51 protein-coding genes, 1 other RNA gene and 1 pseudogene (1 of these 53 running past the window's edge) are annotated in these 57671 nt (G+C 44.1%); 34 read left to right on the forward strand and 19 right to left on the reverse strand.

Features of this window, described 5'->3' with window-relative positions; all coding sequences use genetic code 11:
* From VTH8203_RS20355 to VTH8203_RS20400, 9 genes and pseudogenes are all read left to right on the forward strand, one after another.
* Positions 1–181 (forward strand): annotated as a pseudogene (locus VTH8203_RS20355) (ISAs1 family transposase); the annotation flags it as partial.
* A gap of 281 nt (positions 182–462) precedes the next feature.
* On the forward strand, positions 463–1827 hold the full coding sequence (locus VTH8203_RS20365) for a protein adenylyltransferase SelO family protein (protein WP_096995295.1): 1365 nt from the start codon (positions 463–465) through the stop codon (positions 1825–1827).
* A 187-nt stretch (positions 1828–2014) separates the two neighbouring features.
* Positions 2015–3013, forward strand: a complete 999-nt coding sequence (locus VTH8203_RS20370; protein WP_244181273.1) for a glycosyltransferase family 2 protein — start codon at positions 2015–2017, stop codon at positions 3011–3013.
* Between the two features lie 53 nt (positions 3014–3066).
* Positions 3067–3321 (forward strand): hypothetical protein, encoded by a 255-nt coding sequence (locus tag VTH8203_RS20375; RefSeq protein ID WP_096995296.1) that lies wholly within the window; start codon positions 3067–3069, stop codon positions 3319–3321.
* Positions 3322–3543: 222 nt separating this feature from the next.
* Entirely contained in the window at positions 3544–4533 is a 990-nt protein-coding gene (locus tag VTH8203_RS20380) for a radical SAM protein (protein ID WP_244181274.1), read from the forward strand.
* Positions 4534–4560: 27 nt separating this feature from the next.
* Positions 4561–5847: an HlyD family secretion protein gene (locus VTH8203_RS20385; protein ID WP_096995297.1), complete on the forward strand. Its 1287-nt coding sequence runs from the start codon at positions 4561–4563 to the stop codon at positions 5845–5847.
* 2 nt (positions 5848–5849) lie between these two features.
* Positions 5850–7994, forward strand: coding sequence for a peptidase domain-containing ABC transporter (locus tag VTH8203_RS20390; protein ID WP_096995298.1), 2145 nt, complete (start codon positions 5850–5852; stop codon positions 7992–7994).
* Positions 7987–8625, forward strand: coding sequence for an acyltransferase (locus VTH8203_RS20395; protein ID WP_096995299.1), 639 nt, complete (start codon positions 7987–7989; stop codon positions 8623–8625). The genes VTH8203_RS20390 and VTH8203_RS20395 overlap by 8 nt, the downstream gene beginning before the upstream one ends.
* A 20-nt stretch (positions 8626–8645) precedes the next feature.
* Positions 8646–9344: a hypothetical protein gene (locus VTH8203_RS20400; RefSeq protein WP_096995300.1), complete on the forward strand. Its 699-nt coding sequence runs from the start codon at positions 8646–8648 to the stop codon at positions 9342–9344.
* A gap of 967 nt (positions 9345–10311) precedes the next feature.
* Here the strand turns inward: VTH8203_RS20400 and VTH8203_RS20405 are convergent.
* The 4 genes from VTH8203_RS20405 to smpB all read right to left on the reverse strand — a co-directional run bounded on the left by VTH8203_RS20405 (position 10312) and on the right by smpB (position 14051).
* Positions 10312–11442 (reverse strand): site-specific integrase, encoded by a 1131-nt coding sequence (locus VTH8203_RS20405; protein ID WP_096995301.1) that lies wholly within the window; start codon positions 11440–11442, stop codon positions 10312–10314.
* Between the two features lie 312 nt (positions 11443–11754).
* Positions 11755–13035 (reverse strand): site-specific integrase, encoded by a 1281-nt coding sequence (locus VTH8203_RS20410; protein WP_096995561.1) that lies wholly within the window; start codon positions 13033–13035, stop codon positions 11755–11757.
* A gap of 96 nt (positions 13036–13131) precedes the next feature.
* Positions 13132–13498: a transfer-messenger RNA gene (gene ssrA, locus VTH8203_RS20415) on the reverse strand.
* A gap of 67 nt (positions 13499–13565) precedes the next feature.
* Positions 13566–14051 carry an SsrA-binding protein SmpB gene (smpB, locus tag VTH8203_RS20420; protein ID WP_006072527.1) on the reverse strand — a complete coding sequence of 162 codons (486 nt, stop codon included), beginning with the start codon at positions 14049–14051 and terminating at the stop codon, positions 13566–13568.
* Between the two features lie 174 nt (positions 14052–14225).
* On the opposite strand from smpB, the gene VTH8203_RS20425 reads away from it, so the two are divergent.
* On the forward strand, positions 14226–14666 hold the full coding sequence (locus tag VTH8203_RS20425) for an SRPBCC family protein (protein ID WP_096995302.1): 441 nt from the start codon (positions 14226–14228) through the stop codon (positions 14664–14666).
* Positions 14656–15021, forward strand: coding sequence for an RnfH family protein (locus VTH8203_RS20430; protein ID WP_096995303.1), 366 nt, complete (start codon positions 14656–14658; stop codon positions 15019–15021). Before VTH8203_RS20425 ends, VTH8203_RS20430 begins: the two co-directional genes overlap by 11 nt.
* A gap of 57 nt (positions 15022–15078) precedes the next feature.
* Here VTH8203_RS20430 and bamE read toward each other — a convergent pair whose 3' ends face one another.
* From bamE to nadK, 3 genes are all read right to left on the reverse strand, one after another.
* Positions 15079–15438, reverse strand: coding sequence for an outer membrane protein assembly factor BamE (bamE, locus tag VTH8203_RS20435; RefSeq protein WP_096995304.1), 360 nt, complete (start codon positions 15436–15438; stop codon positions 15079–15081).
* 170 nt (positions 15439–15608) lie between these two features.
* Positions 15609–17273 (reverse strand): DNA repair protein RecN, encoded by a 1665-nt coding sequence (gene recN / locus VTH8203_RS20440; protein ID WP_096995305.1) that lies wholly within the window; start codon positions 17271–17273, stop codon positions 15609–15611.
* Positions 17274–17457: 184 nt separating this feature from the next.
* Positions 17458–18342 (reverse strand): NAD(+) kinase, encoded by an 885-nt coding sequence (gene nadK / locus VTH8203_RS20445; RefSeq protein WP_096995306.1) that lies wholly within the window; start codon positions 18340–18342, stop codon positions 17458–17460.
* A gap of 153 nt (positions 18343–18495) precedes the next feature.
* Between nadK and grpE the strand changes: the two genes are divergently transcribed.
* The 4 genes from grpE to dnaJ all read left to right on the forward strand — a co-directional run bounded on the left by grpE (position 18496) and on the right by dnaJ (position 24272).
* Positions 18496–19104: a nucleotide exchange factor GrpE gene (grpE, locus tag VTH8203_RS20450; protein ID WP_096995307.1), complete on the forward strand. Its 609-nt coding sequence runs from the start codon at positions 18496–18498 to the stop codon at positions 19102–19104.
* Positions 19105–19379: 275 nt separating this feature from the next.
* A complete protein-coding gene (locus tag VTH8203_RS20455) occupies positions 19380–20654 on the forward strand; it encodes a dicarboxylate/amino acid:cation symporter (RefSeq protein WP_096995308.1) in 1275 nt (424 codons plus the stop codon).
* Between the two features lie 278 nt (positions 20655–20932).
* Positions 20933–22846 (forward strand): molecular chaperone DnaK, encoded by a 1914-nt coding sequence (gene dnaK / locus VTH8203_RS20460; protein ID WP_096995309.1) that lies wholly within the window; start codon positions 20933–20935, stop codon positions 22844–22846.
* Positions 22847–23132: 286 nt separating this feature from the next.
* The gene (gene dnaJ / locus VTH8203_RS20465) at positions 23133–24272 is read left to right on the forward strand and encodes a molecular chaperone DnaJ (protein WP_096995310.1); all 1140 of its coding nucleotides are present in this window, start codon (positions 23133–23135) and stop codon (positions 24270–24272) included.
* Between the two features lie 45 nt (positions 24273–24317).
* Here dnaJ and VTH8203_RS25205 read toward each other — a convergent pair whose 3' ends face one another.
* Together VTH8203_RS25205 and VTH8203_RS25210 are read right to left on the reverse strand one after the other, a co-directional pair.
* Positions 24318–24506 (reverse strand): hypothetical protein, encoded by a 189-nt coding sequence (locus VTH8203_RS25205; RefSeq protein WP_244181276.1) that lies wholly within the window; start codon positions 24504–24506, stop codon positions 24318–24320.
* Complete coding sequence (locus tag VTH8203_RS25210) at positions 24503–24739, reverse strand: type IV pilin protein (RefSeq protein ID WP_244181278.1); 237 nt, start codon at positions 24737–24739, stop codon at positions 24503–24505. Before VTH8203_RS25210 ends, VTH8203_RS25205 begins: the two co-directional genes overlap by 4 nt.
* A gap of 201 nt (positions 24740–24940) precedes the next feature.
* Between VTH8203_RS25210 and VTH8203_RS20475 the strand changes: the two genes are divergently transcribed.
* The 5 genes from VTH8203_RS20475 (at position 24941) to VTH8203_RS20495 (ending at position 29570) form a co-directional block, all read left to right on the forward strand.
* On the forward strand, positions 24941–25375 hold the full coding sequence (locus VTH8203_RS20475) for a GspH/FimT family protein (RefSeq protein ID WP_158296209.1): 435 nt from the start codon (positions 24941–24943) through the stop codon (positions 25373–25375).
* Positions 25372–26001 carry a PilW family protein gene (locus tag VTH8203_RS20480; protein WP_096995312.1) on the forward strand — a complete coding sequence of 210 codons (630 nt, stop codon included), beginning with the start codon at positions 25372–25374 and terminating at the stop codon, positions 25999–26001. Before VTH8203_RS20475 ends, VTH8203_RS20480 begins: the two co-directional genes overlap by 4 nt.
* Complete coding sequence (locus tag VTH8203_RS20485) at positions 25998–27251, forward strand: hypothetical protein (RefSeq protein ID WP_096995313.1); 1254 nt, start codon at positions 25998–26000, stop codon at positions 27249–27251. The genes VTH8203_RS20480 and VTH8203_RS20485 overlap by 4 nt, the downstream gene beginning before the upstream one ends.
* Positions 27241–27654, forward strand: coding sequence for a type IV pilus modification PilV family protein (locus VTH8203_RS20490; RefSeq protein ID WP_096995314.1), 414 nt, complete (start codon positions 27241–27243; stop codon positions 27652–27654). The genes VTH8203_RS20485 and VTH8203_RS20490 overlap by 11 nt, the downstream gene beginning before the upstream one ends.
* Before the next feature lie 356 nt (positions 27655–28010).
* Complete coding sequence (locus tag VTH8203_RS20495; protein WP_096995315.1) at positions 28011–29570, forward strand: AbgT family transporter; 1560 nt, start codon at positions 28011–28013, stop codon at positions 29568–29570.
* Positions 29571–29641: 71 nt separating this feature from the next.
* Here the strand turns inward: VTH8203_RS20495 and fghA are convergent, their stop codons facing one another.
* A complete protein-coding gene (fghA, locus tag VTH8203_RS20500) occupies positions 29642–30487 on the reverse strand; it encodes an S-formylglutathione hydrolase (protein WP_096995316.1) in 846 nt (281 codons plus the stop codon).
* 53 nt (positions 30488–30540) lie between these two features.
* Positions 30541–31665 carry an S-(hydroxymethyl)glutathione dehydrogenase/class III alcohol dehydrogenase gene (locus tag VTH8203_RS20505; RefSeq protein WP_096995317.1) on the reverse strand — a complete coding sequence of 375 codons (1125 nt, stop codon included), beginning with the start codon at positions 31663–31665 and terminating at the stop codon, positions 30541–30543.
* Positions 31666–31837: 172 nt separating this feature from the next.
* Here VTH8203_RS20505 and VTH8203_RS20510 point away from each other — a divergent pair, with 172 nt between their 5' ends.
* Positions 31838–32725, forward strand: a complete 888-nt coding sequence (locus VTH8203_RS20510; RefSeq protein WP_096995318.1) for a LysR family transcriptional regulator — start codon at positions 31838–31840, stop codon at positions 32723–32725.
* A complete protein-coding gene (gene tadA, locus VTH8203_RS20515) occupies positions 32715–33251 on the forward strand; it encodes a tRNA adenosine(34) deaminase TadA (RefSeq protein ID WP_096995319.1) in 537 nt (178 codons plus the stop codon). Before VTH8203_RS20510 ends, tadA begins: the two co-directional genes overlap by 11 nt.
* A 43-nt stretch (positions 33252–33294) precedes the next feature.
* On the opposite strand, the gene VTH8203_RS24805 is transcribed toward tadA, so the two are convergent.
* Together VTH8203_RS24805 and mltF are read right to left on the reverse strand one after the other, a co-directional pair.
* Positions 33295–33432, reverse strand: coding sequence for a hypothetical protein (locus VTH8203_RS24805; RefSeq protein WP_167385852.1), 138 nt, complete (start codon positions 33430–33432; stop codon positions 33295–33297).
* A 329-nt stretch (positions 33433–33761) separates the two neighbouring features.
* Positions 33762–35240, reverse strand: coding sequence for a membrane-bound lytic murein transglycosylase MltF (gene mltF / locus VTH8203_RS20520; protein ID WP_244181284.1), 1479 nt, complete (start codon positions 35238–35240; stop codon positions 33762–33764).
* Positions 35241–35614: 374 nt separating this feature from the next.
* Between mltF and purL the strand changes: the two genes are divergently transcribed.
* Positions 35615–39529, forward strand: a complete 3915-nt coding sequence (gene purL, locus VTH8203_RS20530) for a phosphoribosylformylglycinamidine synthase (RefSeq protein ID WP_096995322.1) — start codon at positions 35615–35617, stop codon at positions 39527–39529.
* Between the two features lie 194 nt (positions 39530–39723).
* On the forward strand, positions 39724–39978 hold the full coding sequence (locus VTH8203_RS20535) for a DUF3622 domain-containing protein (protein ID WP_096995323.1): 255 nt from the start codon (positions 39724–39726) through the stop codon (positions 39976–39978).
* 49 nt (positions 39979–40027) lie between these two features.
* On the opposite strand, the gene VTH8203_RS20540 is transcribed toward VTH8203_RS20535, so the two are convergent.
* From VTH8203_RS20540 to tsaA, 3 genes are all read right to left on the reverse strand, one after another.
* The gene (locus tag VTH8203_RS20540) at positions 40028–40708 is read right to left on the reverse strand and encodes a tellurite resistance TerB family protein (protein ID WP_096995324.1); all 681 of its coding nucleotides are present in this window, start codon (positions 40706–40708) and stop codon (positions 40028–40030) included.
* Positions 40709–40886: 178 nt separating this feature from the next.
* Positions 40887–42602, reverse strand: coding sequence for a proline--tRNA ligase (locus VTH8203_RS20545; protein WP_096995325.1), 1716 nt, complete (start codon positions 42600–42602; stop codon positions 40887–40889).
* 90 nt (positions 42603–42692) lie between these two features.
* On the reverse strand, positions 42693–43391 hold the full coding sequence (gene tsaA, locus VTH8203_RS20550; protein WP_096995326.1) for a tRNA (N6-threonylcarbamoyladenosine(37)-N6)-methyltransferase TrmO: 699 nt from the start codon (positions 43389–43391) through the stop codon (positions 42693–42695).
* Positions 43392–43739: 348 nt separating this feature from the next.
* Here tsaA and VTH8203_RS20555 point away from each other — a divergent pair, with 348 nt between their 5' ends.
* Positions 43740–45326, forward strand: a complete 1587-nt coding sequence (locus VTH8203_RS20555) for an AbgT family transporter (protein ID WP_096995327.1) — start codon at positions 43740–43742, stop codon at positions 45324–45326.
* Positions 45327–45373: 47 nt separating this feature from the next.
* On the opposite strand, the gene VTH8203_RS20560 is transcribed toward VTH8203_RS20555, so the two are convergent.
* The 3 genes from VTH8203_RS20560 to map form a co-directional block, all read right to left on the reverse strand.
* On the reverse strand, positions 45374–45757 hold the full coding sequence (locus tag VTH8203_RS20560) for a DUF3461 family protein (protein ID WP_006072480.1): 384 nt from the start codon (positions 45755–45757) through the stop codon (positions 45374–45376).
* 182 nt (positions 45758–45939) lie between these two features.
* Positions 45940–48564, reverse strand: a complete 2625-nt coding sequence (glnD, locus tag VTH8203_RS20565; RefSeq protein WP_096995328.1) for a bifunctional uridylyltransferase/uridylyl-removing protein GlnD — start codon at positions 48562–48564, stop codon at positions 45940–45942.
* A 112-nt stretch (positions 48565–48676) separates the two neighbouring features.
* The gene (gene map, locus VTH8203_RS20570) at positions 48677–49555 is read right to left on the reverse strand and encodes a type I methionyl aminopeptidase (protein WP_096995329.1); all 879 of its coding nucleotides are present in this window, start codon (positions 49553–49555) and stop codon (positions 48677–48679) included.
* A 370-nt stretch (positions 49556–49925) separates the two neighbouring features.
* On the opposite strand from map, the gene rpsB reads away from it, so the two are divergent.
* The 9 genes from rpsB to bamA all read left to right on the forward strand — a co-directional run.
* Positions 49926–50657, forward strand: a complete 732-nt coding sequence (rpsB, locus tag VTH8203_RS20575; protein ID WP_096995330.1) for a 30S ribosomal protein S2 — start codon at positions 49926–49928, stop codon at positions 50655–50657.
* A 131-nt stretch (positions 50658–50788) separates the two neighbouring features.
* Complete coding sequence (tsf, locus tag VTH8203_RS20580) at positions 50789–51631, forward strand: translation elongation factor Ts (protein WP_096995331.1); 843 nt, start codon at positions 50789–50791, stop codon at positions 51629–51631.
* Positions 51632–51783: 152 nt separating this feature from the next.
* A complete protein-coding gene (gene pyrH / locus VTH8203_RS20585; protein WP_096995332.1) occupies positions 51784–52515 on the forward strand; it encodes a UMP kinase in 732 nt (243 codons plus the stop codon).
* Positions 52516–52598: 83 nt separating this feature from the next.
* Positions 52599–53156, forward strand: coding sequence for a ribosome recycling factor (gene frr, locus VTH8203_RS20590; RefSeq protein WP_096995333.1), 558 nt, complete (start codon positions 52599–52601; stop codon positions 53154–53156).
* A gap of 96 nt (positions 53157–53252) precedes the next feature.
* Positions 53253–54008, forward strand: a complete 756-nt coding sequence (gene uppS, locus VTH8203_RS20595) for an undecaprenyl pyrophosphate synthase (protein WP_096995334.1) — start codon at positions 53253–53255, stop codon at positions 54006–54008.
* A 12-nt stretch (positions 54009–54020) separates the two neighbouring features.
* The gene (locus tag VTH8203_RS20600; protein ID WP_096995335.1) at positions 54021–54863 is read left to right on the forward strand and encodes a phosphatidate cytidylyltransferase; all 843 of its coding nucleotides are present in this window, start codon (positions 54021–54023) and stop codon (positions 54861–54863) included.
* A 60-nt stretch (positions 54864–54923) separates the two neighbouring features.
* Entirely contained in the window at positions 54924–56123 is a 1200-nt protein-coding gene (gene ispC, locus VTH8203_RS20605) for a 1-deoxy-D-xylulose-5-phosphate reductoisomerase (protein WP_096995336.1), read from the forward strand.
* Between the two features lie 16 nt (positions 56124–56139).
* A complete protein-coding gene (rseP, locus tag VTH8203_RS20610; RefSeq protein WP_096995337.1) occupies positions 56140–57498 on the forward strand; it encodes a sigma E protease regulator RseP in 1359 nt (452 codons plus the stop codon).
* Between the two features lie 47 nt (positions 57499–57545).
* Positions 57546–57671 carry the 5' end (the start) of an outer membrane protein assembly factor BamA gene (gene bamA, locus VTH8203_RS20615; protein ID WP_096995338.1) on the forward strand. 2313 nt of this gene lie beyond the right edge of the window, so the window shows 126 of its 2439 coding nt (coding positions 1–126); its start codon is at positions 57546–57548; the stop codon falls past the right edge of the window.

Raw genomic sequence — 57671 nt, forward strand, 5'->3', positions numbered from 1 at the left:
CGTATTCAGAGAAGATGAACTAAAAGTAAAAGACCCAGATGGAGCTGCTCACTTAGCGGCATTTAATCGTGCTGCGTTGAACACGATAAAGCAGGATGAGAGTGACAAAGATAGCTTGGCTGCCAAACGTAGAAAGTCAGGTTGGTCTGGTGAATATCGCTCAAAAATAATATTTGGCTAATATTTATTCAAAGTGGAATCCCGCCCTGATATGGGCTTGGGTTGATGATTTAACGCTATCTCATTATATGACTCAGCCTAGATTCTCGCTTAAACCAATGAATTGGAATGAGGGAAGAAATCTAATTGTTGTTGATTGGTTTGTTGAAAAAAATAGGGCAAGTCAGTTGAAGGAGCTATATAAGTATGTAATGACGTCTGCGAACATAAGTAGACGTGAGATCAATATTTGTATTCGAGACGACCAAGGAAATATCATCAAAACGAATAAACGGACTGTTTATGGCTACTGAACTTCTCAAAACACATAAGTGTGTAGGGAAAAATAATACACCTTATATTGATAAATATCTCCCTCAAGAATCCTTTGTTCTGTTTGATACCTATAAACTAAAAGATAGTGAAGTCGTTTGGATCAATAAAGAGCTTATACAGGAGTATGAAATCGACCTTGATGAAAACGCCATTAAAAGTGAGTTGATCGAGAACTTTAGCTACGTATCAAAAGGCTATGCCAAGAAAACTAGAATTGTAACTAGTGACAAGAAATCATTTATGGCTGACCAGTATGGTTCACGTCATGAAATATGCAATGGTGGGAGCGCCCGGTGTGGCTTAAATGGGTACTTTCAGATTAAAGGAATTGGTCGTAATCCGTTAGTCGCTGCAAATATGTCTGAAAGCCATTCACACGGCAAGTTGTTTATTGATGAAGCGATCAGTGAAGCCATTTGGGGCGAAATTTGCCACAAGCACTTGCCCTACGGAGCGATACGTACATTAGCTATTATTAAAACGAATATAAAGCATAAGTTTGGATACTTAGATGATGCACCAGATAAACACTGTGCTTTAGCAATCAGGGAAGTATCGGTACGCCCTGCCCACTTTGAGCGTTGCACTTTTTTTTGGCCAGAGGAAAGTTATAGTTTTCTTCGTGATAATGACGCAAACCGCGTAAGAAAGGCCGTTCCTTATCTCCCAAGTTTGTTGTTAGGCGATAAGAAAAACGCCTCCATAGGCGATGCCCTCAATATAATGGTCGACCGACTCGCGTGTCAGATTGCAGCGTCAAGAGTAAAAGGCATCCCACACGGTTCTCTAACCAGCTCAAATATTTCGGTTGATGGTCGATTCTTAGACTTTGGCACAATAACAGCAGTGCCCGATTTCGGAAATTATGTTCTGGCAAATGGTGTTGGGGCCGTATGGGATGACCACGAACTTATCGAATCCTGGCTCATTAACTTCATTGACACGCTCAATCACTACTCAAGAGGTGGATTGACATTAAGTCAAATAAGAGATTACTCATCGGAGTTTTCGAGATTACTTGACGAATATGAGAATAAGTTTCTGCTATTTGAGTTAGGCATTGAAGAGCATTCAAAATCCAATATCGATAAAGCGATTCTTTTAAAAGAGCATCTTAAAAGCGAAGAGCGCAGGTTTATTACTCGCTTTAATGATCAAGAATTTCGTCAGAATATCCTCTTTGAAGCAGAGGCCCTCGGTTTGGAAGTTAAGTCTGTAGGGTTCCCTTTGCGAAAGGCCAAATATTCATCCTTTACCATGCTTCAAGGATACTTGAATACAAAGTACGACTATCAATCTGTTAGTCAACTTATTAATAGTTATTTATCATAAGTGAGATGACTATGATTGATATTATAGAAATAATCCTAATTACAACGTCTTTATTGTCATTTATTACAACTCTTGTTTTGTTTGGGTGTTATAAACTTAGAAAGTCGAACTGTAAAAATGACGACGACCCAAAAGTTTCTGTATTTTTGCCTTTTATAATGAAAATGAAGAGCATTTAGTCTGTGCATTGAACAAGTCAAATGAACAAGTCTATTCAAGTCGGATTCAAGTTATTGTTATTGATGATGGCTCAACGAATAATGCAATCACTAAAGTTAAAGAGTGGATTTCTAACATTGAAGTTAATCACGACTTCCAGATTGTTGAAAGAGCGGTCAACGGTGGAAGGAAAGGCTTCGCTTTAGACCATGTCTTAGAACTGGGAGTCGCTACTGGGGATGTGTATGTCGTTGTAGATAGCGATACTTATATTGAACCTAACGGTATCTATGAACTGGTTACTAAACTTTGGTCTGATGATAAATATGCTGCCGTTTGTGGCTATATTACACCGGAAAATCATAAAGACAGTTTCATTGGAAAACTGCAACACTACGAACATATTAGCTTTTATGGTGCAATCAGAGCCGCACAAGACAAACTTGGTTGTGTTCCCGTATTAGCCGGCGCATTTGTTGCTCACCGCGCTTCAGCAGTGGAAAAGTTAGGTGGGTGGAGTGAGTGGTTAGTCGAAGACATTGCCTGGTGCTGGAAGGCAATATCAAATGGCTATCGAACAGGTTATGCACCAAAAGCCAAGGCAACTACGCAGTGTCCCACTGATGCTAAGGGATTATTTAATCAACGTCGGCGTTGGGCTCGTGGACGAGTTGAAGCTTATGCCGAAGCATGGAAAACACATTGGATAGCTGGATTGTGTGCATCTCCTTGGTTTCTATTGACTGCGGCACAATACTTATTTCCGTCGAGCATTATTTTATTAGGATTTATGGTGGCAATGGGCATTTGGGTACCAATAGTAATCGGTGCAGCCAATATAATGATCTATTTTTTGTTGGTGCAGTCCTATATAAGAGACTTTAACTTATCTGGTGATTTATCAAATCGTCAGGTTTTAAAAGCACCAATGTATTCTGCTTTGTTAGAAGCAATTACATGGCTACCAAACTTACTTGGCTATTCTGATGAAATTCTTGGAAAGAAAAAAGGCTGGTTAACAAGATAGTTTTTATGAGCGCAGTACTCTTTTACTGTAATTCAAATATAAGGAAATAACTTATGTATAACTTAAGTGCTGATGAAATATCAATGGTTGATGGTGGTGGTGATGGTAACTCTAGTGGTTATCCTGCTTCGCCAAGTGCTGTTGCGCAACAAGCTAACTCTCCGAGTCGTGCTTGTGGACAAGCTATTGCAACAGGAGCGGTTGTTAACGGGATGGCTGGCGGATACATGGGAGGCCTCAAAGGAGCTGTAGCTGGAGCTGTTGCAGGTGGTTTCTCTGCAGCTATGAGCGGAACATGTAACATATAATTAATATTAAGGTCAGTCGATTTAGTCATGATTGGCCTTAATTTAAAGGAGCTGAAATGATAACAGTTTTAATATCTATAGTAGTGGGTAGTATTTTGTTTTTTTGTTCATTGGATAATGGGCTTCCTACAGGTTATAAAGCGATTTTATCATGTGTTATTTTATTTTTTACTAATGTTGGAATATTTAATTTTCTAATAAAAATAAGGCATAGGAATTGACGTGAACATATCAGATATATCTAGTTACAATGATTTGTTTTTTGTTAACTGGGCAATAACAAATAAGTGTAACTACCAATGTGACTATTGCCACAGTGATCTACGAAATGGAAATATTAATTCGCCAACTTTAGAAGTGTCAAAGAAATTTATTGACCTTATAATATCTCAGAAGAAATCTTTAGGGGGTGGCTTGTCTTTCGAGTTTGGTGGTGGGGAAGTAACTCTTTTACGCTACTTTGGAGAATTAATTCAGTACATCAAAGAAAATGAGGGGTTAGTTACAATAGTTTCTAATGGTTCTAAGAAATTATCTTGGTGGCAAGACAATGCTGAATATTTATCTGGTGTTAGCCTCAGTTATCATATTAATGACATCAAAAATGAGTCTCACTTTATTGAAGTTTCTAAAGTTCTTGAAGGGTCTGCTACAACCCGCTTTCACGTTAACATCATGATGGTTCCCGAGCGGTTTGATGATTGTCTAGCGTTTGCAAACAAGTTAAAACAGAAAGTTCGTTGCTCCATTGCTTTACAACCACTTTTTGAAGGCTTCGGCCATGGTGGAATTACTAAGAAGTATCCGTACACCCCTCAACAAGAGCAGATAATGAAAGGCTTTCGCGGTCGTCCGGAATTAAAAACGCTTCCGCCGTCCATGGCTGAGTTAGAAGTCAATTATGCAGATGGTACAACTAAAAATCTGTCGACTTTTGATCTGATCGCCAATGATCAAACAAATTTTGTTGGCTGGGACTGTTACGCTGGTATTGATAGTTTAGTTGTTACATTTAGCGGTGACATCTACCGTTCTTGGTGTATGCAGGATGGCCCGATTGGCTCCATTTACGACGAGAACATTGAACTTCCTACTAAACCCACTAAATGCAGGACTAAAATTTGCCAATGCGGTGTTGATTTGTCGGCGAAAAAAGTGAATACAAAGTTAATTACAAATAAGCGACAAGAAATCGCAGTGACCCAGCTCTAGTCCGTTTGTTTAGGGAAAGGATTACCCGTGGTAGCAAGAGCCAAACATTTATATCGGCCAGAGTATTTTGAGGCGCAGAAATCAGACCATCAAGGATCTATTTTGATTGATGCGTCATTGAATCAGCACCTATTCGTAGGTGCATCTGTGTTCGTTTTGATGACTATTATTTTTTTCGTTGTTTTTGCTGAGTATACGCGCAGAGACACACTTAATGGAGTTGTCAGTCCGACAGGTGGTATTGTCAAAGTGCAGGCGAATGATGAAGGCTATGCCGAAAATGTATTCGTTACGGAAGGCCAAATAGTGCGCTCTGGTGAGCCGCTATATGAGATAAAAACTGAGCGATATGATGAGTTTGGTCAAGGCGTTAAACAGCGAATTGTTTCCACTATTGAAAATCAAATTACATTGTTAAATGAACGCCGAAACAAAGAAGTAGAGAAATATCAACATCAGCTAGAGGTTATTGATGATGACCTGATACGTTTATCAGAAGAGGCTGGCATACTAAATGCTGTTGTTGACTTATCTGAACAGGAGTTAAGTCTTGCTCAAAGTTTGGTTGATAAACAGCAAGTGTTGGTTAACAAGCAGTTTTTCTCCGCTATTGAACTTCAAAGGCAAAAACTTGAGCTAATAACATTAGAAGCTAAGGGACAAACCCAGCGTCTAAGTTTACAGCGGTTGGTAAGAGAAAAAGCCAAGCTAGAAGAAACGAAAGGCACTCTCCAGTTAGAGCTCGACATTGCCCTACAAGAGATAGATCGCCAGATACAACAAATTGCTCAAAACAAAATAGAGTACTTTTACCAAACGGATACGCAGGTAGTATCACCGATTAACGGTGTGGTTGCGTCAATTTTCGTTAAAGAAGGTCACTCAGTGAACAAAGGGCAACCTCTTCTTGTTGTTATCCCTGAGGGGGAAGAGCCAGTCGTTGTTGAGTTATATGCGCCGAGTCGCAGTATAGGTTTCATTCAAGAAGGTCAAGATGTCCGCCTACGGTTTGATGCGTTTCCCTATGAAAAGTTTGGCATCCAGCTAGGTGTTATTGCATCCGTATCAAAATCTGCAGTCTCTGCCGAGATGTTGCCAAATAGCCCTTTAATACAAAGCCAGCTTTCGCGTACTCATGGTGGCGTTGGTTTGTACCAAGTGAGAGTAAAACTCGATAAACCGACTATTACGGTTTATGGGGAGGAGCAAATGTTTGTGCCAGGAATGACATTGACCGCAGATATTGAACTGGACACACGTAAGGTTTACGAGTGGCTGTTAGAGCCTTTGTATACCATCAAAGGGCGTATGTAATCATGCATGTAGAAGGGTTGATAGACTGGGGGTGGGGAAAGAAGCTCCCTTTAATTCGACAAACGGAAAAGGCGGAATGTGGTATTGCATGCCTCGCGATGATTGCTGATTGGCATGGTTACAAAACCGACCTGCGTTCGCTGAGAGCAAAGTGCGGCATAACCCAGCATGGGATGTCATTTGCACGGCTCATTGAGTGCGGTGCACTCCTCAAGCTCTCTGGCCGTGCGGTACGCTTAGATCTTAATGAACTTGACCAACTAGCCACACCTTGCATTTTGCATTGGAACTTAAACCATTTCGTTGTACTAAAAAAAGTGAGTGGTAAGAAAGTTGAAATTCACGATCCTGCCAACGGAGCATTGACACTGAGTCATGATGAAGTCAATAAGCATTTCACAGGCATCGCGCTCGAGCTAACACCCACCCACGACTTTGAGGAAAAAGTTGAAAGCAAAGCAGTTCGGCTATCAACTTTAATTGGTAAAACCGTTGGTCTTAAAGGGGCACTGGGTCGAATCTTTGTGTTCGCATTGGTACTAGAGGTATTAGCGCTTACTTTGCCGATCTTTAACCAGATTGTGATTGATGAAGTCTTGGTGGGGTATGACAAAAACCTCCTCGTACTTGTCACTGGAGCCATACTCATGGTAACAGCGACACAAACTCTAATCGGCCTTGCTCAGCAATGGGCGACAATCAAGCTATCCGTGAATTTCAATATGCAGTGGGCGGCAAATGTTTTTCATCATTTGTTTCGATTACCTATAGATTGGTTTGAAAAAAGGGATATCGGAAGCATTAGTGCTAAATTCTCTGCTGTGGATGTCATTCAACAAACGTTAACGACTAGCGCTATACAGGCCTTACTCGACTTAGTGTTAGTGGTTGGCACACTGTCGGTTATGTTGGTTTACAGTCCTCAGCTCTCTTTCATAGCGATTGCGGCGGCGGTAGGCTACATCGCTCTCAGATTCGCGTGGTTTGGGGCTTTTAAACGCGCCGAAGAAAATACTTGGGAAGCCAGTACTCAAGAAGAAAGCTACTTCATAGAGACAGTTCGTGGTGTATTGAGCTTAAGAGTTAACGGGACGCTACCATGGCGTGAGTCTTCTTGGAGGAATCTTAATATAAATCGCAGAAATGCCCAGCTAAACGAGCAAAAGCTTGGGATGATCTACAATACATTGAATGTAACGATTGTCAGTCTTGTTTCCGCTACGGTTCTCTGGTTTGGTGCAAACTTAGTGTTGAATGGACTATTTACAATCGGCATGCTCATGGCTTTTCTTTCATATCAAAGTCGATTCTCAGCCAGTATTAGTTCCTTAATTGATAAGTACTTCGAGTTTAAGATGTTATCTGTGTACAACGAGCGTTTGGCGGATATTGTCTTAACTGAAAAAGAATCGGACAGTGCTCCTGAAAACTTGGGGTTACCCGTTGTAACCAATAATCCAAGCGATACGGTTATCGAGTTTGATAATGTTTACTTCTCCTACGGAAAAGATCAGCCTCCTATTCTTAACGGTGCTAGTTTCAGTGTAAAAAGTAGTGAGATTGTTGCGTTAGTTGGGCCGTCTGGTTGTGGTAAGTCAACAATTTCTAAACTCTTGTTGGGTATTTATTCCGTTACGTCGGGTAGCATCAATTATTTTGGCAATAAGTCGACAGCCTCCAAATCTTTAAGAAACCAAGTTGGTGCGGTACTGCAAGAAGACCAATTGTTTAGTGGTTCAATTATCGAAAACATCACTTTTTTCGCTGGCGATTTAGATGAAGAGTGGCTAGTCGAGTGTGCCCGCAGGGCTGGTGTTCATGATGACATAGAACGTCTCAACATGGGCTACCACACTCTGGTTGGCGAGATGGGGTCTAGCCTTTCTGGAGGCCAAAAACAAAGAATTCTCATTGCAAGGGCGCTGTATAAAAAGCCTAAGTTTCTGGTGTTGGACGAAGCAACAAGTAGCTTAGACATCTATACGGAGTCGTTTGTTTGTCAGATGTTTAAAGAAATCAATACGCCTATTTTGATGATTGCTCATCGTCCAGAGACGATAGCATCAGCTGATCGAGTGCTACTCATGGAAGGTGGTCTCGTTCAGGAAATCCCAAATAATTTCAAGCAGGAAGCTCAAGATGTATAACCATGAAAGAATACTCTGTCCAGATAATCATTCGGCATTATCTGAAGTTGAATTGATGGAACAATATGGCAAGTACTTTGGTTCGGATAATTGGGTGACATTTTCTGGGTGCCCTTCGATAACTTTGACCAAAGTCGGGGCAAATGGGTTTGAGCATTTTGAGAATGGAAGAGAAGCTATTTCAATTGATTCGGGATGTTACATAGAGTCGTCTCATGTCCCAGCCTTCCCTTCTGGTGTTACTAAACTGACCAGTGTCTCTGTTAACGACAGGCCGTTTGGAAAAATAATCATTGGCAAAGGATGTGTGCTCCAAGGTACTTCCATCTGTGCCTACGGCAAAGTCTCAATAGGAAACAATGTGATTTTTGGTCCTAATACAGTGATTATGGATTGTAGCGGCCATGCGCTTACACGGCGTGGCCATTCGGATGAACTTGATATGCTTGAAGCTGAGCCTGTCACCATTGGAAACGACGTTTGGATCGGTTACGGGTGTATTGTTCTCCCTGGTGTGAAAATTGGCGACGGTGCAGTTATTGGGGCTGGTAGTGTAGTGACGAAAGACATTCCCGCCAACTGCATGGCTGCTGGCAACCCATGCACTGTTAAAAAAATAGAATTAAACTAATAGAAAATGGAGCTCAGAAAATGAGGTTAGTTTCCCTCTCGATATTATCACTAGCATTGTTGTCGGGTTGTAGCAGTACCCCAATTATTTTCATGCCCGAGCACAATGTGACGGTTTCTGGAACGACGCTTGTTTTTGACGGTCCCATATCTGGCGATAGCGTTTTGGAAGCATTAAGAGTTGTTCGAAACTCTGGTGTAGAGATTGAAAAGCTTAGAATAACTAGCCCTGGCGGTGATGTGCCTTCGGGTATCGAACTTGGGTATTTCATCAAAGAAAATAATTTGAACGTTGAAGTTGATAAACTTTGTTTTTCTGCATGTGCAAATTATGTCATTCCAGCTGCAAAAACTGTCATAATTAAAGAAGGCTCTCTTATTGGTTGGCACGGAGGGCCAAGACAGTCAGATGAGCTTTGGTATGCTTCGTCACCCTCGAGTAATAAAGAAGAGTTAATAAAGTTTATATCTCGGCTACGCGAAAAAGAAGATGCATTTTTCGAGTACATTAATGTTGACCCAGACATTACAGTCTATGGTCAAACTAGTTCAGAAAAATGTCAACTAACAAAGGAAACGCACGGGTGGTACTACTCAATAAGAGATTTGGCTAAAATGGGTGTTCCTAACGTAGTTATAAATGGTGAGCTAGCCTCTTCGATTGAATATCAAGGCGATACAATTAATGTTTGTTTGATGCCAGAACTCAAAGGCATATGAAATGTAAAAAACTCTGTGATTAATCATTGTTAGCGCTTGTTTAAAATGGTCCTGTCTATCAGCGTGATCTTTATTACCAATTCGGGACGCCGAGTTAAGTGAGTACAATCACTACCGGGATAACCCCGGCGACCTAACTTGATGCTATGGCCTACGGTTGGTGTAAAGCTGGTCTGCGACATTCGTGTTGGACACCAATTTAGGATTCTCCATACTTGTGTTTATTCACAGATTTCTAATACTCGATTTTGAGTAACTCGTTTTTGTCCGTGCAACCTGAAGTCGTATGAAGCGTTGTTCACCACGATAAGAGTGAACCATCTGTATCACCAGATGACCCTAGGTTCCTGAATAAAGCAGCGGAACCGACAATGTAACGAAACTCAGGCGTTAGCTGAGTGGGAACGGAATCGTGAGAAGATGTTCCTCCTGAGAACCACAGCTCGGGTGAGTGCTGGGGAGTCAATATGATGAATGTAATGTGAATCCATTTAAGGCGCGTTATATGATGAAGCAGCGGAAGTGGTTAATACGCTGTAGCCAAAAGGCAACGAGAGTCGGAAAGAGATTGGACATTACTCTTTCGTGGTCATTGCACTCTCCGCACCATTGTGGGCATCTAAGTTGACATTTTACGCGACATACGGAACAGGGTAAGCCTGTATATCTCCCTATGGGAAAGCAGCCTGTGAAGGTCGCCGATAGGTATGCAGGTAAAGGAGGTTAGAGAAAGCGAATGCCCTTTTGTAATGAAGGGGATACAGGTTTATATCTGGCGCGAAAGCGAGCTGACTTCTAACTGGTCTCCCGTTGCGAGATAGCTTGAAGAACTTTATTAAAGGAGAAAAGCAAATGATGATTTCGAATGAAATTAGTGCGTCTTCTGACAACGAACCGTGGTTTCTTATTCATTAAGTGGCCATTGGGACAGTTTTAAAGCTTTGTGTGTGTATCGCAAAGGTAATTGTTACTGGGTGCTTAACGGTGCCTTTGTGGAGGCTTGAGCCGTATGCAGTTGGGTCACTGATGGATGAAGTGAATGCGAGTAAGCTTGATGAGTCGGAGATTTGTACCAATCTCCTAATCGTTTTTCCTCTGTACTCGTAACATGCCCAGCGATGCTCATAATGGTTGGAAATGACGTATCATTTTCACGCAGCTCCGTGATGAATCTGTGGCGGAATGAGTAGCAGTCTAGGCCTTTACCTAAACCTAATTGCGATCGTCGTCGCGCAAACCATTTTGACGCGTTGTGCGAGTAGTAACCATTAACTAGTGGTAATTCAGGGAACAAACGACCTCCGCAGCGAGACTCAACAAAGTCCATGAAACCTAGTCGAATTAACTCAGAGTGTATAGGAATTAGACGCACGGAGTTATTGTTCTTGATTCGTTGTCCCTCCATTCCTTCGTTGATCACAATGCAAGGGATGCTATCTATGTGGACAATATCTGTCGCGAATAGACCGCATACTTCGTTTAGGCGAGTACCAGTGAACCTTAGCATTAGAGGAACCCAGTAGTAATAAGGGTGCAGATACCTATGCTCTAGATATTCATCCATGTTGTAGATTAGGTTTAGGTGATCATCATCAAAGGAGTGACGCCTGTTGCTCACTACTTCACGTTTTGTCATTAGCTTGCTAAAAACGTTTTGGTTTACCTGAGACATCTTGACCCCAAACTCCATGAAGCTTGAGTTACCTTGTATTATTTTCAAACACCTTGCTGTTGAAAGTGTTTCCTTTCCAAGCTCAAAACCCAAATATATAGCCTCAAAACCTTCGGTGTTAGCAAGCTCTGGAATACGTTTTCTGTTTTTGGGATAGACACTAAGAGCCCTTTTAAAATTTAAGGCACACTCGTAATCGATCTCATCGAGATATGTGGCTCCAGTCACCTCTTGAAGTAAGGCGACACAGAATCGGGTTTCTCTCGCAGCTTTTTCGCTCTTACCACTCTCTAGTTGGATGCGCTCATACTGTTCATAAAGCTTCGCAATAGGGATCCTCTCAAATGGCCTTTCGTGTGAGAGTGCTGTTGGTTGATGCTTCGATTTAAACATCGCAAGCGCCAACGGAGACTTTTTCTTGTTCATCGCTTTTCCTTTTCTTTTCGAACTAAACGCTCGTAATAATGAGTTCGTGGTTAATATTTTAATCACAGAAATCAAACTTAAGGAATAGCCTCAAGCTATTGACTTTGTTGGTTTTTTTGTTGCAGTTAAAAGTGCCAGTTGCATTAGTTTACGTTTTTTCAACACTATACCAAATGTCAAGTTTTCAGTTTTTTGTGAAAAAAAAACAAAAAAAATCCATTTCGAACTAGTCAGCGATAAGTTTTGTCTCTCAGAACGCAAAAATTAGGTCGTCTTCGTCTAAAAATGAAGATATTTGTGAACTGGCAGTTTTTAGAACCGAAGTTTAGGAACTAAAACAGGCAGCTCTGGAATCTTATTGATTGCATCGTATAACAGCTCAATTTCGTGATTTTTACCGTAACGATCGTACGTTATTGATTTAGTCGAGTGCCCAAGTAGAGATGCCGCCACATCAACGTTTACCTGTTTATTTTTAAGATTTGTGGCAGTGGTATGGCGAAACGAGTGAAAATCAAACCCGTTACCGAATCCTAGTCGTTTTTTCAATCGCCCAAACCATTTACTGGCAAGAGTTCCATACCCATCGCGCTGGAGTGATAACTCGTTGAAGATTCGCCCGCTTTGTTTTTGAAGCACGAACTCAATAAAACCAAGGTTGAGTAGTTGTTGATGGATTGGAACGGTTCTTTCACTGTTAAGATTTTTAAGTCGTTGGTCTTCGCGGACAGCCCTGATTTGAATACACCATACTTCATCTACTTCGACTATATCGTCCGTATAGAGTTGGCATAGCTCGTTTAGCCGAGCTCCTGTGTAGTAAGCGAGAATAGGGAGCCAATACTGATATGTATGCTTGAATGGCTTTTTGTTGAAGCCTTCATTGCTAAAAATAGTGTATAGGTGCTCCATTGAGTAATGATTTTTGCTATCACGATCTCGTGCGGATTTTCTAAATTTTAATGATTTAAATGGGTTAACATCAGTGTATTCATTTTGCATACACCATTCGAAGAATGAAGAGACCTTTTGCATATAATCTTTAACGCTTCCCTCCGATAGGCTCGTCCGTCTAAGTTGTTTGTTCAGAGACAATATCTCGGCGTTACTAAGTGATTTGAAATCCTCATTCTTTTTTGCGTTTGAAGGGAAGTGATACAGTTGTTGCTGGACTAACTCCGCATCTCGGCGTCGGATCCTTCTAATCGATTTATGACCAAGTAAATCTAGAACAATTCGACATTTTGCTCTTTGTCCTTCTAGCGTTTTTTCTGAGACAAAGTTAGCTTTGTATTCGCAATACATATCAAGGAGTTTTGCCGTGTCAGGGGCAGAGGCTGGCTTTGATGATGCCGTTATAGTTGGTTGAGTACGACCGAGAGCAAAACTGCTATTTTCAGTTTTGCTGTTGCCGTTGATTTGCTTAAGTATCGATAGCTCTATCTCAAGTGCTAACATTCGTGCATGAGAAATATCAGTTGTACGTAAAGACCGTTTGAGTTCTCGACGCCCTTCAAACAGTTCTCTTTTGGTTTCTGGTATTTGATAACGAAATTGCCAAATTCCAGTTTTTGATAGGGATAGATAGCGCATGTTTAGTACCATTTTTTAGTACCAACAGCCAAGTTTTTGAGAGATAAAATACAAAAAGGGCGATAACTCAGAGAGTTACCGCCCTTTCCAAACGTTTGGTGGAGCTGGCGGGAGTCGAACCCGCGTCCAGAAACCATTCATCATTGGTACTACATGCTTAGTCGATCTTTAATTTCACCACCAACCTGCGAACCGACACGCTAGTTAATGGCTAACCTGAATTATAATTCGCCGTTCATCTCTCAGGTGGGAAAATCCGGGCTAGCGCGTTTGGGTTTGATCCCTCGTTGGTCCCCGTCTTACGTGCGGAAGCTAGGGCGAGAGAGCTCTGAGCAGGTTATTAAGCTGCTAGTGCGTAGTTTTCGTCGTTTGCGACTATTTTTTTGCGGCTTTTTACGTGGCCAACCGCCCCACGGCATGCACCTCAGACTGCAAAATTCCTGTCGAATCCTAAATCAGCCCCAAAGTGTTCCTTGCATAGTACCAGAAAAGCTTACGCTGTCTAGCTCTGCAAGTTTAAGTGGTCACTATTAACGCAAATTACTCTTCATAATTCGTGCTTTATCGCGAGCCCAATCTTTTTCTTTTAAATCAGCGCGTTTATCGTGAAGCTTTTTACCTTTGGCGACGCCAACTTTTAGCTTCGCCCAAGAGCGAGACCAGTAAAGGGCAGTAGCGACCAAAGTCATACCGTCACGGTTAACCAGACCAATCAGTTTGTCCAGTTCACGACGGTGCATCAGCAACTTACGAACGCGAGTCGGTTCAGCCACAATATGCGTAGAGGCTTGATTAAGTGGGATGATAGACATACCGCTGATGTACGCCTGACCATCACGGATATAGACGTAACTTTCTGCGATATTAGCTTTGCCTTGGCGAAGTGATTTTACTTCCCATCCTTGCAGCTCAATTCCAGATTCAATTTCGTCTTCGATGTGATATTCGTGGCGAACTTTTTTGTTCTGAGCGATGGTATTACTACCCGCTTTTTTCTTTGAATTCTTCTTTACCATAATGGAGTCATTATAAGGTCTGTTTTTGGATTAAGGAAAGGCTTTTATGTGCTTGATCGATAAATTCACGACGTTAACACTGCTTGATTATGACGAAACGTAAGGTCGACTAACTTGAGCTAACTCAAGGTAAACAGTAGAATCGAAGACAGCCTTTTAAGTTGAGGAATTTTTATGCAACAAGTGACGCGTTCAGCATTAGTGATGTTCAGTGCTGATCAAATGTTTAACTTGGTCAATGATGTTGACAGTTACCATGAGTTTTTACCAGGTTGCTCGGGCTCGAGAGTCATTGAGCTGTCGAGTTCAGGAATGGTAGCGTCAGTCGACGTTTCAAAAGCAGGGATCAGTAAAACATTTACTACAGCGAATACCTTGGTGCAAGGAAGCCAAATTCTTATGGAGCTTGTAGACGGTCCTTTTAAAGCGTTGAAAGGCGTCTGGTCTTTTATTCCACTTGATGACCAAGCGTGTAAAGTAGAGTTGCAGCTCGAATTTGAGTTTTCTAGCAAAATGATTGAATTAGCATTTGGTAAGATTTTCCACGATGTGACTAGCAATATGGTGAGTGCGTTTACTAAGCGTGCTAAAGAGGTGTACACCTATGAGTGTTGATAACCAATTAATCCATGTTGAAGTGGTGTACGCATTACCTCATGAGCAACGTATTTTCCAATTGGTGGTGAAGCACGAAACGACGGTTGAAGAGATCATTAAAAAATCAGGTGTTCTTACGGTTTATCCTGAAATTGATCTTAATAACAACAAAGTGGGTGTTTTTAGTCGTAATGTAAAATTAGACGCGACGGTTCGTGACAAAGACCGTATTGAGATCTATCGAGCCTTATTAGCAGATCCCAAAGAAATCCGTCGTAAACGTGCAGAGCAGGCTAAAATGGCCGGAACTGCCGATCCTGTGACAGGTGGTAAGCCTGCGGTACAGAGAAAAACAGAGTCGTCATCAAACTAATCACGATCTCATCCCGCCTAAATAAAAAAAGCTCGCAAATTGCGAGCTTTTTTTGTGTTAGTTCAAGCTTTCGTAGAACTGGTCGCTGGCTTCATAATCGCCAGAGATACTGGTAAGAGTGCCTGTTGAATCAAAATTGGCAACCAGATTACGTTGTACGGGAGCATCGTGGCCTTTCGTCGCGTGATAGATGTAGTACCACGTGTTTGGGTAGCCATTTTCAATCAGCATCGGTGAACCAAGTACAAAACGAACTTGTTCTTTTGTCATGCCAAAGCGTAGCTGTTCTACAGCTGATTGCTCAACAAAGTTACCTTGGTTGATATCGATACGATAAACGATTTTTTCGATCACTGAACATCCTGTCAGCATCGTGAACGCGAGTGGTAATGCGATCAACCACTTTTTTAATTGCATAGCTTTAATTTACGACTTTGATTTTTGAGACTGCAAAGATAATAAACAAGGATGAAGCAGAAGTAAAAACTTGTCTGTCTTAGTTTGTAACTAGAGACGCTATTTTATGAGTTAGCTTACAATCCTTGCTTAAAACAACAATCTGATGGAACTATCAGGAAGTCTCGTAATCACGCAGCAATTAACAGCTCTTTTGCATTGGCTAACGTACTGTCGGTAATTTGGCTGCCGCCAAGAAGCCTTGCTAGTTCGGTGATACGTTCTTGCTCGTTAAGCGTCAACATGCTGGTTTCAGTTTGATTCGCTTTGGTGGTTTTAGTGACAAACAGTTGTTGATGGCCATGACCAGCAACTTGAGGTAAGTGAGTCACACACAGAACTTGAGTTGATTCACCAAGCTTACGTAGCATTTTGCCTACGACGGCTGCAGTTGGACCACTGATACCCACATCTACTTCGTCAAAAATAAGGCTAGGGGTGTCAACTTTTTGGGCAGTAATAACTTGAATCGCGAGTGAAATTCGAGATAGTTCACCGCCAGAGGCGACTTTCGCAATCGGCAGCATTGGTTGACCTGGGTTGGTTGAGACGACAAAAACCACATTATCCATTCCCGTTGGAGAAGGGTGTTCCAACTGGAAGTCTACGGTAATCGCAAACTTAGCTTTTTCCATGCTCAATTCATGCATGCTCTGTGAGATCAATTTATTGAGCTCTTTTGCGTAGCGCCCACGAGATTTACTAAGTTTTTCACTAGAACGGACATAAGCATCGAAGTGTGCAGTCACTTCGTCTTCCATTGCTGCGAGTTTTTCGTCAGAGCAATCCAGTGCTTCTATTTGCGAGAGAAGGTCTTGATGATGTTGGTAAAGTTCTTCAGGCAACACGTGGTGCTTCCGAGCTAACGACATAATCTTTGAAAACCGTTCTTCCACAAAAGCCATACGTTCTGGATCCATATCGATTTTATCGAGGTAGTTACGTAGCTCAGTATTGGCTTCTTCGAGTTGAATCAGCGCTTCTTCGATCATATTAGGTAATGTTGATAATTCACTATCTAATTCGGCCAGTTGAATCAGTTTGCTGCTGGCGGTTTGTAGCATGCCTAGGGCATTGACTTCGTCACCCTCGTAGATGATATCAATGGCTTGTTGACATGTGATGGCAAGCTCTCCGCTGTTAGATAGCCGCTTATGTTCTTGTTCTAATTCAGGAAACTCTTGCTCACCGATGGCTAACTCGTTGAGTTCTTTTATTTGGTACTCTAAAAGTTGAAGCTGAGCGAGGTTGTTGGCACTGTTTTCCTTCAGTTGAGAGAGGGCAATGTCGGCACTGCGCCATGCTTGGTATTTATTGCGAACTTGTTGTAGCAGATTAGTATGCCCTGCGTATTGATCCAGTAGTGATAACTGGTAATCGCTTTTCATCAACTGATGGTGAGCATGCTGGCCATGAATATTGATCAGAAGCTGTCCTAGTGACTTTAATTGTGACAGCGGAACAGGGCTGCCGTTGATAAACGCACGCGAACGACCTTCTTTGGTAATGGTGCGTCTTAAAATACATTCAGTGCCATCAAACAGGTCATTATCTTCGAGCCAACGCGTTGCTTGTTGGTTGTTTTCAATAACAAATGCAGCGGTAACTTCGGTTTTATCTTCACCCGCGCGAACCGCTCCGGCTTCGGCTCTACCTCCCAAGCAAAGCCCTAAAGCATCAATTGCAATAGACTTACCCGCACCTGTTTCACCGGTGATGGTTGTCATACCTGTACTGAGTTCTAACTGCAGAGATTTTACAATGGCAAAATTATTAACACTTAGATGAGACAGCATTTTTGCTTACCTGTTTAAATGAACACTACTGTATGTAAGTTCAGTATATACTGTTTCTTTATACAGTAAAGTTGTGCAGGTAATTTTTTATGTGATTGGACGCACTATTGTTGTATTTGGCGACAAATTAGGCCCGATAAACGAAAACCCCAGCATTTAACGCTGGGGTTTATCAAACTGATCTCTAAAATAATTTGCTTGACCAACCAAGCTTATTTCGCAGTACGTGATAGTAGCTGTAATCTTTCGGGTGAATCAGTTTTAGCCGATTCGGGCTTTGATAAATATGAATTTCATCACCCGGGGAAACGGGTAAAGAGATTTGTCCGTCACAGCTGACTTCTTGAGTACCGCGGTTATCAGGCGAGACAATCAATTTAATACGACAGTTCGCATCGACAACTAGTGGTCGGCTAGAGAGAGTATGAGGAAACATTGGGACGAGAGAGATCGCATTTAAGTTCGCTGACAAAATGGGCCCGCCACCTGAAAGCGAATATGCTGTCGACCCTGTCGGAGTAGATACGATCAGTCCGTCTGAACGTTGGCTGAATGCAAACGTATCGTCGATATAGACCTCAAACTCAATCATATGGGCGACTTGCCCAGGGTGTAATACCGCTTCGTTGAGTGCAGCGTTGTGACTTTTTATCTGCCCATGGCGATGTATTTCGGCTTCCAGAAGAAAGCGTTCTTCCTCGCGGTACTCTCCTTGAAGAACGGCTTCGAGAGCGGTCTCAAACCCTTCAGGGTTCAAATCAGTGAGAAACCCAAGACTACCACGATTAACGCCAATAACGGCAACATCGAAACGAGAGAGTACTCGCGCAGCTCCAAGCATATTTCCATCGCCACCAACGACGATGGCAAGATCAGCTTCACGCCCAATACGGACTAGGCTAAAAAAGTGTTGCCTTGGGATATCAACAAGAATGTCGATAAGCCGGTCATCCACTAATACTTTGTAGCCTTTAGAGGTAAGCCAGTGAAACAGTTCTTTGTGGGTTTGAACGGCTTTCTGTGCTCTTGGTTTGCCTATGATGGCGATCACCTCAAAGGTTTTTTTCATATCACTTCCAAACTAATAGTGCTTGAATCACAAATCTTCATCCCCATAATATACCCAAAGTATGTATATATGCAGTGTTTGGTATGATTTTGATCCAAAGTTTTATGGACAGTCGTATTCACATTGCCTTGAATTGAGTATTCCGGAGAAACCATGAGCAACGAAGAAAATAAGGTAAACCAAGAAGAGCTGCACACTCAAGAAGCGCAAGCAAAGCAAGCGGATGCTGATGTTGTTGGTTCTGACGCTGATGTCGAGTGGAACGAAGAATCCGAGCAAGATATTCAAGAGTCGAAAATTGCTCAACTAGAAGCGGCTTTATTAGCGAGTGAATCCAAAGTTAAAGAACAGCAAGATGCGGTGCTTCGTGCTAAAGCAGACGTAGAAAATATGCGTCGCCGTACAGAGCAAGAGATTGACAAGGCTCGTAAATATGCACTGAATAAGTTTGCTGAAGAATTACTTCCTGTTATCGATAACCTTGAGCGTGCAATCGCAGCGGCTGATGCTGAAAACGAAGCGGTGAAGCCGATTGTTGAAGGTGTAGAACTCACACACAAAACGTTTGTTGATGTGGTTGCTAAATTTGGCTTGAAAGAAATCAACCCTGAGGGCGAAGCGTTTAATCCAGAACTGCATCAAGCGATGTCTATTCAGGAAAGTGCTGACCATGAACCAAACACAGTTATGTTTGTTATGCAAAAGGGTTACGAACTAAATGGCCGTGTAATCAGACCTGCAATGGTTATGGTGTCTAAATAACAAGCGAACAGCCAGGGGGTTGACAGTAGAGGTTTAACCCATTGGTTTTGGATTTATAGAGAAATGAAGCCTGATAGGCTTCATTTTTTTGGTTGTTTATTCTGGATTAATTTGAAAAAATTAGGTGATGATCTTTTAAATTTTGGATAATAAAATGTAAAATTAATGCTTTATTTTGAGCTTCAGATCTGTAAGATGCCCTGAGCTTTCTACTAATAAGAAAGTAAATAACTATAAAAACACAGGGACTAAACACAACATTCTGGAGTTTATGAATGAATAAATCACTATCCCAAAAGATCTTCGTAGGTCTATTTGCTGGCCTGTTAATTGGTACAGCGATTCAATACTTATTCGCAGGTGTCAGCCTCTTTGATCAATACCTTCTTGGATTTGCTGAAGGTGTGGGCGGCATGTTCGTCTCGCTTATCAAGCTGCTGGTTGTTCCACTCGTATACGTTTCTATTGTCTGCGGTATCGTAGAACTTAAAGACATCAACTCTTTTGGCCGTTTAGGCGGTAAAACTTTTGCGCTTTATATTCTCAATACCGTCGTCGCTATCACTTTCGCGTTAACCATTGGTATGATCGTTCAGCCGGGCGCAGGTGCAAACCTTGGTGGTACAGTAGCTCAAGCCATTGAAATTACCTCTACCACAACCCCTGATATCTTCTCAATGATCACTAATATCGTTCCAAGCAATCCAATTCAGGCGTTTGCAAATGGCGATATGCTGCAAATCATTTTCATGGCAATTTTGACAGGTCTTGCCATCCAAGCATTGGATAAGAAGGGCGGCCCTGCTGTGAATGCGTTCAAAGTAGCGAACGACATCATGATGAAGCTCATTGGTCTAGTCATGAGTCTTGCTCCATACGGTGTGTTTGCTCTTATGATTCAACTAGGTGCAACTCTAGATGCTGGTACGCTAGCTTCAGTGGCAGGTTATGTGGCACTGGTTGTTGGTATCCTTGTGCTTTGGATTTTTGTTGTGTATCCATTAATGGTGGGCGCAACTACCAAGATGACTCCTTCACAGTTTATTCGTGCGACTCGTGAGCAGGTACTGTTCTCACTATCAACAGCAAGTTCGAACGCTACGATTCCAGTAACGATGCGTACTTTGACTGACAAAATTGGTGTGTCTAAATCGGTAGCTGGTTTTGGTGTTCCACTAGGTGCAACGATGAACATGGCAGGAGCGTCTATTTATATTGCTATCGCAACTATTTTTATCGCCAACGCGTTTGGTCAGCCAATTCAAATGAGTGACCTGTTTACACTAGGTTTCACAGTTCTACTACTTTCTATTGGTGCTGGTGGTGTTCCGGGTGGCGGCGTTGTCATGATCGGCGTTATCCTGCACCAACTAGGTTTGCCGCCAGAAGGTTTAGCTATTGTTGCCGCGGTTGACCGTATTAATGACATGTTCTGCACAAGTTCTAACGTTGTTGGTGATACTGCAGTCAATACGATTGTAGCGGGTAGCGAGAATGAGCTTGATGTTGAACAAGGTTCAGAAGCTCAACTTACTGAAAGCCGTGCCTAATCACCTTATTTAACGATTTGCAAAGCGGAGCCTAAAAGGCTCCGCTTTTTTATGGATAGCCGTGCTTTCAGAGAGTTAGTTGCCCGTTTTATAGACATTTTCTAATTTCTTGGGAAAAAACTTAATTTTTTTTACCTTCCTCCCTTGAAAAGCATTTTGCAGCCCTTATTTAAGGTTCATAGATAAAACAAACCTATTGCGAGCGGGTGTATTGCCGGCTCAATGCTCCATACTGGAGCTTGCATACGAAACAATAGAATTTATTCGGAGATAGCCTGATGGGTAAAATCATTGGTATTGACTTAGGTACTACTAACTCTTGTGTTGCTGTTCTAGACGGTGACAAACCACGCGTAATCGAAAATGCTGAAGGTGAGCGCACAACCGCATCGGTTATTGCTTACACGGACGGCGAAACGCTAGTAGGTCAACCAGCTAAACGTCAAGCAGTTACAAACCCAGAGAACACGCTATTTGCTATTAAGCGTCTAATCGGTCGTCGTTTTGAAGACGAAGAAGTACAGCGTGATATCGAAATCATGCCTTACAAAATTGTTAAGGCTGACAACGGTGATGCATGGGTAGAAGCGAAAGGCCAAAAAATGGCGGCTCCTCAAGTATCTGCTGAAGTACTTAAGAAAATGAAGAAAACTGCAGAAGACTTCCTAGGTGAGGAGGTAACTGGTGCAGTTATCACTGTTCCTGCTTACTTTAACGATGCACAGCGTCAAGCAACGAAAGATGCTGGTCGTATCGCAGGTCTAGAAGTTAAACGTATCATCAACGAACCAACAGCAGCAGCACTTGCTTACGGTCTAGACAAGAAAGGCGGCGACCGCACTATCGCTGTTTATGACCTTGGTGGTGGTACATTCGATATCTCTATCATCGAAATCGACGAAGTTGAAGGCGAAAAAACATTTGAAGTTCTAGCAACTAACGGTGACACGCACCTTGGTGGTGAAGACTTTGATAACCGCATGATCAACTACTTAGTTGAAGAGTTCCAAAAAGAGCAAGGTATCAACCTTAAGAACGACCCACTAGCAATGCAGCGTGTTAAAGAAGCAGCAGAGAAAGCGAAGATCGAGCTTTCTTCTACTTCTCAAACTGACGTAAACCTACCTTACGTGACTGCAGATGCAACTGGTCCTAAGCACATGAACGTAAAAGTGACTCGTGCGAAGCTAGAATCTCTAGTTGAAGACCTAGTACAACGTTCTCTTGAGCCACTAAAAGTTGCTCTAGCTGATGCAGAGCTATCAGTAAGCGACATCAACGACGTAATCCTAGTTGGTGGTCAAACTCGTATGCCTATGGTTCAAGCGAAAGTAGCTGAGTTCTTCGGTAAAGAAGCTCGCCGTGACGTGAACCCAGACGAGGCAGTAGCAATGGGTGCTGCAGTTCAAGGTGGTGTACTAGCGGGTGATGTTAAAGATGTACTTCTACTAGACGTTACTCCTCTATCTCTCGGTATCGAGACTATGGGCGGCGTAATGACTAAGCTAGTTGAGAAGAACACCACTATCCCAACAAAAGCGAACCAAGTTTTCTCTACAGCAGAAGACAACCAGAATGCGGTAACTATCCACGTTCTTCAAGGTGAGCGTAAGCAGGCGATGTACAACAAGTCTCTAGGTCAATTTAACCTAGAAGGTATCCAAGCTGCACCTCGTGGTATGCCTCAAATCGAAGTAACTTTCGACCTAGATGCGGACGGTATCCTACACGTATCTGCGAAAGACAAGTCGACGGGTAAAGAGCAGAAGATCACTATCCAAGCGTCTGGCGGTCTGAGCGATGAAGACATCGAGAAAATGGTTCAAGAAGCTGAAGCGAACAAAGAAGCGGACAAAAAGTTCGAAGAGCTAGCAACGGCACGTAACCAAGCAGACCAAATGATTCACGGTACTCGTAAGCAAGTAGAAGAAGCTGGTGAAGCGCTACCTGCTGATGAGAAAGAGAAGATTGAAACAGCAATCACTGAGCTAGAAACAGCTCGTAAAGGTGATGACAAAGAAGCGATTGATACGAAAGTACAAGCGCTAATGGCAGCAGCTCAAAAGCTAATGGAAATTGCACAGCAGCAAGCTCAAGCACAAGGTGCAGGCGCTGAAGCTGGCGAACAGCCTAAGCAAGACGACGATGTTGTTGATGCTGAGTTCGAAGAAGTAAAAGACGAGAAAAAATAATTCTCGTCGCTAGAAGACCCAATCTCGGCGTCGATGATGCTCATTTACTCACGTAAACTGCGCGTCATCTCCTTGAGCTTGAGCCTTCTAGCTTAGAGAAACCTTTCTTCTGGGTTCTCGAAAAGTGATTGTTGCGGGCGTTTGGGGTAACCTTTACGCCCGCAAATTTGTAGACACTGTCGCTCTAGATAAGGAAACTACCTCCAAGGACCCAAATCTTTATCTAGAACGATACAATCCCCAAACAGCGCAGGGCTGTTTGTCGAAGTAATTGGTAACAAGTAATATGTCAAAACGTGATTTTTACGAAGTATTAGGCGTTGATCGTGACGCATCAGAGCGCGATATCAAGAAGGCGTATAAGCGCCTTGCTATGAAGTATCACCCAGATAGAAACCAGGGTGATGAAACCGCTGCCGAGAAATTTAAAGAAGTAAAAGAAGCGTACGAAATTCTTACCGAACCACAAAAGAAAGCGGCTTACGATCAGTATGGTCATGCTGCGTTTGAACAAGGTGGTATGGGTGGTGGCGGCTTTGGTGGCGCTGGTGCTGATTTCGGTGATATCTTCGGTGATGTATTCGGCGATATCTTTGGTGGTGGTCGCCGTGGTGGTGGGAGTCGTGCACAACGTGGTGCTGACTTACGTTACAACATGGAACTGACGTTAGAAGAAGCGGTTCGTGGTATTTCGAAAGAGATTGAAGTTCCAACGCTTGTTGAATGTGAAACTTGTGATGGCAGCGGTGCGAAGAAAGGTTCTTCACCACAAACTTGTGGCACCTGTCATGGACATGGTCAAGTTCAAATGCGCCAAGGTTTCTTTGCGGTTCAGCAAACCTGTCCAACCTGTCATGGTCAAGGCAAGATCATCAAAGACCCTTGTAATAGCTGTCATGGCCAAGGTCGTATCCAGAAGACTAAGACGCTTAATGTTAAAATTCCAGCTGGCGTAGATACCGGCGATCGTATTCGTCTATCTGGTGAAGGTGAAGCGGGAGAGCACGGCGCACCAGCTGGTGATCTGTACGTTCAAGTGCACGTTCAAGAGCACCACATTTTTGAACGTGAAGGTAACAACCTCTACTGTGAAGTGCCCGTGAGCTTTGCTCAAGCAGCATTAGGCGGTGAAGTAGAAGTGCCTACCCTTGATGGTCGTGTCAGCCTTAAAGTGCCAGAAGAAACTCAAACAGGCCGTATGTTCCGTATGCGTGGTAAAGGCGTGAAAGGTGTGCGTGGCGGCGGTGTGGGTGACCTAATCGTGAAACTAGTCGTTGAAACTCCAGTTAAGCTAAGTTCTCGTCAAAAAGAGCTACTACGTGAGTTTGAAGAGTCATGTGGTGGTGATGCTGCTAACAAGCATAAGCCGAAATCAGAAGGCTTCTTCAATGGTGTGAAAAAATTCTTTGATGATCTAACCAGTTAAGATTTTTCAAATGTTGTTAAAGCTCGCGAATCGTCGCGAGCTTTTTTATTGTCCCCAACAAGCGCTGGGCGTAGTTTCGCCTAAGGCGTTGAGCGTCATTGTTTTGTTGTCGTTGAGACAGCTATCTTGGTTCTGTTGCTGCAAATCTTGAGCTACCGCTTTGATGATGTATGCCGCATGACTGTCTATTGTGACGTCAAATTGATACCGCGTTGCCGGTGAGTTACAAATCAAGCAGTTGCCCGATGAAATAATATGGTGAACTGGTAGCCACTGTCATAGCTTCGTTCAAGTTCGTGTTGGATGGCAAGCATATCACCAAGTGCCACCATTCGATGGCTTTTCCTAACCTGTTGCATGTAACTTGGATAAGCAAGACCAATTAATACAGCAAGTATGGCTAAAGTAATAGTAATCTCGACCAAGGTTAAACCGCGTTCACGTATGTTGCTTTTAGTACATTTCATTTTTCTGCCTAGCCCTAAATACCGCCTTTAAATCGCCTTAATAGTTTTCTCGGCTGCTAAATTGAACGCAAGTTTCAGTGTTGATTTGTAGGTGGTTTCATTCTTTTTTGGGAACGAACTCGCGGCTTCTCAGTCCTTGAGTTAGTGATTGCGATAGCAGTGCTTAGTGCTCTGCTCTTTGCTGTTGTCCCCGAGTTCCAGATGGCCTCCAAGAAACTAAAAGCCACGGCAGCAGCGAATGAGTTGTATGCATTACTTATACAGACAAAGGCCGAGTCGATTGCGCAGAACATGCCGTTGTGGGTTCATTTTTTGAAATCATCTGAGCAATCGGAAGCCGATCTATGGAGCATTCAAGTGACCAATCGAGCTGATATCAACGACTCAAATGCGACTGTATTGCGGCATATGAAAGGTGAGGTGCTTAAAGGAATTGAATTGTCACTCAACCATTCTAACGCTCGGATAAAGTTTGATAATTTATCCGGTATGGCGCTGACCAATGGCACTATCAAAATACAGCCATTGAGTGATATCGCATCGTATATCAATATTCGGACTCACAGTGTTTCTGGTCGAGTAATCGTCTGTGATGTTGGTGATATTAATTTTGGCTTTGGTGCATGCCCTAAATGACAACATGGCCTAGTCAAATACGAGGAATTACGCTGATAGAACTCGTTGTTGCTATGGCGCTAAGTTTATTGGTGCTATCTGCTGTAGTGACTTTCTACATTTCCCTCCAGCGCCACGTTATTGAGCGCTCACAGTTACTCATTCTCCAACAAGCCTTATCGACGACTGCAAGACGCTTGCAAAATGACTTGATTCGCTCCGGTGCGTTTGGTCAATACGGTGCGACGTTGAGCCCCAAAGGATCAACACGAACCGTCTATATTTCGAGTGAAGGTGCATCGGTTCAGTATGCTTACTGGGATGATAGAGATCCTGGACTCGCTAAGCCGATTGAAAATGTGGTTTGGCAATTTGATAGTGATGCTCAAAAACTGAAGATCTGTCGCTCGGTTACAAGCTTGGTGTCGGGAGCGAAAGACATCAGCTTCTCCAACGCTTCTGGGTGTACGTCGATATTCGAACCCAATTTTATCGCGATTTCTCACTTCGAAGTGACGGGCACTGCGGTTGGTGCTTCCTATCATTCTAATCAGTTTATTACGTTTGTGATTCAGGGACATTTGAGAGCCAAGGCGTCTGTTACTGCTTCTATTTATAGAAGCTTCATGGTGAGGAACGCACCATGAAAGTTAAGTATCAGCGAGGGGCGATCGCGTTAATGATGACTTCAATATTATTGAGCTTAGCCTTGATGCTATTTATCGCGATGTATAAGACGACATTTTACGAGATTAAACGTGCTCAGAATGAAATAGAGTCTCGACAGTCTTTTTGGCTCGCAGAGGGTGGTGTGGAATGCGCGATAGCTCAGTTTTTTCCTCTAAAGACACTTCCAGCTAATCTTCCGGCTTGCGACCAAACACTATTGGTCACGTCTAAACTCTGGTTGGACAGTACGACAGGCGATGTAGTGGTTTCTGCAACATCAGGAAATCAGAAAGTTAGTCGACGTTTTGCATTGGCGGAGTCCAAATTAAAATCGGGCGCAATACAAGCCTCTGCAAGTATGAAATTTAAGTCATCTGTAGTGATAAATACGCCTGACCCAGGCAGGGAAGCGGATGAAGGCTGGGAGTGCACAGCATTTAGAGTCAAAGGTCATCTTTCCGCAACTGGTGCTTTAGAAAATAAAGGGTTGAGTACTGGCCCCAAGCCAAGTGAAGAGTTTGTAAGCCATAAAAAATGTTTAGAGGCATATGTGACTAAGGTCTCTGGCAGTTGTAGCTCACTCTCCGAACCTAAATGTTTTGCTCACGATATTGTACAAGACGACCAGCTTAGCGTGTTCGAAGATTTTTTTGGTGTCTCACGTGAGCAACATGATGTGGTGAGAACTAACGGCGTATTTAGTGAGATAAACCTCGAATCGCAAACAGTTACTGGCGAATGGATGGGCAAAGATTGCGGAGCAGAAATACTCAAGCAGCTCAGGCAAGGCAACCTGCATTTATGGATAAATGGCTCTTGTGTGATATCGAAGAGCCACCTGAAAGACATTAAAGCGCTTTCTGAAGCCAGTGATGGGATTACTTTACTGGTTCATGAGGGCATATTTGCGATGCAGGGGGCAGTCACAATTAAGGGGGTCTTGTTTCACTTTAATCAAGGTTTTGAGCCCTCTATAGCGCGGTGGCAGCAGTTAGGAATGGCGGATAGTTTAGGTGCAAATTTTTCAGAAGAGCAAGAGCTTGCAGCCTACTACCAGGAAGGGAGTTTTGAGATTACTGGGGGGGCGTTTTTTGATTACGCCAACACCGAACATCTTGCGTTATTCAACGATTCATTAAGCTTTCAATATAATCAAGATGTGATTACTCACTCAAGTTCGGCGGGAGCGAGTTATCGGTGGAAAAAGGGGGCATGGCGTGATTTTTAGACAGAGTGGAATTGGCCTCATTGAAGTCTTGGTCGCATTGTGTCTATTAGGCGTTGGTGCGCTGGGGCTAGTGAAAATGCAGATCGATTTAGAGCAGCGCTCTGATTTTGCTTATAGGAGTATTCAGGCGTTAGGGCTTGCCGAAGCCAAACTAGAGTGGTTTCGAACTCGTGGAGCCGATCCTTTGGTTTCTTCTCAAGCAGTGGCGAACTATATGACAGATATTGTTGACGGTCAGGATAACTCACATCCCACTTTTTATGTTGAATGGACAGTGTTGCAAGTGGCTATGGATGGAAACATCAAAACCGTGAAGGTCGAGGTATCTTGGATTGATCGACTAGGAGTGAGACGCAATGTCACTTTGGTCACGCAGATTTCTCGTTTTAGTGAGTTTGATTAGTTTTCTTCCCCGCTATCTAGTGATTTTTCCTCGAAGCAAGTGAATCAAGACTCATATCTCACATTAGTGTGAGTTCTATAACTATTGCACGCTTAGATGATGGTGAAAATATAAGCTATGTTTATATAATCGGGCACTTTGCGTGCTAGTTAGATAATTGTTTTGCATTTGTGCGTTTACATGTTGGTTAAATGTTATGTTAATCGGTGTTTTTTGCAAAATCAGTCTACAAATGTGGAAAAAGTTCCAAATTATCTACTATTTTCATCTTTTTTAAATAAAATGGTCACGCAAATATAATCTTTTCGCTTAACGCGATGAGACCAACAAATAACAACATCACACACGGAGTTACCATGAGTAACCAATCGATTAATCAAGCACCAGCTCCAAAGCCGAGTGGAATGGATCGCTTTTTAAACTTTATTGAGAAAGCAGGGAACAAGATCCCAGATCCTGCGATTCTTTTCTTCTGGGCACTGGTTATTGTTTGGGTTGCGTCAGCACTTTTATCTAACGTCAGCTTTGATCTGATTAACCCACGTACAGGCACTGCATTAGAGGTAAACAACCTACTGACTGGTGAAGCACTTGCGAGCTTCCTAGCGAATATGGTGACAACCTTTACCGGCTTTGCACCGCTAGGTATCGTTCTTGTTGCGATGCTAGGTGTTGGTGTTGCTGACTCTTCGGGCTTTATTACTACAGGCCTTAAGAAGATGCTTAACTTCACACCAGCTAAATTACTAACGCCGATGCTTATCCTTGTTGCGATTGTATCGCACACAGCAGCAGACGCAGGCTACGTACTGGTTATCCCTCTAGGTGGTATCATTTTCCACGCAGCAGGCCGTCACCCATTAGCGGGTATTGCCGCAGCATTTGCTGGGGTATCTGGTGGTTTCTCTGCGAACTTTATTCCTTCAGGTATTGACCCTCTACTTGCTGGTTTCACCCAAACTTCAGCTCAAGTTCTAGACCCTGAATACATCGTTAACCCACTAGCGAATATCTTCTTCACCGGTCTATCTTCAGTAATCATTATCGCTATTGGTTGGTATGTGACTGAGAAGATCATCGAGCCTCGTCTAGCGAATACACCGGTTGACGAAGATGCAGAAGAAGCACCTGATCTAGGTACATTTACTGAAACTGAATCTAAAGCATTCCGTGCGGCAGGTTGGTCTATGGTTATCGGTATTGTGCTATTGATTGCTGCAATCATTCCTGAAACATCAGCACTTCGTTCACCTGAAGGCGAAATCACCGCGTTCTCAGCACCATTGATGAAGTCGATTGTTCCATTGATCTTCATTCTCTTTATCATCCCCGGTTACGTTTACGGCCGTGTTTCAGGCACATTTAAGAATAGCAATGATGTTATCAAAGCGATGTCAGAAACCATGGCGACCATGGGTGCGTACATTGTAATGTCATTCTTCTGTGCACAATTCCTTTCGGCGTTTGGCCAATCAAACATCGGTACTATGCTAGCGTTATATGGTGCTGAAGGTCTTAAAGCAATGAACCTTCCAGGTGAAGCGACGATTGTTGGTATGATTCTTCTAACAGCGTGCGTTAACCTTCTTGTCGGTTCAGCATCGGCGAAATGGGCACTGATTGGTCCAATTCTAGTTCCAATGCTAATGGCTGTAGGTATCTCTCCTGAGCTATCTCAAGCGGCATACCGTGTAGGTGATTCGGTTTCTAACATCATTTCACCACTGATGGTATTCTTCCCGCTTGTTGTGGTTTACTGTCAACGTTACGTTAAGTCGACTGGTATCGGTACGTTAGCGTCTCTGATGATGCCATTCTCAATTGCAATGCTCATTGGTTGGACTATCTTCTTACTTGCATACTGGGCGCTAGGGATTCCTCTAGGTATCCAAGCACCATACACTTACACAATGTAAGAAGTGCTTGAATAGAAAAGCCCGTCTTTCATCGAAAAGACGGGCTTTTTTTGTTCTCGACTACAGACTTTCTAGTCTTTTAAGAATCCTGCGTGGAAACGTAAGTGATCCTCAATAAAGCTCTGAATAAAGAAGTAGCTGTGGTCATATCCTGGCTGCATGCGAAGTTTTATATCACTGCCAGAGATTTCAGCTGCTGCTAGAAGTAATTCAGGTTTTAGCTGCTCTTGTAAGAACCCATCATCTTCACCTTGGTCAACTAAAATCGGCAATGTTGTCATCTTAGATTTTAGCAACTCTGCACTGTCATACTGCTTCCAGTCGTCAGTATTGTTACCAAGATATTGACTCAGTGCTTTCTGTCCCCAAGGGCAATTCATTGGATTGCTGATAGGGCTGAAAGCGGAAATAGAGCGATAGCGGTCGCTGTTTTTCAAACCAATGGTCAATGCACCGTGTCCACCCATGCTATGTCCTGAAATGGAGCGGACTTGGGTAACCGGAAAGTGCTGTTCAATCAGCTTAGGTAACTCGTCAACAACATAGCTGTACATTCGGTAATGTTGGTTCCAAGGTGCTTGTGTTGCATTGACATAAAACCCTGCGCCTAAACCAAAGTCATAAGCGCCTTCAGGATCATCGGCAACGCCTTCACCGCGTGGACTTGTATCGGGTGCGACGATGGCAATACCGAGTTTTGCTGCCATACGGAAAGCACCTGCTTTTTGCATGAAGTTTTCGTCGGTGCAGGTTAAGCCTGAGAGCCAGTAGAGGACGGGTACTGGATTATCAGCGCTCGCTTCAGGTGGCAAATAGATGGCAAATCTCATCTGACAATTTAGTGATGAAGATTGGTGATGGTATTGTTTGTGCCATCCACCAAACACTTTGGCTTGGCTTACATTTTCTATGGTCATTCTATCCATCCAATTTAAAAGCGCGGGCCCTAGAGTACTAGGACCCTAAATGATTAGTAGTGAATAACAGTACGAATACTTTCGCCTTTGTGCATTAATTCGAATGCTTCGTTAATGTTATCTAGTGGCATGGTATGAGTGATGAACTCTTGCAAGCCAAATTCACCAGCCATGTAACGCTCAACAATTTCTGGTAGTTCGCTGCGGCCTTTTACACCACCAAACGCACTACCGCGCCAAACACGACCAGTCACCAACTGGAATGGGCGAGTTGAGATCTCTTGACCTGCCCCAGCGACACCGATGATAACGGACTCCCCCCAACCTTTGTGGCAGCACTCTAATGCTTGACGCATGACGTTTACGTTGCCGATACATTCGAAAGAGTAATCTACGCCACCATCTGTCATTTCGATAATGACTTCTTGAATAGGCTTATCGAATTTTTGAGGGTTGATCACGTCAGTTGCGCCCAACTGTTGAGCAAGCTCGAATTTGCTTTCATTGATGTCTACACCAATGATTTTGCTTGCACCAGCCATACGAGCACCGATGATGGCAGACAGACCGATACCACCAAGACCAAAGATAGCCACAGTATCGCCTTTTTCTACTTTAGCGGTGTTAAGTACCGCACCCATACCGGTAGTCACGCCACAACCAAGTAAGCACACTTCTTCTAGAGGGGCTTCTTTGTTCACTTTAGCCAATGAAATTTCTGGCAATACAGTGTACTCAGAGAAAGTAGAGCAACCCATATAGTGATAGATTGGCTGACCGTCTTTATAGAAACGAGTGGTACCATCAGGCATTAAGCCTTTACCTTGAGTTTCGCGAACGGCTTGGCAAAGGTTAGTTTTACCAGACTTACAGAATTTACATTCGCCACATTCAGCGGTGTAAAGAGGGATAACATGGTCTCCAACTTCAACGCTAGTCACGCCTTCACCAACCATTTCAACAATGCCGCCGCCTTCGTGACCAAGAATGCTTGGGAAAATACCTTCTGGATCATCACCAGATAGGGTGAATGCGTCAGTGTGACATACGCCAGTTGCTACAATTTTTACCAGTACTTCACCCGCTTTTGGAAGCATAACATCGACTTCTTCCATTTTTAGCGGTTGGTTTGGACCCCAAGCGACAGCTGCTCGTGATTTGATAAATTGCTCAGTCATGATTATTCCTATTATTGTAAGGTCACAAAATTAACTTAACGGCTAACTTGAGTAAGGTTAGTTCACTTCTCGCCGTTTGCATCAGATGGGCTTAGTATATTTATTTCGCAATTAATGATAATTGGTAAAAATTGAAATACACTATTACGTGGAAGTAATAGTGAGGTTTGAAATGGCAAATTGGGAAGGGATTAATGAGTTTGTTGCAGTCGTAGAAACGCAGAGTTTTACTGGAGCAGCAGAGAGATTGGCAACATCCGTTGCGAATATTAGTCGCAGGGTAAATGCGTTAGAAGAAAAGCTTGGGGTAAAGCTTTTTGTTAGAACGACTCGCAAAGTATCGGTAACGGAAGTTGGAGCTACTTACTACCAACATTGTAAGCCTCTTGTCGATGGTCTGGCTCTTGCGGAGTTGGCCATTACTCAGCTCCAATCGACTCCGAAAGGTAAAATTAAGATGACGGCACCGGTGACGTTTGGTGAGCAGGTTCTTGCGCCTTTGATGCACGAATTCCTATTGATGCATCCGCAAATCGAACTGGATTTGATCCTTTCTAACCAAAAGATGAATCTGGTCGAAGAGGGTTTTGATTTAGCCGTTCGACTTGGTCGATTAGAGGATTCTTCTATGATGGCGCGTAAATTACTCGACCGTCATATGTTCGTCTGTGCAAGCCCTACTTATCTGGAAAACCATGGTGAACCTCATACGCTGTCTGAATTGAAACGTCACAGCTGCTTACGGGGGTCGACAAAGTATTGGCGCTTTGATGAAAAAGGCTCAGAACGCCTTATTCATGTTGATGGTCGAGTACAGTGCAATAGCGGCTATGCGTTGGTCGATGCCGCATTAAAAGGTTTAGGGATCGTCCAACTTCCGGATTATTATGTGCAGCCTTACCTAGAGGCGGGGGAGTTAGTGGAAGTACTAACCTCGTATCGTGGTGATCGTGAAGGTATCTGGGCACTGTATCCACAAAATCGGATGTTGACGTCGAAGGTGCGAACGCTCATTGATTATTTATCAGATGCACTAAGCAAAGAGAAACATGACGGATAAGCAAATGACCTTTGAGTTTAATGACCAAGATCGACGCTTTATGCAGCGCGCGATGGAGTTAGCCAGTCATGCAGAGCACGAAGGTGAAGTGCCTGTTGGGGCGGTATTAGTAAAAAATGGCCAGATTATCGCTGAAGGTTGGAATCAGTCGATTGGTCATCACGATGCGACAGCCCACGCGGAGATGCAAGTGATACGCAAGGCGGGTCAGAGTATCGAGAACTATCGATTGTTAGATACGACTTTATATGTGACGCTAGAGCCCTGCCCAATGTGTGCTGGAGCACTATTACACAGTCGAGTAAAGCGGATTGTATTTGGCGCACCTGATTTAAAAGCTGGAGCGGCAGGCACGGTATTGAACCTGTTTGAAAGCCAAGCCTCTTACCATTATGCCGATGTAGAGTCGGGGTTATTGGAGGCAGAATGCCGTGACCAGTTGCAGGCCTTCTTCAAACGTCGACGTAAAGAAATAAAGCAGAAGAAGCAACAGCAGCGCGATACGCAGGTGAAAGGTGAAGAGTGATTTTTAGCAAACACCTGCCTAGCAGATGTTTGCTGTCTTTGCTTTATGGAGTGAGTAACTGCATAAATGCGCGGTGACGCCAGATAACTTTCTTTTTATTATTGGCAACTTTTCTTTTGCGGCGGTTTGCTGCCACCGTCTTATTAAGGTGTTTAGATTGCTTTCTTTTCCTTGCAAGCATAAAACTACCTCCTATCACTAAATATAAACCTCTCCGATCTGTATCTATACACAATCATTGCAGAATAGATGTCCTTATCAATGGATCGATGTCGGAGTACGAAACACAAACATCCGCCTTATTCGAAATAAGGTGGTTGAGATTGTGCAGAGTGTTAGCAGAAGTACGACAGTACCTTGCGGTAGAGGAGATTATCACGCCATTTTAAGACTTAGCTAATGATCAATCTCAAACTTTAATGTAAGGGCTTGAGAATTAGATTTCAAGTATGCGAAGTAGGATTATAGTCGCATACTTGAACCATATCTTATTTAGTGTTTCATCTGCCCTTAAGGTTGGCTTGCAGGAGCTTCTGTTTCTGTGGTCGTTGAATGTTGCTCTGAACCTGACGCACTAGAAACCGGAGGTAGTGGCGGAATCACAATCAAGTCTTCGGTGCTGAACTCCTGCTCAGCTTCTGCTGCGATTTGCTTGTCGATATGACCAATAATACTTTGATAATAGCGACGGATATTCTCAACATAGTTTCTCGCTTCATCACCACGCGCATAGCCGTAGCGAGTTTGGCTATAGTATTTCTTCTGACGTAGCAGAGGTAAGCGGTCTTTTACGTCCGCCCAAGCGTCAGGGTCTCCACCTTGGCGTTTAGTGAGGCGTCTTGCATCCATCATATGGCCAAAGCCGACATTGTACGAGGCCAGTGCAAACCAGATTTTTTCATGCTCCGCGATAGAATCGGGTACGCGATCAACTATTCGTCTTAGGTATTCAACCCCACCACGGACAGATTGCTCTGGATCCAAACGATTGGTTACACCAACACTTTTCGCCGTTGGCAGAGTAAGCATCATCATGCCTCGAACCCCTGTTGGTGATTTAGCAATAGGGTTCCAATGTGACTCTTGGTAAGCAAGAGCCGCAATTAAGCGCCAATCAAATTCGTTCGAATATTTCTTAAACAGTGGTGACCACTTCGGTAACTTGCCATCCAAGGCGCGAATAAACGCTCGGGTATCGACATAGTCGAAAACACCAATATGACCAATGTACTTTTCTTCTAAATTGGCCAGCTCCCCGGTCTGTTTTAGTCGGCCAAAAAACTCGATCATTAGCGCGTACAAACTTTCATCTTCAGATTTACGCATATACCAAGAGATCGGCTGATCTTCTGTCATCTCGAACGCCAATGCGAGATCAGGATATATGCGTTGAGAAAGCGACAGTTCTACCGAATCAGCCATTGTGAATTTAAGTTGACCGTCAGACACTTGCTTTAGCAGGTCATTGACATCGGCGTTTGCGTCAATGTAGTAACGGAAATCTGGGTTTTTATTAGCGACATTTGCCAGTGTTTGTTCAAAGTGAGAATCTTTGACGATCGCAAAAACCTCTTCACCATTGGCTTTATCGATCAATTCTTGTTGGTTATTTAGTAACTGCTCTAGATTGCGTGGTCGCCATTGGCCCTTTTTATAGACAACTTGTTGACTGACATAGTAGTAGGCTGGGCCTGAACGAAAGTGTTTAATGCGTTCAGGAGACTGACTTAAGCCCGCAGCGATAATATCGATTTCGCCCTTTTGCAATGCAGGGAAAAGGCTCGCTTGACGATAAGCAGGCTTCATTTCCAGCCTCACGCCGAGTTCGTCTGCAAATTGTCTGGCCAACTCATAATCCAATCCAGTAGGGCCATCTGGTCCAATGTAGTAGGAGAGTTGATTGTTGAGAGTACCGACTCGAAGTACTCCACGCTCTTTAATGTTCTCAAGTTCGCTTTTAGGGTCAGAGTCTATCTGGCAACCAGTCATGCCAAGGGTTAATAGGCAAACCGATAGAATTTTAAACCAGCGTGAACTTAGCCAACAAACAACAGAAGGATTTTGCATTAATTCATTTATCTCACAATGTTCGTGGTGTCTTTATACCAAAGCTGGAGGGGTAGGCAAAGTAACAAGGCACAAACACCCGAGAGTGGTCACTCAATCACCAGGACGGTATCGTTTGCAGCAAATCGAAAAAAAATGACGAAAACGTTTGCGTTAGCGGTTACGTCACAAAAAAAAATCCTCTATAATAGCGCCGCATTGGACTAGGATAAATTGTTATACGTTCAAAAAATACATATAAGTGTTTGAATTTATAATAATTTCACCTAAATCAACTGCATAAGAGACCTAAGCACATGAGAATTTTGCGTGGTTCCCCAGCTCTTTCTGAGTTTCGTGTTAACAAGCTACTAGAGCTTTGTCGTGAACTAAACCTACCCGTAACAGGTATTTACGCTGAGTTTGCCCACTTTGCCGACCTAACGGCAGACCTGGATGAGTCTGAAGTTGAAAAATTAGAGAAGTTGCTGACCTACGGTCCAACTATCGAAGAGCACGAGCCAGTAGGAACGTTGCTTCTTGTGACTCCTCGTCCAGGTACTATCTCGCCATGGTCTTCTAAGTCTACCAATATTGCTCATAACTGTGGTCTGAGCAAAGTTTCTCGTCTAGAGCGTGGCACCGCCTACTACGTTGAAGCATCAACTGATTTAACAGAACTTCAGCTTATTGAGCTTAAAGCGGTTCTCCATGACCGTATGATGGAAGTGGTCTTCTCTGATTTTGAATCGGCGGCAGCGCTATTTAAAGTTGCACAGCCAGCACCAGTGGCAGATGTTGATCTACTAACGGGTGGCCGTAAAGCGCTAGAAGAAGCGAATGTGACTTTAGGTCTTGCTCTTGCAGAAGATGAAATTGACTATCTAGTTGAAAGCTTTGTAAGTAAGTTGGAGCGTAATCCAACTGATATCGAACTGATGATGTTTGCACAGGCTAACTCAGAGCATTGCCGTCATAAGATTTTCAATGCCGATTGGACAATCGATGGCGTGAAGCAAGAGAAGTCATTGTTCAAGATGATTAAGAATACGTTCGAAACAACCCCTGACTATGTATTGTCGGCTTATAAAGACAATGCAGCGGTTATGGAAGGCTCTGAAGTGGGTCGTTTCTTCCCAGATCCAAAAACACGTCAGTACGGCTACAACCACGAGAAAGCGCACATCCTAATGAAGGTGGAAACACACAACCACCCGACAGCGATTTCTCCATGGCCAGGTGCATCGACAGGCAGCGGCGGTGAAATCCGTGACGAAGGCGCAACAGGTATTGGCGGTAAGCCAAAAGCAGGTCTAGTTGGCTTTACCACGTCTAACCTTCGCATTCCTGGCTTCGAACAGCCTTGGGAAACCGACTTTGGTAAGCCAGGCCGTATCGTTAACGCACTGGATATCATGCTAGAAGGTCCACTAGGCGGCGCCGCATTCAACAACGAATTTGGTCGTCCAAACCTACTGGGTTACTTCCGTACTTACGAAGAGAAGGTTACGTCTCACGCAGGTGAAGAGGTACGTGGTTACCACAAGCCAATCATGATTGCTGGTGGTATGGGTAACATCCGTGATGAGCACGTTCAGAAGAAAGAGATCCCAGTAGGTGCAAGCCTAATCGTGCTGGGTGGTCCTGCAATGAACATCGGTCTTGGTGGCGGCGCAGCGTCTTCTATGGCGTCTGGTCAGTCTGCTGAAGACCTAGACTTTGCGTCAGTACAGCGTGAAAACCCAGAGATGGAACGTCGCTGTCAAGAAGTGATCGACCGCTGCTGGCAGCTAGGTGAAGACAACCCAATCGCATTTATCCACGATGTGGGCGCAGGCGGTATCTCAAACGCACTTCCTGAGCTTGTTGACGACGGTGAGCGCGGCGGTATCTTCCAGCTACGTGACGTACCTAATGATGAGCCAGGCATGAGCCCACTTGAGATCTGGTGTAACGAATCTCAAGAGCGCTATGTAATGGCGGTTGCGCCAGAGAACATGGCAGCATTCGATGCTATCTGTAAGCGTGAGCGCGCACCATACGCAGTAGTGGGTGTGGCAACAGAAGAGCGTGAACTGAAACTTGAAGATTCACACTTCGACAACACGCCAATCGACATGCCGATGGACATCCTTCTTGGTAAAACGCCGAAGATGCACCGTGATGCGAAAACACTGAAAGTAGACAGCCCTGCTATCTCTCGCGAAGGCATTGAAATGAACGATGCGGTTGAGCGCGTTCTTCGCCTACCAACAGTTGCAGAGAAAACATTCCTAATCACCATCGGTGACCGCACGGTTACTGGTCTGGTTGCTCGTGACCAGATGGTGGGTCCTTGGCAGGTGCCAGTAGCAAACTGCGCAGTCACTGCAGCGAGCTACGACACTTACCACGGTGAAGCGATGTCTATGGGTGAGCGCACACCAGTTGCTCTACTAGACTTTGGCGCGTCTGCGCGTCTAGCGGTAGGTGAGTCTCTGACTAACATCGCAGCAACAGACATCGGCGATATCAAGCGTATCAAGCTGTCAGCTAACTGGATGTCTCCAGCAGGTCACCCAGGTGAAGACGCAGGTCTTTACGAAGCGGTGAAAGCGGTAGGTGAAGAGCTATGTCCAGCACTGGGTCTTACGATTCCAGTAGGTAAAGACTCAATGTCGATGAAGACTAAGTGGAATGAGAATGGTAAAGACAAAGAAGTCACGTCGCCACTTTCACTGGTAATCACTGCATTTGGTCGTGTCGAAGATGTTCGTAAGACGGTCACACCGCAGCTTCGCACCCCTGAGACCTTGGAAGGACTAGGCGATTCATCTCTTGTTCTTGTTGATCTAGGTAACGGTAAAAACCGTCTAGGTGCAACGGCATTAGCACAGGTTTACAAGCAGCTTGGTGATAAGCCAGCAGACGTAGACAACGCAGAGCAGCTAAAAGGCTTCTTCGATGCGATGCAAACCCTTGTTCGTGATGACAAGCTAGTGGCTTACCACGATAAAGGCGATGGCGGTCTATTCGTAACGCTTGCTGAGATGGCATTCGCAGGTCACTGTGGCGTTCAAGCGGATATCGCTGACCTTGGTGAGGACGCACTAGCAGCGCTATTTAACGAAGAGCTAGGTGCGGTTGTTCAGGTTAAGAATGACGACCTAGAAGCAGTGAAAGCGGTTCTGGCGGCGAACGGCCTAAAGGCATGTTCTCACGTCATCGGCAGCGTTGAAGCGTCTGACGACTTCGTTATCACATCTGGTGATGCGGTTGTTATTGAGCGTTCTCGTACAGAGTTACGTACTATCTGGGCTGAAACTACGCACAAGATGCAGTCTCTACGTGACAACTCTGCGTGTGCAGACCAAGAGCACGAAGCGAAGAAAGACAACACTGACCCAGGTCTGAACGTGAAACTGAGCTTCGACGTTAACGAAGACGTTGCTGCTCCTTATATTGCAACGGGCGCGAAACCTAAGATGGCAATTCTTCGTGAGCAGGGTGTTAACTCTCACGTTGAAATGGCAGCAGCGTTTGACCGTGCTGGCTTTGAAGCAACAGACATTCACATGAGCGACATCCTAACGGGTCAAGCGGTACTAGAAGAGTACCAAGGCCTTGTGGCTTGTGGTGGCTTCTCTTACGGTGATGTTCTTGGTGCGGGTGAAGGTTGGGCGAAGTCTATCCTGTTCAACGACCAAGCGCGTGACCAGTTCCAAAGCTTCTTCCACCGTGAAGACACCTTCTCACTGGGTGTGTGTAACGGCTGTCAGATGCTATCGAACCTAAAAGAGCTGATCCCAGGTGCAGACCTATGGCCACGCTTCGTTCGTAACGAGTCTGAGCGCTTTGAAGCTCGCTTCAGCCTAGTAGAAGTTCAGAAGTCTGATTCTATCTTCTTCGATGGTATGGAAGGTTCACGTATGCCAATCGCAGTTTCTCATGGTGAAGGTCGAGTAGAAGTGCGCGATACTGACCACCTCAATGCGATTGAAGCATCAGGTACGGTAGCGGTGCGCTACGTTGATAACAACGGCAACCCGACACAGCAGTATCCAAACAATCCGAACGGTTCACCAAACGCAATCACAGGTCTAACGACTCGTGACGGTCGTGTGACGATTATGATGCCACACCCAGAGCGTGTATTCCGTACGGTTGCCAACTCTTGGGCGCCTGAGTCTTGGGGGGAAGACAGTGCTTGGATGCGCATGTTCCGCAACGCTCGCGTGAACGTAAGTAAGTAATCGAACTAAGGCCATTGCCTCAAAGGTTACATCTAAATAGTTAATGAAGTCCTCAGTGGAAACACTGGGGACTTTTTCTTATAAAAACTCTGAGCGTCAGCGCTCGATTTGTGTTCTAATACCGCGCTGGCTTAGGGATGGCCAGCATTACATTGCTGGAATATCCCTTAACAAAGTCTTTAGGAACTACATAAATGTCTGAAAATAAAAAATTTACTATCCGTTTAACGGAAAAGCGTAACGGCTGGTCTGCAGAGATCATTCGTCAAGTAACGTCTCGCCGCACGATTGTTTCAAAGCGTGAGATGGGTTTTGAGAGTCAAGAATTGGCTCAAGCTTGGGCGGATAAAGAGCTCGCTGGTTTCGTCGAGAACCAAGCAAAGCGTAATGAGCGCAAAGCGGAAGCACGTGCTGCTAAAGCGGCGGCTGCAGTGACAAGCGAAGAATAAGAATTCGTGTACCTAAGGCCATTGACTTGGCCTTAGGTACGTTGTGCCTTTATTGAGTGACCTGTGCATTCAATTGTGCAATCAATCCCTCTTCTAACCCTAACTGGTTTGCCAGTTCTTTCAAATACGCCTTTTCCATAAAGTTTTGTTCGTCTGCTACTAACAGGCTCGCTAAATAGATCTCTGTACCATGCTCAGGTGAAACGGCTAGCTTAGCAATTTCTGCTGGATCCAGCGGCTTGGCCATTTCAGTTTGAATTAGCTGATGAACAGATTGGTCTGCATTTAAGCTTGAGAGCGCTTGGTCGATTTTCGCCATTTCTTGCTCATCAATGTGACCATCAGCTTTGGCAGCGGCAATCATCGCTTTAAGTACCGATTCATAATGTTGATGAGTTTGAGTAAAGTTGCTTGGTGCTGATGACTTTGCAACTATCGACGCATCAGAGTTTCCTTTGTTGCTATAGTCGTTGTAGAGCTTATACGCCATAGCACCAAGGGCTGCTGCGCCGCCAACTCCCAATGCTTTTTTCCCCATTTTTTTGGTTTTCTTAGAGCCCATCAGCATACCAAGGAGACCGCCACCGACCGCGCCTGCACCCAGTGCGCCTAGCGTTTTTTTATCACCAAAGGCATGACTTAAACTGGATGAAGATTGGCTCGCTTTTTGAGTTGCTTGCTTTGCTATATCTGAGTTGAGAGCTTGGTTCAACAGTGCTTTCAAGTCCATCTTGTTCTCCTAATACTTACCGATATAGTCATACTAAAAGAGAGAAGATGAACAGAATATGAAGATAACAAAAAGGCCGCGTAGGCGGCCTTAAAGGTTAGGGTAGTGACCATCATCAAGTCGTTGTTATTTTTGGTCAACAGCGCTTCGAAGATGTCACTCACGCGACAACGTATTGCTACGCTAGTTGTGAAGTAACGTGTGCGACGATTTCGTCCATCGCAACCGCAGTCTTATCACCAGTGCGGCGGTTCTTATACTCGAAGTTACCTTCATCCATGCTACGGTCGCCAATAACGATCGTATGTGGAATACCGATTAGCTCGATGTCAGAGAACATTACGCCTGGGCGTTCTTTACGGTCGTCGAATAGGACTTCGATGCCAGCAGCAGTCAGTTCAGCGTACAGTTTTTCAGCCGCTTCTTTAACACGCTCAGATTTGTGCATGTTCATAGGTACAATCGCTACTTGGAATGGCGCAATTGCATCTGGCCAAATAATGCCGTATTTATCGTTGTTCTGTTCAATTGCAGCAGCGACAACACGAGACACACCGATACCGTAACAACCCATCTCTAAAATGGTGTTTTTACCGTCTGGACCAAGTACGCTACAGTTCATCTTCTCAGAGTAGTTTTTGCCAAGCTGGAAGATATGACCCACTTCGATACCGCGCTTAAGTTGAAGCGTGCCTTGACCGCATGGGCTAGGGTCACCTTCAACAACGTTACGCAAATCTTCGACTTTTCCTAGCTCAACATCGCGGCCCCAGTTGATGCCAAAGTAGTGTTTGTCATCAATGTTAGCACCTGCTCCAAAGTCGCTCATCACTGCAACAGAGCGATCAACGATGAATGGCAGTTCAAGGCCAACCGGACCAAGAGAACCTGGGCCTGCACCGATAGCTGCGCGAATCTCTTCTTCTGTCGCCATTTCTAGCGGTGAAGCGATTTCAGCCAATTTCTCTGCTTTGATCTCGTTAAGTTCGTGGTCACCACGAATGATTAATCCAACAAGTGGAGCATCGATCTCTTCAGAGGCTTTTACAAACAGAGTTTTGACGGTCTTTTCGATAGGGAGATCGAACTGCTCGACAAGCTCTGCAATAGTTTTGGCATTTGGTGTATCAACCAATGTCATCTCTTGAGTCGGTGCTGCTAGCTCCATTGCTGGTGCAATTGCTTCCGCTTTTTCGATGTTAGCTGCGTAATCAGACTCAGAAGAGAAGGCGATGAGATCTTCACCGCTTTCTGCTAATACGTGGAACTCGTGTGAACCGTTACCACCGATAGCACCGGTATCCGCTAATACTGGACGATAATCTAGACCCATGCGATCAAAGGCTTTGCAATAAGCGTCGTGCATCGCTTGGTAAGATTTCTCTAGACCGTCTTTGTCCATATCGAAGCTGTACGCATCCATCATCGAGAACTCACGTGCGCGCATCACACCAAAACGAGGGCGGCGCTCATCACGGAACTTAGTTTGAATCTGATAAAGGTTCAGTGGAAGCTGTTTATAAGAGCTTACTTCATTGCGAACAAGGCTAGTGATAACTTCTTCAGCCGTAGGGCTAAGAACAAACGGACGCGTGTGGCGATCAGTGAAGCGAAGTAGTTCCGCACCCATCTTTTCAGATCGGCCTGTTTCTTCCCATAGTTCAAACGGCTGCACTACGGGCATCAAAGTCTCAACTGCACCTGCATTATCGATCTCTTGGCGAACGATGTTTTCGACTTTACGCAGAACACGTAGACCCGTAGGTAGCCAAGTGTATAAACCTGAAGCTAGTTTACGAATCATACCTGCACGCAGCATAAGCTGGTGACTTACAACTTCTGCGTCGTTTGGTGTCTCCTTCAGAGTAGAAAGAAGATAGTTACTGGTACGCATTTATGGGTATCCGTTCATTATGTTAATAGAGAATTTGGGCAGAAGACCCAAATTGAGTTAAGTTGCTTATGATATCAGCCAATTCACTTTCTACAAAGAGTCAATAGAAGTTACCAAGACTTGTTGTTCGATTATTTGGAATTTTACGTTCCAATCGAAGAGCCTGACTCCGTATTCCTTATTATCAACCTTACTTTTTTTGTAAGCAGGTCGGGGATCTTGAGCGAGTACCTCTTTGATGACTTGCGTCTTATAGGCAACCTCCTTGTCCTTAGCTAGTTCCTCTAATGCGATGTCTGAAAACGCGACTTCTATCGATTCAGGTTCAGATTCCGCATAGCCACCGATGGCATCAGGGATTGAGTCTGAATAAGGGATATAAGGTTTGATATCGACGATTGGGGTGCCATCGACAAGATCAACACTGCCCACATCAATAAATACTTGGGAACCTTGCTGACGAATACCTTTCAGTTCAACTGAAGACATCCCGATACCATTGGGACGAAATGTCGCGCGGCTGGCTAATACTCCGACTCGTTCATTGCCTCCTAATCGAGGCGGTCTCACTGTAGGTTTCCAGCCTGCGGCAAGGTTTTGGTCAAAGAGAAATAGCAACCAAAGGTGAGAAAACTGTTCAAGGCCGCGAACGGCTTCTAGACAATTGATGTCACCCTGCAACGCAATTGTTGCGGTGGCGCTTGAGACTAACCGAGGTTGTCTCGGTACAGCAAACTTCTCTTTGTAAGGAGAATGAATGATGCCAATTGGCTCCAATGAGTAAGTCACGAATTGAGTCCTAGTTCACATAAATCACAATCCATCATTTCAGAAGCGGAGTGTGTTTTCAATGATGATTTAGTTGAGCTTTTTTTATCCCTAATCGGTTGTCGATATTACAAAAAGGTAAATATGTCACGAGATTGTTATTTTTTGTTTTATATTTTTATCATTATAAGTTGTTGTGTTTTTGCTAAATAACTGGATGTAAATTGCGCATTATTTACAATTAGCAACATTTTCGGCTTTTAATGTTGAACTCCCTCACGTACCCTGCGGCTGCTTTTTTACAAAGTTGTCAGGAATCGACCATGGCTTTGTAAAGAATGCTAGGACAAATAAAAAAGGAGGGGACAGATGAGTTCATCTGCCACAATGAAACACAACAAGCCAAAAAAGCCTCTATTTACCCGTTTTCTTGACGCGGTAGAGTACTTGGGGAATCTATTACCCCACCCAATCACACTGTTTGCTATTTTCTGTGTTGCTATCTTAGTTATGTCAGGCATCGCCGGCTACTTTGACGTAGCGGTTGCCGATCCGCGCCCTGAAGGCGCTGCTGGTCGTGCAGCAGACGGCATGATTAAAGTAGTGAGCTTATTGAACGCAGAAGGCTTACAGCTAATCGTGACAAACTTAGTGAGAAACTTCACAGGTTTTGCGCCATTAGGAACCGTTCTTGTCGCTATGCTGGGTGTGGCAATTGCTGAACACTCTGGCATGCTATCTGCCGCAATGCGTGGTCTTGTTATGGGTGCGTCTCAGCGCATGGTAACAGTAACCGTTGTATTTGCAGGTATTATTTCTAACACTGCTTCAGAGCTTGGTTACGTCGTACTTATTCCATTGGCAGCGATGCTGTTCCACTCTCTAGGACGTCACCCTCTAGCAGGTCTTGCAGCAGCGTTTGCTGGTGTATCTGGTGGTTATTCAGCAAACCTATTAATTGGTACTGTGGATCCACTACTATCAGGTATTACTGAAACTGCCGCTCAAATGATCGATCCAAACTACACCGTTGGCCCTGAGGTGAACTGGTACTTTATGTTTGTATCGACCTTCTTCATTGCGATTACAGGTGCCTTTGTTACCGAGAAAATCGTTGAGCCTAAACTGGGTAAATACAATGAAGAAGAAGCTGCAGAAGATCTTTCTAATGACAGCATGGGTTCACTGACTGCAGTAGAAAAGAAAGGCCTGAAAATGGCAGGTATTGCAGTACTGGTTGTAAGTGCAATCATTGCATCAACTGTTGTTCCTGAAAATGGCGTGCTTCGTACTGCTGATGGTCAGGTTGCAGGTTCTCCGTTCTTGAAGAGTATCGTAGCATTCATCTTTGTCTTCTTCGCGATTCCGGGCTTTGTCTACGGTAAAGTGACTGGCTCTATGAAGAATGACCGTGACGTGATCGATGCGATGTCGAAGTCTATGTCTTCAATGGGTATGTACATTGTATTGGTGTTCTTTGCTGCACAATTTGTTGCTTTCTTTAAGTGGACGAACTTTGGTCAGGTATTTGCTGTAGCGGGTGCTGACTTCCTACAGACTATCGGTCTAACAGGTCCTGCTCTATTTTTTGCATTTATCCTAATGTGTGGCTTTATCAACCTAATGATTGGTTCAGCGTCTGCACAGTGGGCAGTAACAGCACCTATCTTTGTTCCAATGCTTATGTTGGTTGGTTATGCTCCTGAAACCATTCAGGCGGCATACCGTATTGGTGATTCAACCACCAACATCATCACACCTATGATGAGCTACTTTGGACTGATTCTGGCAGTGGCAACACGCTATATGAAGAATCTAGGTATTGGTACACTAATCGCAACTATGTTGCCGTACTCTATCTGTTTCTTGGTAGGTTGGAGTTTACTGTTCTACATTTGGGTATTCTTACTAGGTCTACCAGTAGGTCCAGGCGCAGCAACGTTCTATACGCCTTAATAGATACGCCTATAAAAAATGCTCCCTTAGGGGAGCATTTTTTTTGATTACTTTAACTTTTCTAAATCCGCTTCAATCTCGGCAATTTTGCTAGAAACGACTTTTTCTAAGTGGCGAAGATCGGTGAGGATTTTCTGCTTAACATCGACTTCTGCGACTTCTACAGGTTTGGTTAGTTTATTTAATTCATCAATAACAAGCGTGAGATTGCGGTTAATTTCGGTGACTTCTTTGTAATTGCCACTGCTGCTATTAACACGAACATTCTTTACTTGTCTTGGATACTTAAACTTAACGCTTTTGGCGAAGAGCTCGCCCTTTTGCTTATGAAAGTATATCTTCAACACATCCTTGTGCGCTTCTTGTCGTAGTGAGTAACGCTCAATTTGTTTAGGATCGTGAATGCCTAAACCTGTGAGGTTTGGATACATAATTTACCTCTTGTTGCTGTGTGCTTTCTCTACAACTGTAGCAGGCAATCAATGTAGTAGATAGCTGATAATGAGACAAATAACAGAGAAATGTGGCGAGGATCGCTTAAATGATGTGCAGTTTTGAATTAGAAACCTGACTACGTTTTTGCAGCCAGGTGTTATCACTAATAATGCTTTTTTTAACTAGCGATTTGTTCTGAAATGGTATCGTGCAGTTTTTGCTTCAGTTGGCTTTGTTCTTCTTCCGATAAGCGACCACCGGTGGCACTTGTTAAGATAAATAAGTCTTCTGCACGTTCGCCAATCGTCGTAATTTTCGCAGCATGGAGATTGATACCGAGCTGAGCAAAGGTTGCCCCGACTTTGGCGAGTAAACCAGGCGCATCTAGGGCAACAAGCTCCATCAGAGTCCGTTTTTTTCCTTTAGTCGGTAAGAAATCGACTTGGGTTTTCACATTAAAGTGCTTCAAGTTTCTTGGGGCACGGCGTGTTTTTACCCGAGTTGGTCGCCCATCTTCCAACACATGGACAAGGTGCTTAATAACGGCAGAGTGTCTTTCGACATCAATCGCATCACCGTGTTGGTCTAACACCATAAAGGTATCGAGAACAAAGCCATCTTTGCTGGTCATAATTTGAGCGTCATGAACGTTGAAATTACGACGGTCGAGCTCAGCGACGACCGTTGCAAATAGTGCCGGCTGGTCTTGGCAATAGACAAACACTTCTGTACCGCCACGTGTTGCATTTTTACTCATCAAAACCAGAGGCTTAGTTGGCTCTTCTAAGTTGAGTATATGCTCGCTGTGCCACGCGATTTGTTTGTGAGTGTGCCTTAAAAAGTAATCGGCTTTGAATCGTTGCCAAAGGACTTCGATTTCACGAGCATTAAACCCTTGTTTGCGTAATAGGGCAGAGGAGAGTTGTTGATTGTGGCGGATGCGATCACGCACATCCACTGGGTTCTCTAATCCTCTTCTCAAGGCTCGTTGTGTTGAGTAGAAAAGCTCGGCAAGTAAAGTCCGCTTCCAGCTATTCCAGAGCTCTGGGTTGGTTGCACAAATGTCAGCAACAGTGAGGCAAACTAGATATTCAAGGTATTCTTCATCGCGAACTTTTTTAGCGAATTCAATGATTACATCAGGATCGTAAATATCACGACGTTGAGCTGTCACCGACATCAGAAGATGGTTTTGAACCAGCCATGAGACTAATTTTGCTTCTGGTTTAGACAGGCCGTGCTCCATACAAAAATCATACGCTTCAACAGCACCGATCTCGGAGTGATTGCCACCGCGGCCTTTACCTATGTCATGAAAAATCGCCGCGAGGATAAGCAATTCTTTCTTCTGCATTCTAGGGTAGACTTCGCAGCAAATTGGGTGCTTTGGATAGTTTTCTTCGATGCTAAAAGTGTGAATATGATTAAGTAGGCGGACACTATGCTCATCAACGGTATAAACATGGAACAGGTCAAATTGCATTTGTCCGACGATCTGACTCCACTGGGGCAGGTAGGCCGATAAAACCCCTAGCTTGTGCATCAAGCGAAACGCTCGGTGCAGCGCGTTAGGGTGACGCACCAGATCCATAAACTTCTCTCTTGCAGCCGGAATGGTGTGCAAAAACTTGTTTAATCGACGACGGGCAGTGCGTAACTGACGCAGGGTGGCAGGGCTGACTCCTTCAATGCTCGAATCATTCGCAATATGAATAAACATATCTAAGATGGTTTCTGGTCTTGCCTGAAATAGTGCTGGCTTTCGTGCTTCAATGAGCTTGCCTCGACGTTGGAAATCCTCATTAAGAATGATAGCGTCTTGAATTTTGCCCTTATTGACGATGGCTTGATCAAAGAGTTTCAGCAACATTTTATTGAGTTCAGCGACACGTCGTAGTGTGCGGTAGAACTCTTTCATCATCATTTCGACCGCTACGTTGCCTTCCCCGACAAAACCTAAGTTCTCGGCGACTTGAGCTTGATGAGCGAAGGTTAGCCGATTGTCGTAGCGACGCAGCTCGATATGCAGTGCAAAGCGCACGCGCCAGAGAAAGTTCTGGCACTCGACGAGCTCTCGGTACTCGGCGTCGGTGAGGAAACCAAATCGACTCATTTCATATAAAGAGGTCGCACCAAAATGACTGCGTGCGACCCAACTTAGCGTATGGATATCACGCAGCCCGCCCGGTGTGGATTTAATATCCGGTTCTAGATTGTATGTGGTGTCGTGATACTTGGCATGACGAGCGCGTTGTTCTTCGATTTTGGCATGATAAAAGGTTTCTGAAGGCCAAAAATCTTCAGAGTCAATTTGGCTTTTTAGCGAGGCAAAGGTATCTTCACTGCCACATAGTAACCGTGCTTCCTGAAGGTTTGTGGCGACGGTTAAGTCTGATTGACCAATGTCGACGCATTCTTGTACGGTTCTTACTGCATGGCCGACCTCTAATCTCAGATCCCAAAGTAGGGTAATGAATTCGCTGACGGTACTCTCTAGGTTTGTCGGAAGCTTTTTGCGGGACACAACCAGAATATCGATATCCGACAGCGGGTGTAATTCCCCACGACCATATCCGCCTACCGCGACTAATGCCAAATTGGTTTGATTGGCGAGACCTGTGAACTGCCACAAACGATTGAGCAGCTGATCTATGTAATCTGAGCGGCCTAAGACTAAGTCTGTGATCGGGTGATGATTGAGGAACGCTTGTTTCTGGTGTTCAGAAAAGATGTCTAGTTGTGACTTTAACTCGCTGATCGTGAGTTGTTCGTCGCTAAATGTGGTAGGGCTTTGAAAAGTCATGGGTGCGATCCGTGCAAGCAAAAAAAGATGTCTAACTACGGTTATACCAAAACGGTACAGATAAAAAAATATCCCCATTGATTGGGGATATTTACAAATTGAAGTGCAATGATTAGATATTGTTCATATGGCGAGGAATGGACTCGTCGCTGCGTAAGGTCAATACTTCGCACCCTGTTTTGGTCACGACAATAGTATGTTCCCACTGTGCAGAGTTTTTACCGTCTCCAGTGTAGACGGTCCAGTCGTCGTCTGCGTCGATGCTACAGCCAAATTTACCGGCATTAATCATTGGTTCGATAGTGAACACCATGCCTTCTTTCAGTACACTGCGGTCATTGTTTTTATAATGTACCACTTGTGGTTCTTCGTGGAACTCTGAACCAATACCGTGTCCGCAAAAATCTTTCACAATAGAAAACTTATTGCGTGGATTGTTTTTGTTGTTGGCTTTGATGAATTTCTCGATTTCGGTACCAATTGCACCTACTGTCGAACCTGGCTTGACGGTTTTCATTCCTAGGTATAGAGCTTCTTGAGCCACCATGCATAGGCGTTTGTCCGCAGGAGAAACATCACCTACTAAGAACATTTTTGAGGTATCACCGTGATAGCCTTCAGGACGAGTATCGAGTGACGCGTTTTCATCGTTAGGAATGATAACGGTTACGTCTACGTTGACGATATCGCCATTTTTAAGAACTGCCGGTTTCAGTTTGCCCGTCGTGCCCATGGCATCTTGTTCTGCTGGGATTCCGTGGCAAACAATGTGGTTGATCGATGTGCAGATTGATTTTGGATACCCATGATAATCGAGAGGGGCGGAATATGCGCCACGTTCACGAGTGTAATCCGCACAAATTCTATCCAGCTCTTCCGTCGTCACCCCTTCTTTTACGTGAGGTTCGATCATTTCTAAAAGCTCTGCTGCAAGCTTACCTGCGATACGCATTCTTTCGATTTCAGCTTCAGTTTTGATTTTGATAGACATCTGTGTTCTCTGCTTTCTAAATTGACGGGTTATTCTATCAGTGGCGAGATTAAGCGCAACAAGAATAAAACTCGTTTGTAGTTATGTACGTGATTCAATTTAGTTGGGTTTAGTGGAAAACTCACTGACATGATGATTGTACTTTGTACATTTATTGCGATTTTTGTAGAAATCAGTGGCTAAATTATGGTATAAAGCGCGCCGGAAACAGGACTTAGTTTCTTCGAATCGGCGAGCTCGGTTTTGTTTCCATTAACTTTTATTTAAATCACACACATTTCGTCACATGTTCCGGGGTGCTTGAGTAATCATTCATACCAAGTCGGATTCATGGGAAATGTGGAGGCCTAACCCCATAGAGGAATTTAAAATGGCAACTGTATCAATGCGCGATATGCTAAAAGCTGGTGTTCACTTCGGTCACCAGACTCGTTACTGGAACCCAAAAATGAAGCCATTCATCTTTGGTGCTCGTAACCGCGTTCATATCATCAACCTAGAAAAAACTGTACCAATGTTCAACGATGCACTAGCTGAGCTAGCTAAAATCGGTGAGAAGAAAGGTAAAGTTCTTTTCGTTGGTACTAAGCGCGCTGCATCTGAAGCTGTTAAAGAAGCTGCAATCAACGCTGACCAGTTCTACGTGAACAACCGTTGGTTGGGCGGTATGCTAACGAACTACAAAACTGTTCGTCAGTCTATCAAGCGTCTAAAAGATTTCGAAGCACAGTCTCAAGACGGTACTTTCGAGAAGCTAACCAAGAAAGAAGCTCTAATGCGTACTCGCGAAATGGAGAAGCTAGAGAAGTCTCTTGGTGGTATCAAGAACATGGGCGGCCTACCAGACGCTCTATTCGTAATCGACGCTGATCACGAGCACATCGCTGTTAAAGAAGCAAACAACCTAGGTATCCCAGTATTTGCTGTTGTTGATACTAACTCTAACCCAGACGGCGTTGACTACGTTATCCCAGGTAACGACGACGCAATCCGTGCAGTACAGCTTTACCTAAACGCTGCTGCAGACGCGGTTAAAGAAGGTCGTAACAAAGACGTTGCAGCTGTAGCTGACAAAGACGGTTTCGTAGAAGAAGCTGAATAATAGCGGCTCGAAGTCACACTTAGTTTTTCGTAGACATCTAGTCTTCATGTAAACTGAGTTATAGTTAGCATCAGGGGCCGAATGAGAGCCCCTGATTTTTACCCTAATCAGAATCAACTGAGGAATAGAGAATGGCTGTTACTGCTGCTCTAGTTAAAGAACTGCGCGAACGTACTGGCGCAGGCATGATGGAATGTAAGAAAGCGCTTGTTGAAACTAACGGCGACATCGAACTAGCAATTGAAAACATGCGTAAGTCTGGCGCTGCTAAAGCTGCTAAGAAAGCGGGTAACATCGCTGCTGAAGGCGCGATCATCATCAAAGAAGAAAACGGCGTTGCTGCTCTTCTTGAAGTTAACTGCCAAACTGACTTCGTTGCTAAAGATGCTAACTTCACTGCATTTGCAGAGAAAGTTGCTGCTGACGCACTAGCAACTAAAGCAACGGCTGAAGAGCTTGTTGCCAAGTTTGAAGAAGAGCGTGTTGCTCTTGTTGCTAAGATCGGTGAGAACATCAACATCCGTCGTGTACAGTACGTTGAAGGTGCTGTAATCGCGTCTTACCGTCACGGTGAGAAAATCGGTGTTGTTGTTGCTGGTGAAGGCGACGCTGAAACTCTTAAGCACGTTGCAATGCACGTTGCTGCTTCTAAGCCTGAGTTCGTTAACCCAGAAGACGTACCTGCAGACGTAGTTGCTAAAGAGAAAGAAGTTCAAGTAGAAATCGCTATGAACGAAGGTAAACCACAAGAGATCGCTGAGAAGATGGTTGTTGGCCGTATGAAGAAATTCACTGGCGAAATCTCTCTAACTGGTCAAGCGTTCGTAATGGAGCCAAAGAAAACTGTTGGTGAAATCCTAAAAGAACGTGGTGCTTCAGTAGCTACTTTTGTTCGTCTAGAAGTTGGTGAAGGCATCGACAAAGGCGAGCAAATGAGCTTCGCTGACGAAGTAGCAGCAGCTCAGAAAGGTTAATCCTTGATGATTTGTTGATGAAAAGACCGTGGCCTTGGCTGCGGTCTTTTTACGACTAGGCTATCTGTCATTTTTTAGCCGTCATGGGTTGAGTCTATACTAGTCTCAAGCCATGACCGTTAATATCGATAACTCTTTGGAAGGTATACTTCATGACAACGAACCCTAAACCAGCTTATCAACGTATTCTGTTAAAACTTAGTGGTGAAGCGCTGCAAGGCGAGGAAGGCTTTGGTATCGATCCAAAAGTCCTTGACCGTATGGCACAAGAGGTTAAAGAACTGGTAGAACTAGGTGTTCAAGTTGGTGTGGTCATTGGTGGTGGTAACTTGTTCCGTGGTGCTGGCCTTGCTGAAGCTGGTATGAACCGCGTTGTGGGTGACCATATGGGTATGCTAGCAACAGTAATGAACGGTCTAGCAATGCGTGATGCGCTACATCGTGCGTATGTTAATGCGCGTGTAATGTCAGCAATCCCTCTAAAAGGCGTTTGTGACGATTACAACTGGGCAGATGCTATTCGTGAATTACGTCAAGGCCGCGTGGTGATTTTCTCTGCAGGTACTGGTAACCCATTCTTTACTACTGACTCTGCTGCGTGTCTTCGCGGTATTGAAATCGAAGCCGATGTTGTGCTTAAAGCAACAAAAGTAGATGGTGTTTTCACTGCTGATCCAGTGGCTAACCCTGATGCAGTTTTATGTGATAAGCTTTCTTACAACGCAGTTCTAGATAAAGAACTGAAAGTTATGGACTTGGCGGCATTTACATTGGCTCGTGACCATAAGATGCCAATCCGCGTATTCAACATGAATAAGCCAGGTGCATTGCGTCGTGTTGTGATGGGTGAGGCAGAAGGCACACTTATCAGCGACGCAGAATAAGAGTACACTCTTAACCAGAATTATCGAAGGACATAGCCTGAACGCAGACTGGCTTTCAGGTTACTATTATTTAAGGTGATATTGTGATTAACGAAATCAAACAAGACGCTCAAGAGCGCATGGCTAAAAGTGTTGAAGCACTGAAAAACAACCTTTCTAAAGTGCGTACAGGTCGTGCACACCCAAGCCTTCTTCAAGGTCTCTCAGTTGAATACTACGGCGCGCCAACGCCTCTAAACCAAGTTGCAAACGTTATTGCTGAAGATGCACGCACACTTGCTATTACCGTATTCGATAAAGAGCTTGCACCTAAAGTTGAAAAGGCGATTCTGACGTCTGATCTAGGTCTAAACCCAATGTCTGCGGGTACGGTTATCCGCGTACCACTTCCACCGCTAACAGAAGAGCGTCGTAAAGACCTTGTTAAGATCGTTCGTGGTGAAGCAGAAGGTGGCCGTGTTGCTATTCGTAATATCCGTCGTGACGCTAACGGTGAATTGAAAGCACTACTTAAAGATAAAGAGATCTCGGAAGACGAAGATCGTAAAGCTCAAGATGAAATCCAAAAGCTAACAGACGCTGCAGTTAAAAATGTAGACGAGTTGCTAGCTGCAAAAGAAAAAGAGTTGATGGAAGTCTAATATTTCACCAGTCAGTTCTAGTTTAAGCGCTGTGCTGACAGCACAGCGTTTTTTTATGCTACTCTGTTCGACCCTTGTTATTACTTTACTCTTTTTATGCAAAATTCACACATCTTCAATGATTCCCTTCCCAAACATATTGCCATCATCATGGATGGTAATGGACGTTGGGCAAAATCTAAGGGAAAGCCGCGCGTTTTTGGGCATAAAAAAGGGGTATCTGCCGTTCGTAAAACCATTTCTGCTGCAGCAAAGCTGAATATTCAAGCTGTTACGCTTTTTGCATTCAGTAGCGAGAATTGGCGTAGACCTGAAGATGAAGTTAGTTTATTGATGGAGCTGTTTATTACGGTTTTATCAAGTGAAATCAAAAAACTTCATAAGAATAATCTGAGGCTTCGCGTTATTGGCGATAAATCGCGCTTTAATGACCGACTGCAAAAGAAAATCACCGAAGCGGAAAAGATGACAGAGAACAATACAGGTACTGTTATCAATGTCGCAGCAAACTATGGTGGAAAGTGGGATATTTTACAAGCCACCAAAACATTAGCGGGGTTGGTTGAGCAAGGTGAATTGTTGGCTGACGATATCACTGAAGAGATGATAGGCCGTTATGTCACTATGTCTGACCTTCCTGATGTTGACTTGTTAATTCGCACAAGCGGCGAATGCCGAATTAGTAATTTTATGCTTTGGCAAATGGCATACGCTGAAATGTACTTCACGGAAGAGTACTGGCCAGAATTTAACGAGGACAGCCTGATCAAGGCAATCACTTGGTTTGTGAATCGTGAACGACGCTTCGGTTGTACCGGAGAGCAGGTCAAAGCGTTAATGGAAGCCAATTAAGGACGATTTAATTTGAAACAACGAATTATTACCGCCCTAATACTAGCTCCGCTGGTGGTTTGGGGTATTTTTTCATTACCATTAACTTGGTTTATTGGTTTTGTTGCCGCTGTCTCGCTGATAGGCGCTTGGGAGTGGACGCAATTTACACTGACTCGTTCCCGACTCCTTGCGTTAATTCCCTCAGTACTTGTGGTGGGATTATCAGTAGTTATTATTCCCTCTGATATCGTCTCTCTAAACCAAGTCGACTCGCTTCATCTGTTATTACTAGGGGTAGGTTTTGGTTGGTGGCTCATTGCCAGTGGCCTTGCAATGACATACCCAAAGTCGGCACGATTGTGGGAGCATTCTAATGTGCTACGCCACCTTTTTGGCCTATTAACCTTGCTGCCGTTCTTATGGAGCATTGTTATCCTCAGAGGTCAGCACTATTATCTCGACCCTTACTACGGTTCTAAGTTGGTCTTGTTTGTCTGTTTGATTGTATGGGCCGCTGATAGTGGTGCATACTTTGCTGGAAAGAGCTTAGGAAAACGTAAAATGGCACCTCATGTTAGCCCTAATAAAACCGTAGAAGGTTTGATAGGCGGCATTGTCACAGCACTTGTTGTGGCATGGGGAAGCTCACTGCTCTTCGATATCCAGTTTACGAGCTATGTCAGCATGACTATGATTACTTTAGCCACAGTGGTGATTTCTGTACTTGGTGATTTAGTAGAAAGTATGTTTAAACGAGTGTCGAAGATAAAAGACAGCAGTAACATTATTCCGGGTCATGGCGGTGTCCTTGATCGAGTGGACAGTCTAACCGCTGCATTTCCTGTATTTGCTCTTCTTTATCTCATTTTCTAATATTCTTTGTTTGAGCGTAAGTTATTACGCTCTAATCGATTTATAAGCGGTTGTCATAGCATGCAAAATCTAACCATACTCGGCGCTACTGGTTCTATTGGAGCAAGCACTCTAAAAGTCGTTGCAGAAAACCCGTCTTCTTTCGCCATCTTTGCTCTCGTTGGCGGTAAGAATGTGACTAAAATGGCTGAGCTGTGCTCAATTTGGCAGCCAAAATATGCGGTTTTAAATGAAGAAATTGATGCGTTAGAGCTTAAGCGTATCTTGCCAAGCCATGTGACTACAGACGTTTTGTTCGGTCAAGAAGCCATGTGTATGGTGTCTGAGTCTTCCGAAGTAGACGTCGTCATGGCTGCGATTGTGGGCGCTGCAGGGCTATTGCCTACGCTTGCCGCAGTCAAAGCGGGGAAACGCGTCCTGTTAGCCAACAAAGAAGCCTTAGTGATGTCCGGTAAGTTATTTATGGATGCCGTACAACAGTCAGGAGCGCAACTTCTACCAGTAGATAGTGAACATAATGCCATTTTTCAATGTTTGCCGGCAGATATCCAAACGCACTTAGGCCATTGTCAGTTATCTGAAGCGGGTATTAATCATATCCTATTAACGGGTTCAGGCGGCCCATTTCGATATACCGATGTCCCGGCTCTTTCTTCAGTGACCCCTGCACAAGCTATTGCACACCCAAACTGGTCAATGGGCCCTAAAATTTCAGTTGATTCAGCAACGATGATGAACAAAGGGTTAGAGTTTATAGAGGCGCGTTGGCTGTTTAATACATCTCGAGAGCAGCTAAAAGTGATCATTCACCCTCAGTCGGTGATTCACTCTATGGTGCAATATAATGATGGCTCTGTCCTTGCACAAATGGGACAGCCGGATATGGCTACACCCATTGCTTACTCTATGTCTTATCCCGATCGAATGCCATCAGGAGTCACAGCGCTAGATTTTACCTCGATCAGTGAATTGACTTTTATGGCACCGGACTATGCTAAGTATCCATGTTTAGCTTTAGCAATGGATGCCTGCTTTGAAGGACAGCATGCCACCACCGCAATCAATGCGGCAAATGAAATCGCGGTCGACGCTTTCTTGTCTGAAAAAATTCGATTTACTGATATTAGCATGGTAAATGAGCGTGTTATGTCGAAAGTCTGTTCAGCAAATGAATTTATACAATTAGATAACTTGGAAACTATTCTTGAGCTAGATAGAATGGCTCGAAACTATGCGCGAGAAATCGTGCGTTCGATATAGCGAGAGAATTTGTACTATGACCGACATCCTATGGAACTTCGCGTCTTTTATTGTAGCACTAGGCATTCTAGTTGCCGTCCATGAGTTTGGCCACTTTTGGGTTGCACGCAAGTGTGGTGTGTATGTCGAAAAGTTCTCAATCGGTTTCGGTAAATCTATCTGGTCTAAAATCGGTAAAGATGGAACGGAATATAGCATTTCTGTCATTCCCTTAGGGGGATATGTCAAGATGCTTGATAGCCGTGTTGACGAAGTCTCTGAATCAGATCACAAGTACGCTTTCGATAAAAAGCCTCTTTGGAAAAGAACCGCTATCGTAGGAGCAGGCCCTGCGTTCAACTTCTTTTTTGCCGTCTTTGCGTATTGGCTAGTGTTCCTTATTGGTGTTCCAGCTGTAAAGCCAATTATTGGAGAAGTTACGCCTCACTCAATTGCGGCAGAAGCAGGATTAACGTCCGGAATGGAGATTAAGTCCATCGACGGAACGCCGACTTTGGATTGGGAATCGGTTAACTTGGGGTTGGTGTCGCATATAGGCGATAACCAAATGACCGTCACAGTTTCATCTGATAGCCAAATAGGAACGGACAAAAAGTTAACAATTGATTTGACGGGTTGGAACTTTAACCCAGAAACAGAGTCTGCTATGGGGACGCTCGGTTTTAAACCGTATACCCCACAAATCAAAACGACGTTAACTAATGTCAGTGAAGATGGTGCTGGTGCTGAAGCAGGTTTAAAAGTCGGTGATACCATCATAGCAGCCGACAATGAAGACATTTCTGAATGGCAGCAAGTGGTCGATTTGATACAAGCAAATCCAAACAGCCCAGTGATGTTGGCGGTATTGCGAGACGACAAACCGCTCACGATGACATTGACTCCAAGTTCACGCGAACTGAGAGATGGCAGAGTGATTGGGTTTGCAGGTATCGCTCCTGAGATTGGTGAATGGCCAGCGAGTTATCGCTTCGATCTTCAATACGGACCTGTTGAAGCAGTAGGTAAAGCGATAGCAAAAACAGGACAAATTATTGATCTAACGGCCTCGATGCTGAAAAAGCTGATCGTCGGTGACGTTGGCCTGAACAACCTAAGCGGTCCGATTTCGATTGCAAAAGGGGCAGGTACAACTGCGGATTATGGGCTGGTTTATTTCTTAGGATTTTTAGCACTAATCAGTGTTAACTTGGGTATTATCAATTTGGTGCCCTTACCAATGCTTGATGGAGGACATTTGTTGTTCTTTGCTATCGAAGCAGTAATTAGAAGACCAGTACCAGAAAAAGTACAAGAAATGGGGTATCGAGTGGGAGGAGCAATTATCTTCTCATTGATGCTGATTGCAATTTTTAATGATTTTACACGCCTTTGATATCAGAATTTAGGCAGCGGTATTAGCAAGGATTAATTAGAGCAGGTATGGCGATTAAGCATATTCTATTCGCATCTCTACTAGCGACCAGTGTGTCGGCGAATGGAGCTGAGGATTTTGTTGTACAGGACATTCGAATTGAAGGTTTACAAAGAGTCGCGCTTGGTGCTGCT

It is taken from the genome of Vibrio thalassae, from assembly GCF_900089835.1.
Taxonomy (GTDB): Bacteria; Pseudomonadota; Gammaproteobacteria; order Enterobacterales; family Vibrionaceae; genus Vibrio; species Vibrio thalassae.

Coding starts and splice junctions, on each gene's coding strand:
- VTH8203_RS20365 (WP_096995295.1), top strand. CDS start 463: ATGGCTACTGAACTTCTCAAAACACATAAGTGTGTAGGGAAAAATAAT.
- VTH8203_RS20375 (WP_096995296.1), top strand. CDS start 3,067: ATGTATAACTTAAGTGCTGATGAAATATCAATGGTTGATGGTGGTGGT.
- VTH8203_RS20390 (WP_096995298.1), top strand. CDS start 5,850: ATGCATGTAGAAGGGTTGATAGACTGGGGGTGGGGAAAGAAGCTCCCT.
- VTH8203_RS20395 (WP_096995299.1), top strand. CDS start 7,987: ATGTATAACCATGAAAGAATACTCTGTCCAGATAATCATTCGGCATTA.
- VTH8203_RS20400 (WP_096995300.1), top strand. CDS start 8,646: ATGAGGTTAGTTTCCCTCTCGATATTATCACTAGCATTGTTGTCGGGT.
- VTH8203_RS20405 (WP_096995301.1), bottom strand. CDS start 11,442: ATGAACAAGAAAAAGTCTCCGTTGGCGCTTGCGATGTTTAAATCGAAG.
- VTH8203_RS20410 (WP_096995561.1), bottom strand. CDS start 13,035: ATGCGCTATCTATCCCTATCAAAAACTGGAATTTGGCAATTTCGTTAT.
- smpB (WP_006072527.1), bottom strand. CDS start 14,051: ATGGTAAAGAAGAATTCAAAGAAAAAAGCGGGTAGTAATACCATCGCT.
- VTH8203_RS20425 (WP_096995302.1), top strand. CDS start 14,226: ATGCAACAAGTGACGCGTTCAGCATTAGTGATGTTCAGTGCTGATCAA.
- VTH8203_RS20430 (WP_096995303.1), top strand. CDS start 14,656: ATGAGTGTTGATAACCAATTAATCCATGTTGAAGTGGTGTACGCATTA.
- bamE (WP_096995304.1), bottom strand. CDS start 15,438: ATGCAATTAAAAAAGTGGTTGATCGCATTACCACTCGCGTTCACGATG.
- recN (WP_096995305.1), bottom strand. CDS start 17,273: ATGCTGTCTCATCTAAGTGTTAATAATTTTGCCATTGTAAAATCTCTG.
- nadK (WP_096995306.1), bottom strand. CDS start 18,342: ATGAAAAAAACCTTTGAGGTGATCGCCATCATAGGCAAACCAAGAGCA.
- grpE (WP_096995307.1), top strand. CDS start 18,496: ATGAGCAACGAAGAAAATAAGGTAAACCAAGAAGAGCTGCACACTCAA.
- VTH8203_RS20455 (WP_096995308.1), top strand. CDS start 19,380: ATGAATAAATCACTATCCCAAAAGATCTTCGTAGGTCTATTTGCTGGC.
- dnaK (WP_096995309.1), top strand. CDS start 20,933: ATGGGTAAAATCATTGGTATTGACTTAGGTACTACTAACTCTTGTGTT.
- dnaJ (WP_096995310.1), top strand. CDS start 23,133: ATGTCAAAACGTGATTTTTACGAAGTATTAGGCGTTGATCGTGACGCA.
- VTH8203_RS25210 (WP_244181278.1), bottom strand. CDS start 24,739: ATGAAATGTACTAAAAGCAACATACGTGAACGCGGTTTAACCTTGGTC.
- VTH8203_RS20475 (WP_158296209.1), top strand. CDS start 24,941: ATGGCCTCCAAGAAACTAAAAGCCACGGCAGCAGCGAATGAGTTGTAT.
- VTH8203_RS20480 (WP_096995312.1), top strand. CDS start 25,372: ATGACAACATGGCCTAGTCAAATACGAGGAATTACGCTGATAGAACTC.
- VTH8203_RS20485 (WP_096995313.1), top strand. CDS start 25,998: ATGAAAGTTAAGTATCAGCGAGGGGCGATCGCGTTAATGATGACTTCA.
- VTH8203_RS20495 (WP_096995315.1), top strand. CDS start 28,011: ATGAGTAACCAATCGATTAATCAAGCACCAGCTCCAAAGCCGAGTGGA.
- fghA (WP_096995316.1), bottom strand. CDS start 30,487: ATGACCATAGAAAATGTAAGCCAAGCCAAAGTGTTTGGTGGATGGCAC.
- VTH8203_RS20505 (WP_096995317.1), bottom strand. CDS start 31,665: ATGACTGAGCAATTTATCAAATCACGAGCAGCTGTCGCTTGGGGTCCA.
- VTH8203_RS20510 (WP_096995318.1), top strand. CDS start 31,838: ATGGCAAATTGGGAAGGGATTAATGAGTTTGTTGCAGTCGTAGAAACG.
- tadA (WP_096995319.1), top strand. CDS start 32,715: ATGACGGATAAGCAAATGACCTTTGAGTTTAATGACCAAGATCGACGC.
- VTH8203_RS24805 (WP_167385852.1), bottom strand. CDS start 33,432: ATGCTTGCAAGGAAAAGAAAGCAATCTAAACACCTTAATAAGACGGTG.
- mltF (WP_244181284.1), bottom strand. CDS start 35,240: ATGACTGGTTGCCAGATAGACTCTGACCCTAAAAGCGAACTTGAGAAC.
- purL (WP_096995322.1), top strand. CDS start 35,615: ATGAGAATTTTGCGTGGTTCCCCAGCTCTTTCTGAGTTTCGTGTTAAC.
- VTH8203_RS20535 (WP_096995323.1), top strand. CDS start 39,724: ATGTCTGAAAATAAAAAATTTACTATCCGTTTAACGGAAAAGCGTAAC.
- VTH8203_RS20540 (WP_096995324.1), bottom strand. CDS start 40,708: ATGGACTTGAAAGCACTGTTGAACCAAGCTCTCAACTCAGATATAGCA.
- VTH8203_RS20545 (WP_096995325.1), bottom strand. CDS start 42,602: ATGCGTACCAGTAACTATCTTCTTTCTACTCTGAAGGAGACACCAAAC.
- VTH8203_RS20555 (WP_096995327.1), top strand. CDS start 43,740: ATGAGTTCATCTGCCACAATGAAACACAACAAGCCAAAAAAGCCTCTA.
- VTH8203_RS20560 (WP_006072480.1), bottom strand. CDS start 45,757: ATGTATCCAAACCTCACAGGTTTAGGCATTCACGATCCTAAACAAATT.
- glnD (WP_096995328.1), bottom strand. CDS start 48,564: ATGACTTTTCAAAGCCCTACCACATTTAGCGACGAACAACTCACGATC.
- map (WP_096995329.1), bottom strand. CDS start 49,555: ATGTCTATCAAAATCAAAACTGAAGCTGAAATCGAAAGAATGCGTATC.
- rpsB (WP_096995330.1), top strand. CDS start 49,926: ATGGCAACTGTATCAATGCGCGATATGCTAAAAGCTGGTGTTCACTTC.
- tsf (WP_096995331.1), top strand. CDS start 50,789: ATGGCTGTTACTGCTGCTCTAGTTAAAGAACTGCGCGAACGTACTGGC.
- pyrH (WP_096995332.1), top strand. CDS start 51,784: ATGACAACGAACCCTAAACCAGCTTATCAACGTATTCTGTTAAAACTT.
- uppS (WP_096995334.1), top strand. CDS start 53,253: ATGCAAAATTCACACATCTTCAATGATTCCCTTCCCAAACATATTGCC.
- ispC (WP_096995336.1), top strand. CDS start 54,924: ATGCAAAATCTAACCATACTCGGCGCTACTGGTTCTATTGGAGCAAGC.
- rseP (WP_096995337.1), top strand. CDS start 56,140: ATGACCGACATCCTATGGAACTTCGCGTCTTTTATTGTAGCACTAGGC.